Raw genomic sequence first — 56,321 nt, forward strand, 5'->3', positions numbered from 1 at the left:
CTCCTCGAGCAGCCGGAGCTGGTCGACGAGGATTCCGGTCGCGCGCGTGGACTGCTGGCGGTCGGCCTCCGGGAGGCTCAGGTAGCCGCGCACGGGCGTCGGCAGGTAGTCGCGGACCATGGCGTCGAGCAGGTAGCGCTGCTCGGTCGATGCGTCCTCCGCGACAGCGGCCTGCACCACGACATGGAGGAGGTCGTCGATCTGACCGAGCTGCGATGAGACGAGCGTCGGCAGGTCGCGCCCCGAGCGTCGGACGAAGACCCGGAACTCGTCCAGGGCTCGAGCCGTCTGCTCGGCCTCGGACTCGACGGCCGCGGGCGGCCTCGCATCGTCGACGGGCACCGCGGGGCGACCGAAGATGGACTCGACGAATCGGCGCATCGGCGGTGACTTCTTTCTGGAGGAGGGGGAGGAGCAGGTCAGGAGCGGCCGATGGCGCTCTGAGTGCTCTGCTCGGTTCCTTCGCTCTGACGGCTGCGCTCGAGGTAGGGGCGCGCCTTCTGGATGCCGGTCTCGAGCGCCTGGACGGTGCCCTCCATGTTCTTCGCCGCCTGGGCGCGGAACGTGTCGATCGAGTCCATGGTGGCGAAGACGTTGTCGAACGCCTTCTGCAGGGTCTCGACGCTGACGCCGGAGCTCGCCGCCTGCTCGTGGATGCGAGTGGTCTGATCGCGCAGCATCTCGCTGGTCTGCAGGATCATGTTGTTCGTCGTCGTGTTGATGGCGTCGATCTGATCGAGCACCATCTTCTGGTTGGCGAGGGCCTGAGCGACGATGACGGCCGTGCGGAGCGCCGCGATGGTGGTGGTACGCGCCCGGTCGACGCCCTTGATCAGCTCGACGTTGTTCTTGCGGATGAGGTCCATCGCCAGATAGCCCTGCACCGAGACCGCGAGCTGCGTCAGGATGTCCTGGTGACGCTGGCGGACGGCGAACAGCACGTCGGACTCCAGCTTCGACGCCTCGTCGATCTTGCCCGACGAACGCAGCTGGTCGATCTTCTCGACGGTCGCCGCATCGAGCGCCTTCGCGAAGACGGCGTACTCGCTGAGCTGCTGCATGGTCTCCCACAGCTGTACCTTCTCACCCGCGAGCGACGCGTTGTCTTTCAGAAGCTCGTCCTGACCCGACATCAGCGACTTGATGATCGCGTCGAGCTGCGTCTGCGCCGACTCGTACTTCTGGAAGTACTTGGCCAGCTTGTTGCCGCCTGGGATGAACCCCAGGATCTTGCGCCCGACGCCCAGGTCGGCCTGGTTCGGCGTGAGGTCTTCGACCGTCGACCGGAGCTGGCCGAGCGTGCTCGCCACCTTGACCTGCGAGCTGTTGCCGCCGCGCTTCGCCCCGGCCACCGACGTGGAGCTGCGCTCGAGCATGCGCGACGAGAAGTTGCTCGAGGTCGACATCTCCGTGCCGGCGATGGCCGAGATGCCCTCGACCTTCGTCGTGAACTCCGGGCTGCGAGCGTCGAGCGAGGAGACCTCGTCGACGAACTCCCGAGCCTGGCGCTGGATCTCGGCCTGGCGGTCCGCGGGGACCGGCACCATGCCGGGGGCGTCGTCGGCCTGCACGATCTCGGGCGCGTCGGGAGCGCGCAGGACGAGGTCGGCGCCCTGGTCGGACGAGTCGGGGGGAGTCAGGGGAGTGGCCATGCTTGATCCTCGCAGAAAGGGTGGTGGTGGGCTATGCGCTATCAGCCGAAGGAGACGCCGAAGTCGCCGGCGATGCCGGCGAGGCCGGTGGTGTAGCCCTGGCCGACGGCCTTGAACTTCCATTCTTCGCCGTTGCGGTACACCTCGGCGAAGACCATGGCGGTCTCGGGCGCGGCGTCCTCGCTGAGGTCGAAGCGGACGATCTCGGTGCCGTCCTGGTCGACGACGCGGCAGTACGCCGCGCGGACCTGGCCGAAGTTCTGACGGCGCTCGTCGGCCTTGTCGATCGACACGGCGATGACGACGCGCTCGACGTCGGACTCGACGCTGCGAAGATCGACGGAGATCTGCTCGTCGTCGCCGTCGCCGTCACCGGTGCGGTTGTCGCCGAGGTGGACGACCGAGCCGTTCGCCGACTGCTTCTGGTTGTAGAAGATGAAGTCGGCCGACGAGCGGACCTTCCCGGAGGCGCTGACGAGGAGCGCCGACGCGTCGAGGTCGAACGCCTCGCCCGAGGTGGTGCGGGGGTCCCAGCCCAGGCCGACGGTCGCGATGGTGAGGCCGGGGCTGGTCTTGGTGAGGGAGAGGTTGTTGCCCTTTTCGAGGGTGAGTCCTGCCATGGGATGCTCCTGAGTCGTGTCGGGGATCGGGTGTCGGGTCGGGGATCGGGTGTCGGGTCGTACGGGGTCGGGTGGAGCGGGTCGTCAGTCGAGGACGATGCCGAAGTCGGTGGCGATTCCGCGCAGCCCGGTCACGTAACCCTGGCCCACGGCCCTGAACTTCCACTCCGCGCCATTGCGGTAGATCTCGGAGAAGATCATGGCGGTCTCGGCAGCGGCGTCTTCGCTGAGGTCGTAGCGGACGATCTCGGAGCCGGTGTCCTCGTTGACGACGCGGCAGAACGCGTCGCGCACCTGGCCGAAGTTCTGGCCGCGCACGTCGCCCTGATCGATGGTGACGGTGATCACGATGCGCTGCACATCGGCCTCGACCAGGCTGAGGTCGATGAGGATCTGCTCGTCGTCGCCGTCACCCTCGCCGGTGCGGTTGTCGCCCTGATGCACGACCGAGCCGTTCGGCGTCTGCAGCTGGTTGTAGAAGATGAAGTCGTCGTTCGACCGCACCTTGCCGTTCGCGCCGATCAGGAGCGCCGACGCGTCCAGGTCGAAGTCGGTGCCGCTGGTCGTCCGGGGATCCCAGCCAAGACCGACCATCGCGCGGGTGAGGCCGGGGTCGGCCTTCGTGAGCGAGAGGTTGTTGCCCTTGGTCAGAGACAGGCTTGCCATCGTGTTGCCTTTCTACGTGTGCGGGTGAGGTTTAGAGTGCCTGGGCGGCCGGATCGACGAGGTCGAGCACCGAACGGCCGGTAGCGCGGTTGCCGATGGCCGTGAACGCCCAGCCGGAACCCTCGCGCGACACCTTCGCCATGATCATGGCGGTGTGCGTTCCGGCGTCGGTCAGCTCGTACCGGGCGACCTCGGGGGTGCCGGCGGTGGAGTCGTCGACGAGGCGGCAGAAGGCGTTCTCGACCTGATCGAAGGTCTGGCCGCTGTAGCTCGAGATCACGAACACGATCTGCGCGACGGCGGGAGAGACGGCGGACAAGTCGACGAGGATGACCTCGTCGTCTCCATCGCCGGCGCCGGTCAGGTTGTCGCCGGTGTGCTTCGCCGAGCCGTCCTTGCTGGAGAGCTGCTTGAACCAGACCTTGTCGAGGAGCTGGCCCTGGGCGTCGAAGAAGATCGCCGAGGCGTCGAGGTCGACCTCAGCCGCCTTGCCGCGACCGAAGAGGCCGCGCTTCACCGGCGCGGCGCTGTCCCAGCCGAGGCCCATGCGGACCTTGCTCAGCGCGCCGCCGTCGTTCTTGGTCAGCGACAGCGTCTGTCCTTTGGAGAGGCTCAGGCCCATGGGTGGATCTCCTTTGATTTCGGTGGTTCGGTTTCGATGCTTCGGTGCAGCGTGATGCCGTCGGTTCGCCGCGTCAGGCGGAGACCGACTCGGGGATCGTCGGCGCCTCTGCCGCGATGCGGCGGTTGCGCATGATGGAGGTGATGAAGGCGGCCAGGATGAAGAGCACGCCCACGAGCCCGGTCACGACCTCGCTCACCTCGGTCGTGATGGTGACGAGCAGGATCACGGACAGCGCGCCGATCGCCCAGTGCGCGCCGTGGTCGAGGTAGACGAACTCGTCGAGAGTGCCCTGGCGGACCAGGAACACCGTCAGCGACCGGACGAAGATCGCGCCGATGAGGCCGAGGCCGAGCGCGATGATGATCGGGTCGGAGGTGATGGCGAACGCGCCGATGACGCCGTCGAACGAGAACGAGGCGTCGATGACCTCGAGGTAGAGGAAGAGCAGGAACGCGGCCTTGCCGACGACCTTGCCGAGCTCCCGGTTGCCGCCGCCGACGCGACCGGCGCGCCTCTCGATCGACTCGGCGTCGAGCTCGCCCTCGCCGTTCTCCTCTTCGACGTCGTCGTCGCCGACATCGAAGAGGTCGCCGAGGCCGTTGACCAGGAAGTACAGGATCATTCCCGCGATGCCCGCTATCAGCACGATCGTCTGCTTGTCGCCGGCGGCGAGCGACGCGAGCACGAGGGCCGCGAGGCCGACGATGACGGAGGCGGCGTTGATGCTGCCGATCTTCGCCAGGGGCTTCTCGAGGAAGCCGATCCAGCGGATCTCGCGCTCTTCGAACATGAAGTCGAGGAAGATCATCAGCAGGAAGATGCCGCCGAACGCCGCGATCTGCGGGTGCGCGTCGTGGAGGATGTACGCGTAGGTGCCGGGTGTGTCGATCGGGCCCTTCTCGAGCGCGAGCTGAACGGCCTCGACCGGGTTGAGGCCCGATGTCACCGACACGATGATCAGCGGGAACAGGATCCGCATGCCGAGGACGGCGATGAGGATGCCGACCGTCAGGAAGATGCGCTGCCAGAACGGGCTCATCCTCTCGAGGATGCGAGCGTTCACGACCGCGTTGTCGAAGCTGAGGCTGATCTCCAGGACGCCCAGGATGGCGGCGACGGCGAGACCGGCAGGGCCACCGTAGGCGAGTGCGATGCCGAGGGCGATGACGGTGATCACCATGGACCACCCGAACGTCTTCAAGAACAAGGCTGCGAAGCCCCCCAGGTCTGTCGATGCACGGGACGGCTGTCGCCCCGTGCATCGATATTACAGATGCCTTCCTGTGCGGTGCTGTGGAGTCGGTTCAACGGTGCCGGTGAGTCGCCCCCGGGTGGCTGTCGGGAAGCCGGTCGCCGGCAGCGAGCAGGCGGTCGCGCATCGTGCCGCCGCGCGGGGTCTCGGGAAGGAGCCCTCGCTGTCGGAGCACGGGCATGACCGTGTCGATGAAGTCCCGGTAGGTGTCCATGCCGCCGTAGGTGTACTCGATCAGGAAGCCGTCGACGTCGGCCACCTCGACGAAGCGCTGCATCTCGTCGGCGATCTGCTCCGGCGTGCCGGTCAGGCGCGGGCCGCCGATCGACGTGGTGATGCGGTCGAGGATCTCGGCCACCGTCGGGCTCTCGTCGCCGCGCTGGAACATGCCCAGCATCGACTGGCCGACCTCGGTCGTGACCTCGGCGAGCGTCTGGTCGAGGTCGAACTTCATCAGGTCGACGCCGCTCCAGCCCATGAAGAGCGCCGCGGCCGCCTCTCGCGAGGGCGTCGAGTCGAGCGAGGCGCGAGCCGCGAGGGCCTCCTCCTCGGTGTCGGCGACGACGATCGAGACGGCGTCCATGATGCGGACCGAGTCGGCCGAGCGGCCGTTCGCGACGGCGCGGGCCCGGAGGTCGCGCACCGTCGCCGCGGCCTGGTCGATGTCGCGGTCCTGGATGAACACGCACTCGGCGAAGCGGCCAGCGAAGGCGCGCCCGGCCGACGAGGTGCCCGCCTGGAGCAGGAGCGGGGTCCGCTGCACCGACGGGGTCGCCGGGTAGTAGCCGTCGAGGTGGAAGTACTCGCCGTCGTGCCTGATCCGGTGCACCTTGGCGGGATCGGCGAAGGTCCGCGTGGCCTTATCGTTCACGATCGCGTCGTCCTCCCAGGCCCCCTCCCAGAGCTTGAAAGAGAGATCCAGGAACTCCGTGGCCCGACGGTACCTCTCGTCATGAGGGGTCACCTCCCGCTGGCCCAGCAGCTTGACCAGCCCGACCTGGTTGTCGCTCGTGACGACGTTCCACGCCACGCGCCCCTTCGTGAGGTGATCGAGCGTCGTGAAGGCGCGGGCGTTGAGGTACGGCTGCTGCGCCGTCGTCGACGCAGTGACGACGAAGCCCAGCCGGTCGACGGTGGCCGCGAGTCCGGACACGATGGTCATGGGATCGTGGACGGGAAACTGGACCGCCTCGCGGATCACGACCTCCGGCACGTCGTCCCCGCTCATCGGGTAGCCGATCGCCTCGGCGAAGAACAGGAAGTCGAAGCCGGCCGCGTCCAGCTCTCGCGCCATCTCCTGCCAGTACTCGAGCGTGGCGAAGCCGCTCGTGTCGCCCTTCTCGTGGTGCCAGGCGTTGCTGATGAAGTTGGGGGTCAGCTCCTCGAAGGCGCCGAGGAAGATCTGCTTGGTCACGGGGGCTCCTGCCGGGTCGTGCGGTTTGATAACAAAGAGTTATCACATTCGACCGGCGAGGCGCTACGGTCGAGGCATGGGAACTCCCGACGAGCTGCAGGCCGAGATCGGCCAGGCCGTCCGCGCCGAGCGGACCCGGCGCGGTTGGAGCATGCGCGAGCTCGCCGGGCGCGCCGGGGTGTCGCAGCCGTTCCTGTCGAATGTCGAGAACGCTCGGATCTACCCGAGCGTGCCGACCCTGTACGCGCTGGCCTCGGCGCTCGAGGTGCAGCCCTCCGATCTGCTGCCCGGCACCTACCCGCGCCACGCGCCGCTGCACCTCCCCGCGAGCGAAGGCTCGACGGGGTCGGCCCGGCTCATCGCCGGCGGGCCCGGCTCCGCCCTCGAGTCGTATCTCTTCGAACTCGCCCCGGGGCACGTCGACGAGCCGGCGTACGCGCACGAGGGCGAGGACGTCGTTCACGTGATCGAGGGGACGCTCGACGTCACCGTCGGCGAGGACGCGCCGGTGCGCCTCGTCGCGGGGGAGTCCTTCTGGCACGAGGCGACCGCGCCGCACGCCTGGCGGGTGCCCGACGACGAGCCCGCCATGACACGCGTGCTGCTCGTCAGCGGCGGGAAAGGCTGACGGCGCAGGGCCGGACGTACGCTACGGCCGCGCAGGGCCGGACGTGCGCTACGGCCGCGCAGGCCAGTCGCCCGACGCGGTGAACGTCGGGTCTTTGCGCCGCATGTACTCCTGGAAGCTCGCTGCCTGGTCGGCGCACCAGCCCACCTGGAGCGTGTGGAGGTCGGGGGCGGGGACGTCGAGCGTGTCGAGGTGGCGGCGAGCCATCGCCTGAGCGACGCGGCCGGCGGCGATCGCATCGGCTCCGGCGTCGTGGGCGTCGGTGAGGACGACGTCGTAGTACGCGGCGGCAGCCTCGAGCGTCCGCTTGCCCTTGCGGTACCTGTCGACGGCCTTGTCGATGACGAGCGGGTCGATGACGCAGGCGCCCGCGGCGAGCGCGTCGGCCAGCGGCTCGAGGCCGTGGCGCTTGGCCTCGCGGTCGAGCACGGTGAGGTCGTAGGGGGCGTTGTAGATGACGAGCGGCACGCCTCGCTCGAAGACGGCGCGCAGGGCGGCGATGATCTCGGCCACGACCTCGACGGCAGGCCGCCCCTCGGCCCGGGCGCGCTCGGTGGTGACGCCGTGCACGGCTGCGGCCTGCTCGGGGATCTCGACACCGGGGTCGGCGATCCACTCGCCATGGGCGATGGACTCGCCCGTGGAGTCGATGATGCCGACGTGCGCGGTCACGATGCGGGCGGTCTCGACGTCGATACCCGTGGTCTCGAGGTCGAACACGCCGAGGCCGTCCCACCAGCGGACGGGGACGGGGCCGACTGCAGCTTCACTCACACGGACAGCCTACGAGAGGCCGCCGACATCACTCGCCAGGGGCGACCGGGGTCGTGGGCTCCGAGGTCGACGACACCGGGATCGACGACGGCGGCAGCGCGGGAACGGGTGCCGGCCCGACGTGCAGCCAGAAGAAGGCCTGCGTGCCGAGCGTCAGGGTGACGTTGCCCTCCGCGTCGAAGCTCGGGAACGCCCCGCCCGCGAACAGGTCGGTGAGGGTGCGGCCGGCCAGCTCGGGAGCGGAGACGGTGACGGACACCGGGTTGTGCGCGAACGAGAACACGCACAGCACCTCCTCGGCGGCGTCGCCGAAGTCGGTGCCCGACCCCTGGTACGAGCGGACGAAGGCGAGAGTCGACCCGTGGTTCGTGCCGAGCACCTCCATGGTGCCGAGCCCGAACGTGGGATGGGCCTTGCGCACGTGGATGACGTTGCGGATCCAGTGCAGCAGGGAGCGCGACTGAGCCAGCTGGCTCTCGACGTTCACCAGCGAGTAGTTGTACACGAGCGACTGGACGACCGGCAGGTACAGCTTGCCCGGGTCGGCCGTCGAGAAGCCGGCGTTGCGGTCGGGCGTCCACTGCATCGGCGTGCGCGACGCGTCGCGGTCGTTGAGCCAGATGTTGTCGCCCATGCCGATCTCGTCGCCGTAATACAGGAACGGCGAGCCCTTCAGGGCGAAGAGGAGCGCGTGGGCGAGCTCCAGCTCGGCGCGCGAGTTGTCGAGAAGCGGCGCCAGGCGCCGGCGGATGCCGATGTTCGATCGCATCCGCGGGTCGTAGGCGTACCAGCCGTACATGGCCTGGCGATACTCCTCGCTGACCATCTCGAGCGTGAGCTCGTCGTGGTTGCGGAGGAACACCCCCCACCCCGCGCTCTCGGGAACGTCGGTCGTCTCGGACAGGATCCGCTTGAGCTCGCCGGCGTCCTGCGAGCGCAGCGAGTAGAAGATGCGCGGCATGACCGGGAAGTCGAACGCCATGTGGCACTCGGGCTCGTCGTCGGTGCCGAAGAACGCCGCCACCTCGCGGGGCCACTGGTTGGCCTCGGCGATCATGATGCGGCCGGGGTACTCCTCATCGACCATCGTGCGGAGCCTCTTGACGAACTCGTGGGTCGCGGGCTCGCCCTCGCCGTTGCCGTCGTCGGACTGGTAGAGGTACGGGATCGCGTCCAGGCGGATCCCGTCGACGCCGAGATCGAGCCAGTGCCGGATCACGTCGTAGACGGCCTCGTGCACCTTCGGGTTCTCGAAGTTGAGGTCGGGCTGGTGCGAGAAGAACCGGTGGAAGAAGAACTGACGGCGCACGGGGTCGAACGTCCAGTTGCTCTCCTCGGTGTCGACGAAGATGATGCGGATGTTCTCGTACTTCTCGTCGGTGTCGCTCCACGTGTAGAAGTCGCCGTACGGGCCGTCGGGGTCTTCGCGCGACTGCTTGAACCACTCGTGCTGGTCGGACGTGTGGTTGATCACCATGTCGATGACGATGCGCATGTTGCGCTCGTGGGCCTTGGTGACGAGGTCGCGGAACTCGTCGAGGGTTCCGAACTCGGGGAGGATCGCCTTGTAGTCCGAGATGTCGTAGCCGCCGTCGCGCAGGGGCGACTGGAAGAACGGCGGCATCCAGAGGCAGTCGATGCCGAGCCACTGCAGGTAGTCGAGCCGCGACGAGAGCCCGGCGATGTCGCCCGCCCCGTCGCCGTTGCTGTCGACGAACGAGCGGACCATGACCTCGTAGAACACGCTCCGCCGATACCACTGCGGGTCGAGGGTGAGTCCGGGCGTCTGGATGGGGGCAGTGAAGCTCACCGTTCTCCTTCGATCGCTAGCCGGCGCGGGCCCCGGCAGGTGGGCCCACTCTATGACGAGGGTGCCGGGCGTCGCCCAGATTGGCCGGACGGCCGTCCCTACACTGGTCGGATGATCACGCCTGTGCCGTCCGTCGCCTCGCCGTACGCCGATGAGCTCGCGAGCATCCCCACCGTGCGCCTCGAGGCCCGCGTGCTCGGCGCCGCGGCGCGCTACTGGGTGTACGGCCGCGACGACGCCCCCACGACGATCGTCGCCGTCCACGGCTTCCGCGGCGAGCACCACGGTCTCGAGCCGGTGGTCGCCTTCCTCGACGGCGTCCACTCGGGCGCGGTCCGCGTGATCTCTCCCGACCTCCCCGGCTTCGGCGAGTCCGCGCCCCTCCCGGGCCGCGAGCACAGCACCGCCGTCTACGCCGAGTGGCTCCGCGGGTTCCTCGCCGCGATCGGCCAGGGTGCCGACACCGTCGTGCTGGGCCACTCGTTCGGGTCGATCGTGACGAGCGCGGCCGTCGCCTCGGGCCTCGACGTGCGCGCGCTGATCCTGGTCAATCCGATCGCCGCCCCGGCGCTGTCGGGCCCGCGCGGCGTGCTCACGCGCCTCGCGGTGTTCTACTACTGGGCGGGCGCCGGTCTTCCCGAGTCGATCGGCAGCCCGGTCCTGAGGCTGCGCGCCGTCACCCGCGTCGCGAGCCTCGCGATGGTCAAGACCCGGTCGAAGACCTTGCGCGCCTGGGTGCACGATCAGCACGACACCTACTTCTCGTGGTTCGCGTCGCGGAAGGTCGTGCTCGACGCGTTCAAGGCCTCCGTGTCGAGCGATGTGTCGACGTATGCGCGGCAGATCCGAGTTCCTGCGCTGCTGATCGCCGCCGACCGCGACGACATCACCGCCCTCCCGGCGCAGTACGAGCTCCAGGGCCTCTTCGCCGACGCGCAGCTCGACGTCATCCACGGCGTCGGCCACCTGATCCACTACGAGAAGCCCCGCGAGGCGGCGGCGATGATCACCGACTTCCTGGCGACGCTCGGGCCCGCGTCGTGAGGATCGTCGTCGACTGCCGATACGTGCGCACCGGACGCCACGACGGCATCAGCCGCTTCACGGCGGGCGTCGTCGGCGAGCTCGCCGAGCTCCACGACGTGACGATGCTCGTGAGCGACCGCCGCCAGCTCGACAAGCTCCCCGACGCTCCGCACGCGCTGGTGTCGGCGCCGACCAGCCCCCTCGAGCCGCTCGTGGCGCTCCAGGTGAACCGACTGCGCCCCGACGTCGTCTGGACCCCGATGCAGACCATGGGCACGCTCGGCCGCCGCTACCGGCTCGTGAAGACGCTGCACGACCTGATCTACTACACGAACCGCACGCCGCCGCCCGAGTTCGCAGCGCCCATCCGCCTGCTCTGGCGCCTCTACCACCTCGCCTGGTGGCCTCAGCGCCTGCTGCTCAACAGCGCCGACGCCGTCGTGACGGTCAGCGAGACGACGGCCCGCGAGATGGCCGACCACCGCCTCACCCGCCGGCCCGTGACCGTGGTCGCGAACGCGGCCGATCCGCAGGAGCCCGGGCGCAGGAACTCGCCGCCCACCCGCGACCTCGTGTACATGGGCTCCTTCATGCCGTACAAGAACGTCGTCGCGCTCGCCCGCGCGCTGAGCCTGCTCGCCGACTACCGCCTCCACCTCATGAGCCGGGTCTCGGACGCCGAGCGCCTCGCCCTCGAGGCCTCGGCTCCCGAGGGGTCTCTGGTCTTCCACGGCGGTGCGAGCGACGAGGAGTACCGCGACACGCTGCTCGGCGCGACGGCCGTCGTCACTGCGTCGAAGGCCGAGGGGTTCGGCATCCCGGTGATCGAGGGCATGGCGCTCGGCACGCCGGCCGTGGTCAGCGACATCCCGATCTTCCGCGAGATCGGGGGCGACGCGGCGCTGTACTTCGACCCGGAGTCGCCGGCGTCGATCGCCGCGGCCGTGCGCCGACTGGAGGAGCCGGGGGAGTGGGAGCGGCGCTCGGCCGCCGGGCTCGCCCAGGCGTCGCACTACAGCTGGGCGTCGTCGGCCGCGGCTCTGCTCGACGTGCTGGAGCGGGTGGGGCGCTAGGCGTCGCCGCGCCCCTCGAGCGCGTTCTGGTAGTCGAACGAGTAGCGGCCCGGCGCCTCCGACTCGACCTCGATCGGATCGTCGAAGGCCACGAGCGCGAGGGCGCCGTCGACGACCTCGAACGAGTGGATGGACCCGTTGCGGATGGGCACTCCCGCGTTGGCGTCGGTCTCGGGCGCGACGTGGTTCACGATGCCGCGGATCACGGCGCCGTGGGTCGCGACCACGACGGACTGGCCGGGGCGCTCCTCGGCGATGGCGAGCAGCGCCGCCTCCACCCGCTGCAGCACGGCCGTGCGGCTCTCCCGCCCGGGCACGGCGACGCCGTCGGGGAACCGCGCCTCGACCTCCTCGAAGGTGAGGCCCTCGGCCTGGCCGTAGCTGCGCTCGACGACCTGCGGGTCGACGGCGGGCTCGTCGAGCCCGAGCCGGGAGGCGATGATGGCGCCGGTCTCGAACGCGCGGCTCAGGGGGCTCGCGACGACGGCGTCGAAGCGGCGACGGGCCAGCAGCTCGGCGGCGGCCGCGGCCTGCGAGCGGCCCCGGTCGTTCAGGGGGATGTCGGTCGATCCCTGGATTCGCCGGGCGGCGTTCCAGTCGGTCTCGCCGTGTCGCACCAGGTACAGCCGGGTCATGTCGTCCTCCAGAGGGGCGCCGACCGCGGGTTCACGCGGCGGCGAGCCGTTCGGCAAGGGCCGTCAGGGACTCCGACGTGCCGGCGTTCAGCTTAACGGCGGCGCGCGAGTCGCCTTTCGTCACCCCGCGGTTGATGATGACGACGGGCAGCTTCTTGCGGAGCGCCGTCTCGAGGAGGCGGATGCCGGAGTTCACGACCAACGACGAGCCGGCGACGACGAGCGCCTCGGCCGACTGCACCATGGCGCGCGCCTCGGCGAAGCGCTCCACCGGCACGAACTCGCCGAAGAAGACCACGTCGGGCTTCAGCACGCCGCCGCACACGGTGCACTGGGGCACGCTGAAGCCGGCGATGTCGGTCACATCGACGTCTCCGTCGGGATTCAGGCGGACCTCGTCGGGGCGGTCGAGCCAGGGGTTCGCGGCCGCCATGCGCTCGGCGATGTCGCCCCGCGCGAAGAACTGGCCGCAGGTGAGGCAGACGACGCGGTCGACGGTGCCGTGCAGGTCGACGACGCGCGACGAGCCGGCCCGCAGGTGCAGGCCGTCGACGTTCTGCGTCACGACGCCGTTGGAGATGCCGGCGGCCTCGAGGGCGGCGAGGGCGCGGTGCCCCTCGTTGGGCGCGGCCGTGGCGAAGTGACGGTAGCCCAGATGGCTGCCGGCCCAGTAGCGCTTCTGGAAGTCGGGGCCGCCCGAGGTGAACTGCTGGAACGTCATCGGGTTGCGGACGGGGGCGCCCTCGCCCCGGTAGTCGGGGATGCCGGAGTCGGTCGAGACGCCCGCCCCGGTGAGGACCGCCAGCTTCCGCCCCGCGAGCGCGCGGACCGCCGCGTCGAGCGTGCCGGTGCTGTCGGCCGGTGCGGTGGCTAGCGCCATGGGGGGGCTCCTGGTACATCTCTTTGCGAGGCGGGTGACGTTAGCCTAAACGGGAACCTTTACCGTTTTGTTTCCGCGAGCTCCCGGCTTGCGGTGGCGCCCCGCCTTGGAGCCCTCCGTGCGCATCACCCGCATCACCGACCTCGACCGCGACGAGCTCGCCGACTACTCCCGCCTCACCGACGTCGCGCTCCGCCGCAAGACGGAGCCGGAGGGCGGGCTCTACATCGCCGAGTCGTCGAAGGTGATCCGGCGAGCGCTCGACGCCGGCCACGTGCCGCGCTCCGTGCTGCTGAGCGAGAAGTGGCTGGCCGACATCGAGCCCCTCGTCGACCAGTACGACGGCCAGATCTTCGTCGGCGAGGCCGACGTGCTCGAAGAGCTCACCGGGTACCACCTACACCGCGGCGCCCTCGCGGCCATGCACCGCCCCGAGCTGCCCAGCGTCGAGTCGGTGCTCGACGGCGCCCGCCGCGTGGTCGTGCTCGAAGACATCGTCGACCACACCAACGTGGGCGCGATCTTCCGGGCGGTGGCGGGCCTCGGAGCCGATGCCGTGCTGGTGACGCCGCGCTCGGCCGACCCGCTGTACCGCCGCAGCGTGCGCGTGTCCATGGGCACGGTGTTGCAGGTTCCGTGGACTCGGCTGCCCGACTGGCCGGAGGGCGCGGAGTTCCTGCGCGCTGCCGGCTTCGACATCGCCGCGCTCGCGCTCCGCGACGACGCGGTGACGCTCGACGCCTACGCGGCCGACCCGCCCGACAAGATCGCCATGCTGTTCGGCACCGAGGGCGACGGCCTCTCGCACCGGGCGCTCGAGGCGGCCGACACGGTCGTGACGATCCCGATGCTGCACGGCGTGGACAGTCTGAACGTGGCGGCGGCGTCGGCCGTCGTGCTGTGGTCGCTGCGCGTCTCTCCGGGCTCGGGTGGCGCAGAGGCCGCTCAGTGAGCGCCCGCCGCTCGGCCCGCGGTCGCGGCAGCGCGCGCCGCCCCGGCGCCGTCCGTCGGCGGATCGCCGCCGTCGTCGTCGTCGCCGCCGTCATCGCCGTCGGCGTCTACGTTCCCGCCTCCCTCCTCGCCCCCATCGCACCCGCGTCGGCCGAGGTCGCGAAGTACACCGCGCCCACCGAGAAGGCGCTCTCGCTCCGCTTCCCCGACTACGGGGCCACGGCGGTCGAGGCCGTCGGGTTCGACGACAGCCTGACGACCTCGGGCGACTCGAAGCCGCGCTCGATCGCGTCGATCTCGAAGATCGTGACCGCGCTCGTCGTGCTCTCGAAGAAGCCGCTCGACGGCGGCTCGGGGCCGGACATCACGTTCACGGCGTCCGACCGGGCGCTGTACGACACCTATCTGGCGCAGGACGGCGAGGTCGCCGCCATGCCCGCCGGTCTCACGCTCACCGAGAAGCAGACCCTCCAGGTCGCGCTGATCAAGTCGGCCAACAACTACGCCAGCGCGCTCGCCTACTGGGCGTTCGGCTCGAACCAGGCCTACGTCACGGCGGCGAAGGCCTGGCTGAAGGAGCACGGGCTGAACCACACGACGCTCGTCGAGCCGACCGGGCTGAACGCGGCCAACCGGTCGACGGCGACCGACCTCGTGAAGCTCGGCAAGCTCGCGCTCGCCAACCCCGACATCGCGTCCATCGTGTCGACGAAGTCGGTCGACATCCCCGTCGTCGGCACGGTCGAGAACTCGAACAAGCTGCTCGGCATCGACGACGTCGTCGGAATCAAGACCGGCACCCTCGACGAGGCGGGGGCCTGTCTCCTGTTCGCCACGAGAGAGAAGGTGCTCGGCCACACCGTGACGGTGGTCGGCGTCATGCTGGGCGGGGTCGACCACGACTCGCTCGACGTCGACGTGGCGAAGCTGCTGACGAGCGTCAAGTCGGGTTTCCAGACCGTCACAGCGGTGACGGCCGACGACGTGTACGGGTCGTACGACACCGAGTGGGGCTCGAACGCCCACGCTGTCGCCGCGAAGACGGTGTCGAAGCTCGTCTACGGGTCGGCGACCGTGAAGGCCGTTCCTGCGCTCGACACCGTGGGGGAGGCCACGGCCGGCTCGAAGGTCGGGACGCTCAGGGTCACGATCGGCTCGTCGGTCACCACCGTGCCGCTCGTGCTCGATCGGGCGATGACCGAGCCCGACGCGTGGTGGCGCCTGACGAACCCGTCGTCGGTGTTCTAGCCGCTATCGCATCTGCCGCTGAGCGGCTACGACTCCGTCCCGGCGCCGTAGGGCGGAACGGACATCGGCTCCGGCCGCTTCGGCCCCAGGCCGTCGCCCGACGACTGGTGGCGCACCCGCCGCAGCACCCACGGCACGAGGTACTCGCGCGCCCAGCCGATGTCCTCGCGGCGCGCCTCCCGCCACTGACGGAGCTCGGCGGCGGGCAGCTCGGACGCGAGGAGGTCGTTGTCGACGGCGAGCGCGGCCAGCACCATGCGGGCGATCGTGTGGTGGCCGAGCGGCGAGAAGTGCAGACGGTCGGGCGCCCACATGCGGCTGTCGGCGAGGTCGCGCATCGCCCACATGTTCGCGACGACCGCGTCGTGCCGCAGCGCGATGGCCTGCACGTTCTCGTTGTAGATCGCGACCTTGCCCCGGATCCGGCCGAGCACCGGCGTCGCGCCGATGTCGGGCCCGGTGAACAGCACCACGGTGGCGCCCTGCGACGACAGCGTCTCGACGAGTCCCTCCAGACGGCCGGCGACCTCGTCGGGGTCGGTGCCGGGGCGGATGATGTCGTTGCCGCCCGCCGACACGCTGATCAGGTCGGGGCGGAGGTCGAGGGCGGCCTGCGCCTGCTCGTCGATGATCTGCTGCAGGAGCCGGCCGCGGATCGCGAGGTTGGCGTAGGCGAAGCCGTCGGTCGTCGAGGCGAGCACCTCGGCCACCCGGTCGGCCCAGCCGCGATTGCCGCCGGTCGACGTCGGATCGGGGTCGCCGATGCCCTCGGTGAACGAGTCGCCGATCGCGACGTAGCGGGACCACGGGTGGGCTTGTGTCATGGAACAAACGTACCTTTGAGGAATGGTGACCACGGAAGTTCCTGCGCCCCTGCTCTCGGCCGACCTGCTCGAGAGGTTCCGCACGCGGGCGGCCGGGTACGACGCGGCCAACGCGTTTCCGCAGGAGGACTTCGACGAGCTCGCAGCGCTCGGCTACCTCAGGGCGGCCGTGCCGGTGGCGCAGGGCGGGCTCGGGCTCGGCATGCGGCAGATCGCAGCGCTGCAGTCACGCCTGGCGACGGCGGCCCCGGCTACGGCGCTGGCCGTCAACATGCACCTCGTCTGGACCGTCACGGCGTCGCTGCTCTCAGCGCGCGGCGACGACTCGCTGCGGCTCGTGCTCGACGACGCGGCCGCGGGGGAGGTCTTCGCGTTCGGCGTCAGCGAGCCGGGCAACGACCTCGTGCTGTTCGACTCCGTGACCGAGGCCGCACCCGACGGCGCGGGTGGCTACCGGTACACCGGCACCAAGATCTTCACGTCGCTCTCACCGGTGTGGACCCGCCTCGGCGTCTTCGGGCGCACGCCGTCCGACGAGATCGCCCACGGCTTCCTGCGCCGCGACGACGGCGGCCACGAGTCGCTCGGCGACTGGGACACCGTCGGCATGCGCGCCACCCAGAGCCACACCACCCGCCTGACGGGGGCGCACGTCCCCGCATCCCGGATCGTGCGCGTGCTGCCCGTCGGGCCCTCGGCCGACCCGCTCGTCTTCGGCATCTTCGCCGCCTTCGAGACCCTCGTCGCCGCCGTGTACCGGGGGATCGCCCGCCGCGCGCTCGACCTCGCCGTCGAGGCCGCCACTGCCCGCACCTCCCGACGCACGGGCGAGTCGACCGCCGCCGACCCGGTCGTGCGCTGGCGCATCGCCGACGCCGCCATCGACCTCGACGGGCTCGAGCCCCAGGTCGACACCATCGCGCAGGAACTCGACGACCTCGTCGACAACGGCCCCGACTGGTTTCCGCGTCTCGTCGGCCTCAAGGTCCGGGCCACCGAGACCGCGACCCGCGTCGTCGACCGGGCCGTGACCGTGGCGGGCGGCTCGTCGTACCGCGCCGACACGGAGCTCGGGCGGCTGTACCGCGACGTGCTGGCCGGGCGGTTCCACCCGTCGTCGACCGACTCCGCTCACGCGACGGTGGCGAGCCGGTGGCTGGGGCCGGTGGGCGGGCCGGCGGGCGGGCCGGCGGGCGGCGGCGGGCCGGCGGGCGGCGGGCCGGACGCCGGGTCCGCGGACGGGCGCTAGACCCGCCGCCGCGGACGCACTCCTGCGCCACTCCAAGGGGTTGGCGCCGTTCCGCGGGGTTGGCGCCGTTCCGCGGAGTCCAGCGCCGAATGCGCCCACGCCCGCCGGATCGGCACAAACCCGCCGCCCGAACGGAGGGAGCCTGCCGATACGGCGGGCCTAGCGCGCCGACGCCCCGCACCGCCAGCACGACTCAGCACCGCCAGCACGACTCAGCCGGCCAGCCCCGCGAACCCGTCGAGCGCCGCGGCCAGCGCCGCCATCTCGCGCTCTCCGCCGTGCGCCTCGTCCTCCACGATCGTGAGCGCGCTCCCCGCCCACGCCCGGTGCAGCCGCCAGGCCGTCGACGCCGGACCGCTGATGTCTCGCCGCCCGTGGATCAGCGCCGCCGGGATCCCGGCGAGCTCCCCGACGCGCTCCAGGATCGCCGCCGACCCCGGCAGGAAGGCGTCGTTCGACCAGAAGTGCGTCACCAGCGCCGAGAAGACCAGCCTCTGCGCAGGATCCACGTGACCCGCACCGCGCAGCTCCGGGTGGTCGAGCGACACGTGAACGCTCTCCCAGGCGTCCCAGGCCGACGCCGCGCGCTCCCGATCGGCCGGGTCGCCGTCGCGCAGGCGCCGCGCGTACGCGTCGACCAGCCGCTCGCCGGGCCGTCGCTCGGAGGCCGCCTCGAAGTCGTCCCACGCCTCCGGGAACACCCGCCCCACGCCCTCGGTGATCCAGCCGACCTCGTCGCGGCTCGTCGTCGTCACCGCCACGAGCGCCAGGGCGCGCACGGCGGCCGGGTGGGCCAGCGCGTACGCCAGAGCGAGCGTCGTGCCCCACGACACGCCCGAGACCACCCAGCTGTCGAATCCGAGCTCCTCCCGGACCGCCTCGATGTCGGCGATCATCCGCTCGGTGGTGATGGCGCGCAGGAACTCGGGGTCCTCCGTCGCCCACGGGCGGCTCCGCCCGCTCCCGCGCTGGTCGATCCCCACGACGAAGTAGCGTTCCGGATCGAAGTGCCGCCGGTAGCCGCCCCGGCCGAGCGAGCCGCCGGGCCCGCCGTGGAGCCACAGCGCAGGAACTCCCTCCCGGTTGCCCGACGCCTCCCAGTAGAGCTCGGCCCCGTCGTCCATCACCAGGTGGCCGTGCGCGAACGGCTCGATCGGCGGATACGTCACGCGTCTACCGTAGGCCGCCGTCGGCGCCTTCACGAGGGCTCGGAGAGCGGCGATCGTCGGACACCGCCGAGTGTCGGAGGGTCGTGACACCATTCTCTGGAGGGTCCGGAGAGGTCTCTCGGAAGGGCAGCGAGTGAGCAAGCAGGACGGCAGCGGCCGCCAGGTGACGGCGCAGCCGACCGACGACGCCACGGCCACGATCCTGCACGTCGACATGGACGCCTTCTTCGCGTCCGTCGAGCTGCTCGAGCATCCCGAGCTGCGCGGGCAGCCGGTCATCGTCGGTCATCGCTCGATGCGCTCGGTCGTCACCGCCGCCACCTACGAGGCCCGCAAGTTCGGCGTCAACTCGGCCCTGCCGATGGCCATCGCCCTGCGGCGGTGCCCTCAGGCCGTCGTGCTCGAGCCGCACTTCGAGAGGTACCGCCACTTCTCGGCGCAGGTCATGTCGATGTTCGACGACGTCACGCCCCTGGTCGAGCGCCTCGGCATCGACGAGGCCTTCCTCGACATCGGCGGGTCGCTCCGGCTGATGGGCTCGCCGTTCCGCATCGCCACGGAGCTGCGGCGACGAGTGCACGCCGAGACGGGTCTCCACTGCAGTATCGGGGCCGCCTCGACGAAGTTCGTCGCCAAGCTCGCGTCGGGCGTGGCGAAACCCGACGGGCTCCTGATCGTGCCGCACGGTGAGACCCTCGAGTTCCTGCATCCGCGCCCGATCGGCGCGCTCTGGGGTGTCGGCGGCAAGACCGAAGAGACCCTGCGCACCTACGGCCTGAACACGATCGGCGACGTCGCGCAGGCGCCGCTCGACACGCTGCGGCGCGCGATCGGGATCGCCGGCGGCCAGAAGATCCACGACCTGTCGTGGGGGCGCGATCCGCGACGCGTCACGACGGCGTCGGAGGAGAAGAGCGCCGGCCACGAGGTCACGTTCGAGAACGACGTCGACGACACCGACCGGCTGCGGCGTGAGGTGTTCCGGCTCAGCGATCAGGTCGGCCGCCGACTGCGGGCGGCCGGGGCCACGGGCCGCACGATCGTGCTGAAGCTCCGCTTCGGCGATTTCGAGACCATCACCCGGTCGAAGACGCTCGCCGAGCCCACCGACCTCGGGCGACGCATCTTCGAGGAGGCCTGGGGCATCTACGAGGCGACCGACCACAGCGCATCCGGCAGCCGCAAGGCCACGCCGATCCGTCTCATCGGCGTGCGCGTCGAGCAGCTCGGCTTCGGCGGCGCGGGCTCCGGGTCGATCGGGCTGTGGGACGACGACGCCGACTGGCGCGCCTCCGAGACCACCATGGACGCCCTCCGGGCCCGCTTCGGCGCCGGGAGCATCACCTCGGCCAGCCTGCTCGGCGACTCGACCCGCCGCATCTCGCGCGGCGGCCCGGTGCCGCGCGTCGGCGTCGAGATCGAGCCTGACGCGCCGTCGGCGTCCGAGCAGCGCCCTCGGGCCGAGTAAAATCAGTGGCAGTGACTATCGCCGAATCGTTCGACCCCGACAGGCCCGAAGGCCGTGGGTCGGCCGAACCCTCCCTCGAAGTGGAGCCCGCGCTCGACATCGGCGTGGTGGCCGGCAACAGCGCCGCCGAGCACCTCTCGCCCGCCTTCCCGGAGCGCGCGGCGTGGGGCACCGCCGGCAAGCTCCGCGCCTGGCAGGCCGAGGCCCTCGAGAAGTACTTCGCCGCCGAGCCCCGCGACTTCCTCGCTGCTGCGACACCCGGCGCCGGCAAGACCACTTTCGCCCTCCGCCTCGCGACCGAGCTGCTCTCGCGCGGTGCCATCGACCGGGTCGTCGTGGTCGCACCGACCGAGCACCTCAAGCGCCAGTGGGCCGACGCCGCCGACCGCGTGAACCTCCGTCTCGATCCGATGTTCAAGAACGCCGACGGCACCTTCGGCAGGCACTATCACGGCGTCGCAGTCACCTACGCGCAGGTCGGCATGAAGCCCGAGGTGCACAGGGCGATCACCGAGGCCGGCCGCACGCTCGTGATCCTCGACGAGGTGCACCACGGCGGCGACGCCCTGACCTGGGGCGACGGGATCCGCGAGGCGTACGGCAAGGCCACCCGCCGCCTGTCGCTCACCGGCACCCCCTTCCGCTCCGACACGGCGCCGATCCCGTTCGTGCAGTACGCGCCCGACGAGCACGGCATCCGCACGTCGCAGTCCGACTACTCGTACGGCTATGGGCGCGCCCTCGCCGACGGCGTGGTCCGCCCCGTCCTGTTCATGGCGTACGCCGGTGCGATGCGCTGGCGCACGCGCATGGGCGACGAGATGAGCGCCACCCTCGGCGAGGCCGTGACGAAGGACATCACCGCTCAGGCCTGGCGCACCGCCCTGTCGCCGCAGGGCGACTGGATCGCCGCGGTGCTGAGCGCGGCCGACAAGAGGCTCACCGAGGTGCGGCGCGGTGTGGCCGACGCCGGTGGCCTCGTCATCGCGACCGACACGACCGCCGCTCGTGCCTACGCATCGATCCTCACGAAGCTGACGGGGGAGCGCCCCACCGTCGTGCTCTCGGACGAGAAGGCCTCCAGTGACCGCATCGCCGCATTCTCCGTCGGCGAGTCGCGCTGGATGGTGGCCGTCCGGATGGTGTCCGAGGGCGTCGACGTCCCGCGCCTCGCCGTCGGCGTCTACGCCACGTCGGCCTCGACGCCGCTCTTCTTCGCGCAGGCCGTGGGCCGCTTCGTCCGCGCCCGCCGTCGCGGCGAGACCGCCTCGATCTTCCTCCCGAGCGTGCCGTCCCTCATGGCCCTCGCCGGGTCGCTCGAGCTCGAGCGCGACCACGCCCTCGACCGCCCGACCGACTCCGACGACGGCATCTTCACCTCCGAAGAAGACGCCATGGTCGCCGAGGCCAACCGCGAGGAGAAGGCGTCGAGCCTCCTCGAGCAGCAGCCGTTCGAGGCCCTCGACGCACAGGCGAACTTCGACCGCGTGCTCTACGACGGCGGCGAGTTCGGCCAGTCGAGCGAGGTCGGCAGCCTCGAGGAGCTCGACTTCCTCGGCCTGCCCGGTCTGCTCGAGCCCGACGAGGTCCGCGAGCTCCTGCGCCAGCGCCAGGTGACGCAGGCCGGCCGCTCGAAGAAGCAGCCCAAGACGGGCCTGCCGACCCAGGCCGTCGAAGAGGCTCGGCCTCTCTACATGACGATCAAGGAGCAGCGGCAGGAGCTGAGCCGCCTGGTCTCGATCTGGTCGCGCCACTCCAACGAGCCCCACGGCGCCATCCACGCCGAGCTCCGCCGCATCTCGGGCGGGCCCGCCGTCGCGCAGGCCAGCACCGACCAGATCCAGCGGCGCATCGACGTGCTGCGCGGCCGCATCGGCAACCGGCGCTAGCGCCGCCGCCGGGCGCGCGCCCCGCGTCGCTCGCAAGGACTCCTGCGGTAGACGTCCTTGTGGGGTTGGCACCCGACGCGACTCTTCCTTGTGGGGCGTGAACCTCACCGCCGAACTCCTTGTGGGCGCACCAGGCGTCCTTGCGAACGCGCAGTCGCCCCGCGACCGACGGGCCGTGCCGACTGCGCCGGCGTCAGTCGTCGAGGCCGTCGCGGTGGCGCCACCACGCGGTCTCGGCGTGCGCGGCCGACGTGTAGACGCCGAGCGCGACCCGCTCGTCTTCGACGAGCGACCAGCTCGTCAGCTTGTAGCCCCGCGCGAAGGACTCGACGAGCGCTTCGGGCTGAGCATCGTCGCGCGCGCGGACCAGCCAGGTGTCGGGGCCGGTCTCATCGAGCATGAGGCGACTTTACTCGCCCCGCCCGGCGGCACGATGCGGAGGCGTGCACGCTCGCAAGGACAGGCGGCACGTTCACGAGGAGAACGGCCGCGTCGTGCAGGCCCCTCGAGGAGCACCCGCGCATCGTGGATGCGCCTCAAGGACGTCCACGTCAGACATCCTCGCCAGCACGCCTACTTTCGACACGCCCCGCACCCCGGCCGCACGGCCGGCACGGCCCGCCCCACCCCGACGGCGCCGCGGTCGACGAATCCGCCGACCCCCTCGTCGTGCGCCACGTACGCCGCCCGCACCCGGTACCCGGCGTCGGCGGGCACCTCGAGCAGCGCCCGCAGCCACGCCGCGTCGTCGACGGACAGCACGCTGGGCCCGGGCCGCTCGTGCACGAACACGAACGACGCCGCGCCGTACTCCTCGTGCAGCAGCGCCAGCGCTCCGTGGAAGCCGTGCTCGGGCCGGTGGGGCAGCTCGCCGATGGGCATCATCAGCGGCATCTGCACGTCGTCGGCGTCGAACAGCAGCAGCCAGATCTGCGCCACGAGCGCGCAGGGGATCAGCTGCCTCACCCGCACGTCGAGCGCGTCGCGGGTGGCGAGGCTCTGCTGCGAGTCGAGGTAGTGGGGCGGGGAGGCCTCGCACGCGCAGACGGCGGCGGGCAGGGCGGGCAGGGCGGAGTGCGATGTCGTCGTGTTCATCCGACGATGGTGGGGCACGCGCAGCAGTTCCTACCGGCGCTCTCCACAGGCCGGGAGCGACTACTCACAGCCCCCGGGCGCAGGAACTAGCGCACCGCCGCCGAATCCTCGTCGAGGGCCGACACGGCCCGCCGCAGGATCGTCGACGACGTCGACATCGTGTACGGGAAGTAGACGACCTCGACGCCCACGTCGGCGAACTCGCGCTCGAGCTTCAGGCCCTTCTCGGTGCCGCGCCAGTCGTCGCCCTTGAAGAAGACGTCGAACTGCAGTTCGCGCCAGACGTCCATCTTGTCGGGGACGGTCTCGGCGTAGGCGTGGTCGACGAAGTCGATGTGGCTGACGATCTCGAGGCGCTCGGCGAGCGGCACCATCGGCGAGATGCCCTTCGTGAGCTCGAGCATCTCGTCGGCGACGACGCCGGCGATCAGGACGTCGCACTGCGACTTGGCGTGGCGCAGCAGGTTCAGGTGCCCGATGTGGAAGAGGTCGTAGGCGCCGGCTGCGTAGCCGACCCGGGGTGCGTCGGTCACTGGGAGTCCCTTCCGGACGGGGTGGAGGTCTGCGCGGCCTCTTCGGCACGCGCGGCGAGGTCGGCGATCGAGAAGCCGGAGCGCGACGGCAGGAAGTCGTCGGCCGAGTCCGCAGCCGCGGAGACGGCTCCGGAGGCGGCGAACGGCGCCACGACCGAGATCGGCTCGGGCGACGGCTGCGCGGGTCGGCCCAGGCGGAAGTCCGACGGCACCCACTCGCGGCGGAGCGCCGAGCGGTGGCGGCCGGCGACTCCGGTCATGAGCACGCCGAGGGGCTCGACGCCGAGGCCGAGCAGCTCGCCATGGAGCGCGAGGAGGTCTTCGACGGTGGTGCGGTTGGAGCGGACGACGACCACGACGGCATCGGCGACGGGGGCGAGACCCCGCAGCGGCACCGGCATCGTGTTGCTTCCGGCCAGGGCCACGACGGCGTCGTAGCGCTCGCTCAGGGTCGTGAGGAAGCTCTCGGCCTCGACGAGGCGACGCTCGGGGCGAGCCGAGGCGACGCGATCGGGCACCGAGACGCGCTGGTAGCCGGAGGCGTCGGCACGGGCCGGGTCCTCGAGGGCCGAGTCATCGACGGTGGAGGGGCGAGCGAGCAGCTGCGTCTCGAGATCGGTGCGGACGACCGCCGACACGAATCCGCTCTCGACCAGGGCGCGGGCGAGTCCGCCGTCGACTCCGGCCGACTCGTCGGCGTCTTCGGTGCGAGCCAGGACGAGGCGCGCCGGGAGCTCGCCGCCGGCCAGCGACCGGGTGTTCATGACGGCCTCGCGCAGGGCGGAGCGCATGCGCCGCGACGCCGCTCGGACCTCGAGGTCGTCGGCGTCGATGACGCCGGCGGGCAGCTGCGCGAGGACGGGAAGGCCCGTGACACGACGGACGTCGTCGGCCGTCGTGACACGGGGCTGGAGGCGGACCAGCACGAAGCCGACCGCGAGTCCGAGGGCGAACCCGATCAGGGTGAGACCGAGGAGCACGCCGAGCGAGGCGACCTTCGGAATGCCGCCGGGAACGTTGCCGGCGATGGTCTGCTCGACGGCGACGCCCGCCACGAGGCCCACGACCGCCATGCCGGCGACAGCGATCCAGGCGCGACGGAGCTGAGCGGTCAGGTCGAAGAATCCAGCGCGGATGTTCATGAGACCTCCCGGTCGGGCAGAGAGCCGAGGCCCTTGAGCTCACGGAACCACTTGGGCAGCGCGAGGAGCAGGTAGAGCGTGTTGGCGGCGAAGAACGCGATGTAGACGATCGTGAAGCCGAGCGGCCAGGCGAGGAGGACGAACGAGAGGCACATCAGGCCGTAGTCGGTCGGGACGACGGCGAGCGAGTACAGCGTCGACGTGTTCCGCGAGCCGCGGGTCGGGACGCCCGTGCGGATGTGCTGGGCGCGGCGGAGCATGTCGGTGAGGATGATCGCGAAGAACGCGACCGACGCGACGGCCGAGTACGCGAGCGGCACCCAGAGCACGCCGGACCGGCCCGAGGGCTCGCGCAGGAAGCTCGCGAGCACGGCCAGGTGGAGCACGCCGATCTTGGTGGCGTCGATCACGTGGTCGAGCCATTCGCCGGCGGGGCTTCCGCCGCCGCGCAGGCGTGCCAGCTGGCCGTCGGCCGAATCGAGCGCGTAGCCGATGACGAGCAGCAGCATGACCGACACGGCCGAGGCGATCGACGTCGGCACGAACGCGATGACGGCGATGCCCGCGAACGTGAACAGCGCGCTCACCATCGTCACCTGGTTCGGCGTCATGCGCAGCTGGTACGCGGCTGCGGCGAGGAATCGTCCGATACGGCGGTTGACGAAGCGCGAGTACGCCGGGGCGCCGCTGGAGCCCTTCTGGGCGCTTGCGAGGCGGGCGAGCGACTCGCCGTAGGTCTCGCGGTTCAGCGTGGTGGTCACGAGGCCACCGCCAGGGGTGCGGTGCCGCGGGCGACGCGGTGCAGCTCGCCGTCGACGACGGCTGCGATCCGGGCGCGCATGTGCTCCGGCGTGTACTCGGCGGCGTAGACCTCCTGAGCACGCTGCCCGGCAGCGCGGAGCGTCGCGACGTCGAGCGTCGAGAACAGCTCGGCCAGGGCGTCGACGTCCGTGCAGTCGAACAGCCAGCCGGTCACTCCGTCGTCGATGACCTCCTCGGGCCCTCCGGAGCGGCTGGCGATGACGGCGCGGCCCTCGCTGAACGCCTCGACCGTCACGAGGCCGAAGCCCTCGAGCGTGTCGGTGGGCAGGACGACGGCGTCGGCGGCCTGCAGGTACGGCGTCGCGTCGGCGACCTCGCCGACGACGACGACGGTCTCGGGGCGCGACACGTGCTGGGCCACGAGGGCCTTCACATCCACGCCGATTCCGACGGCAGGAACTGCGCCGAGCACGACGAGCTCACCCGGGCAGCCAGCCTTCTCCCATGCGCGCAGCAGCGTGCCGTGGCCCTTGTGCGGGTTCCAGCGGCTGGCGATCACGTAGTGCGGCCTGCGGTGCTCCGGCGGAGCCGCGGGAAGTTCGCGCGAACGATGGGGTACACCGTTGTGCACCACCACCGCCCGCGGGTCCTCGGCGAGACCCGACGCGCCGAGGACAGAGCGCGAGACGGCCACAAGTGCCGTGCACGCGCCTGCCAGGGGACGAAGACCTACCCGGTCCTTCGGTCCCCATGGTTCTTGGAGGTGCCCGACGACCTTGCGGACGCCGGTGAGGCGAGCAAGGGGAGCGACGGGCAGGCAAGCGCTGGTGGCCAGGTAGACGAGGTCGAAACGACGGCCCGAGAGACGGGCGAGCGTTCGGACGGCGTCCCTGGCGAGACGGAGGAATCCGCCGGGAGTGATCTTCAGACGACGGAGGATCGGCAGCGGGTGGCGTTCCACCCGAGCCCCGAGGTCGCGGAGCATCGGGCCGAGGGGCCCGGGCTCGACGTCGGTCGGCAGCCAGACGGTGACGTCGTTGGAGTCGGACGCGACGAGCTCGGCGACGACCTCGAGGACGATGCGGTCGGACCCGTACATCTCGTCGGACGAGTGTACGACGAGGATGCGGCCGCGGCGGGCGCCGCGACGGACGCCGGGGGCGTCGAGGCCTGCGAGTTCCTGCTCGATATCGGTCATCAGTAGGCCCCCTCAGGGCGGAGGATCACTTTCACGGTGCGCCACATGAGCACGAAGTCGACGGTCAGCGACCAGTTCTCGACGTAGTAGAGGTCGAGACGGACGCTCTCCTCCCAGCTGAGGTCGGAGCGGCCGCCCACCTGCCACATGCCTGTCAGGCCGGGCTTGATGTAGAGACGGCGGTGGACGTGCTCGGCGTAGCCCTCGACCTCGAGGGGCAGCGGCGGACGCGGCCCCACGAGGCTCATCGAGCCGCCGAGGATGTTGATCAACTGCGGGATCTCGTCGAGCGAGTACTTGCGCAGCACGCGGCCGACGCGGGTGACCCGCGGGTCGACGCGCATCTTGAACAGCACGCCGTTGCCCTCGGACAGGCTCGCGATCTCGGCCAGGCGGTCCTCGGCGTCGACGGTCATCGTGCGGAACTTGAGCATCGTGAACCGCTCGCCGTCGCGCCCGACGCGCTCCTGCCGGAAGAACACCGGCCCACCGTCGCCCAGGCGGATGAAGCCGGCGACGACGGCCATCAGGGGCAGGAGCACGAGCAGGGCGAGACCCGCGAGGGTCACGTCGGTGGCGCGCTTCATCACGTGCTTCGGGCCGTCGAACTGCGGCAGCTCGACGTGCATGAGGGGGAGTCCCTCGACCGGGCGGAAGTGGATGCGGGGGCCAGCGATGTTGGCGAGGCGCGAGGCGATGACGAGCTCGGTCGCGCGGCCTTCGAGGCTCCAGCCGAGGTCGCGGACGTAGTCGGTGCCGTGGCGCGGGTCGCCGGCGACGATCACGCTCTCGACGTTCATGCGCCAGACGGCGCGGGACACGTCGTCCAGGCCGGCCACGATCGGTACGACATGGGATCCGACGGCGATGCTGCCGCTGTCGTCGCCGTCTTCGACCACGGCGCCGACGACGTCGTAGAGGGCGCCCGGCTTTTCGTCGATGCGGTCGATGACGTACGTGACGTCGGCGCGGCTGCCGACGACGATGGCCCGCGACAGGTAGTTGCCGAGGGTGCGCTGGCGGATCAGCCAGCGACGCAGGAGGAAGCGGGAGGCGATGAGGCCGAGCGAGCCGCCGGGGAGGGCGACGAAGAAGTAGGAGCGCATCGACTCGTGGCCGGTGATCGAGATGATCAGGGCGATGATGACGAAGGTGAGGATCGTCGCGTTGAGCACGCGCTTGTACTCGTCCGCGCCGGTGCCGACGACGGAGAGGTCGCGGGTGCGCTGGAAGGACAGGCACAGTGCCCAGAGGAGCCCGATGCCGACCGGGTAGCCGATCGTGATGAGGAGGGTCCTGATGTCGGTCGTCGACAGCGAGGCCAGCGTCTCGCCGAACCCCTCGCGGAGGGCCTCGACGAACGAGGCGACGACCACGCTGAGCGCGATGACGATGGCGTCGAAGGCGACCAGCCGGCGACGGTAGCGCACGGCCCAGCCGGTTCCGATGGATGCGCCGCCCACCCGCTCGCCCAGATCCGACCAGGCTGCGGCCGCGGATTTCACCGGCGAGGGGAACGCGAGTCGGGATTTCTCTCCGAGGTCGCGGCCGATGCCGGTCACGATGCCGCTTCCGATTCGGGGCGGAAGCGGGTACGCGGAAGCGTACGCAGAATGAGCAGGGTAAGCATGGATCCAGGGGGGTTCGGGTAGGCGGCGCAGAGGCTCCAGTCCGCTATTCGGGAACGAGTCGGAGCCGGGTCGGACGAACGACCGGAAGATCGGGATTCGGTCGTGCGTCCGGGTGTCGACCTGCGGTTCTGATCCTCTGAGGGCCGTCGGGTACGGCGGATCTCGAGGCTCGGTGCGAGTCGACGATCGGGAAGGTGTCGGGTGCTGCGGGTGATCGGGTGACGCTTCGGGTAAAGCGCGTGGTGCATTCGGGTTGTTCGGGTGACGGGGAGCGGCTGGTTTCCGGCCGTTTCCTCCCTCCGCCTTTCAGCGGGTATGAATCGAAACTAGGCCATTCACCTCGGGGGCCACATGCCCCCATTTCGGGGGACCATGCGCCCCCCGGGCGGGGGGATGACAACGGGTGATCCCGGCCCTCGAACGGGTGATGCAGCCGAAATGCGTCGTCCGGGTAGGCCGACGTGGTCCTCCGAGACAATCGGATAGTCTATCCGCTCGCAAGGAGGCGACGGCGAGTCGCCCGGATACATGGGGATCGACCGCATTCGCCTACCGATGGAAGGCTGCGCAATCGACAACAGTTGTCGTTCGGCTCGCGGAGAGCCCGAATCATGGTCCCCCCGAATGACCGCACCGTTTGTACCCCGGAAGTGCTGCCCAGGCTCAAACGGGTGAACTCTGCCTCCGAGGTCGTTTACGCCGCATTCACCCGCCGGCAACCCTGCTCGCCGGTTAACGCACGAGAGCGAGGCCTCGGAAGGCCTCGCTCTCAGGGTGGGTCTGCGCTACTTCTTGGCGCCCTTCGAGGCCGGAGCGGCAAGCGCGACGAAGTTCGCACGCGGGTCGTCTAGGTTCTCGAGGGTCGTCTCGTCGCGACCGCCGACGATCTCGGTCACCCACCCGGTGAGGATGCGCCACTTGCGGGTGAGGGTGGGCATGGCCAGCAGGTGATAGCCGCGGTGGGCGAGCCACGCGAGCAGGTTCTTGAGGTGCACGCCCTGGATCAGGGCCGCGCCCTTGCCGATGCCGTAGCTGGCGACCGTGCCGACCGACTCGTGTCGGTACTCGGCGAGAGGCTCGCCGGCCATCGACGCCAGGATGTTGTCAGCGACCGTGACTGCCTGCCGGACGGCGTTCTGCGCGTTCGGCGGGTAGTAGGCCGGCTGCTTGGCGGCCGTCAGGTCGGGGACCTGCGCGTTGTCGCCGAGCGCCCAGACGCCGTCGATGCGCTTGCCGTCGTCCGTCACGACCTCGAGCTTCGCGTTCGCGTTCACGTGGCCCTTCGGGCCGCGCGGCAGGCTGGTCTTGTCGAGGACGGGGTTCGGCTTGACGCCAGCGGTCCAGACGATCGTGCCGGCGGGGACGGTCTCGCCGTCGCTCAGCACGCAGTCGCCGTTCTCGCACGACGGCATGGTCGTCTGGAGGCGGATGTCGATGCCGCGGGCACGGAGAGCGCCGAGGGTCCATTTCGACAGCTCGGGGCCGACCTCGGGGGCGACGCGGTCGAGAGCCTCGACCAGAACGAAGCGCAGCTCGTGGCGCGAGAGCACGGGATAGCCGTCGACGGCCGCGTTGGCGGTGTCGAGCAGCTCGCCCATCGCCTCGACGCCGGTGTAGCCGCCGCCGACGAAGACGACGGTGAGCAGCTTGGCGCGCTCGGCGGGGTCGGTCGATGCCGCCGCCTTCTCGATGTTGCCGAGCACCCGGGCTCGCACGTACGACGCCTCTTCGACGCTCTTGAAGCCGACGGCGTTCTCGGCGAGGCCGGGGGTCGGGAAGGTGCGGGTCACGGCGCCCATCGCGACGACGAGGTGGTCGTAGCCGACCTCGGTCGTGCGACCGTCGGCGAGATCGACGGTGACCGTCTTCGCGTCGGTGTCGATCGCCGACATGGCGCCCTGGACGAACTTGGAGCGGCGCAGCGTTTTTCGCAGCGGAACCGTCACGTCTCTCGGGTCGATGTGCCCGCCGACGACCTCCGGGAGGAACGGCTGGTAGGTCATGTACGGGCTCGGGTCGATGACCGTGATGCTCGCGCTCTGCGGGGGGCGTTTCTTCTGCAGAGTCAGAGCGGTCTGGAGACCCGCCGAACCACCACCCAGAATAACGATTCGTGTTGTCATGACACCGACGCTACTCCCGGTCGGGCAGTCGTTCGCCACGCGCGACAGAAAATCACCCCGCAGGAACTCGGGGTGCCCGCCTTCCGTCCGCGCTCGACCGATCCGGTCTACTCGACGCCGTCGCTCTCGGTGTAGCTTCCCTCGAAGCCGGCCTTGTCGACCTCGGTCTCGCCGGGCTTCACGCCCTCGGCCGGGATGTCGCTGTCGGTGAACGCGCCGTCGTAGTCGACGCCGCCTTCCTTGGTCGACGTGTACGAGCCCGCCTCGGAGTGCGAACCGCCGTTCAGCGGGGCCTCCGCGGCCGCCTCGTGCTCCTCGGCGGCCTGATCGTCGTGTCGTTCGTCGCTCATCGTGATTCCGTTCGTCGGGGGAGGGCGCCGTCGCCGCTCACCGTGGCCCCATCATGCTCCTCGCGTGGCTGCGATGGCACCCCTCGCCTAGAAGCCCTCCGGGTCGCGCGTGACGTAGGGGGCCTCGAGCTGGTCGAGCTCGTCGTCGGTCAGCCACACGTCGACGGAGGCGACCGCGTCGGCGAGGTGCTCGGGCTTCGTGGCGCCGAAGATCGGCGACGACACGGCGTCCTGCTGGCGCACCCAGGCGAGGGCGACCTGCGCCCGCGAGATCCCCCGCGCCTCGGCGACCGCGGCGACGGCGTCGGCGATGGCCCGGTCGCCGTCCTCGCGCTGGCGGTAGAGGGTCTGGCCGAAGAGGTCGGTCTCGCTGCGGGCCGTCGTGGCGTCCCAGTCGCGCGTCAGCCTGCCGCGCGCGAGCGGGCTCCAGGGCAGCACGCCCACGCCCTGATCGAGGCAGAACGGGTGCATCTCGCGCTCCTCCTCGCGCTGGATCAGGTTGTACTGGTCCTGCATCGAGACGAAACGCGTCCAGCCGCCGAGGTCGGCGGTGTACTGCATCTGCGCGAACTGCCACGCCCACATCGACGACGCGCCGAGATAGCGGACCTTGCCCGCCTTGACGACGTCGTGGAGCGCCTCCATGGTCTCCTCGACCGGCGTCTCGGGGTCGAAGCGGTGGATCTGGTAGAGGTCGATGTAGTCGGTGCCGAGGCGGCGCAGAGAGTTGTCGACCTCGGTCATGACGGCGAGGCGCGAGAGGCCGGCGCCGTTCGGGCCCTTGCGCATGCGGCCGTTCAGCTTGGTCGCGATGACGACCTCGTCGCGAGCGGCGAAGTCGGCGAGCGCGCGGCCCGTGATCTCCTCGCTCGAGCCGTCGCTGTAGACGTTGGCGGTGTCGAAGGTCGTGATGCCGGCTTCGAGCGCCTGCTGGATGAAGGGGCGGCTCTCCTCCTCGGGCAGGCTCCACTCGTGCCCGCCGCGAGCCGGGTCGCCGTAGCTCATCATGCCGAGGGTGACCGCGGAGACCTGCAGTCCGGAGGAGCCGAGACGGACGTATTCCATGAGAAGCCTTTCGAGACGGGTGTCGTTCACGACCGACTCTACTCGCGGCTCTCCCCCTCCCGAGTGCCCGCCGACCCGCGGCCCAGAAGCTCGGGCGGAGCGCAGCGACGCCCGGCGACACCCACCCCCGAAGGCCCGCCCGGAGGGCCCCAGCGGAGCGACGTCGCGCGAAGCGCGACAAGCAGGCACGACGAACGAAAAAGGCCCCTGCCCTTCGGGGCAGAGGCCTTCTATTCGTTCGTGTCCGAGGGGGGACTTGAACCCCCACGCCCTATACGGGCACTAGCACCTCAAGCTAGCGCGTCTGCCATTTCCGCCACCCGGACGAGTGTGTGTCTCACTGCTGCGGCCTAACCGCCTCGAAGACATTAGCACGAGTTCGAGGGCCAGCCTGACACCCTCCGCCCGGTACCGTGGACGCATGACCTCGCACGAGCAGACCGACCTCGACGAGACCGCCGCCATCGCGCGCGACCTCATCCGCTTCGACACCACCAACTACGGCGGCGGCCGCTCCAACGGCGAGACCGACGCGGCCGAGTACGTCGCCGCCAAGCTCGAGGAGCTCGGCCTCACCCCGCTGATGTTCGAGTCGGAGCCCGGCCGCCACAGCGTGCTGGCGAAGGTGCCGGGGCGTGACCAGACGAAGCCGGGGCTCGTCGTGCACGGTCACCTCGACGTGGTGCCCGCGGATCCTGCGAACTGGTCTGTCGACCCGTTCGGCGGCGAGGTGAGAGACGGCATGCTCTGGGGGCGCGGCGCCGTCGACATGAAGAACATGGACGCGATGATGCTCACCAGCGTCGGCGACCTGCTGCGCTCGGGCCAGCAGCCGGAGCGCAACCTCGTGCTCGGCTTCCTGGCCGACGAGGAGGCCGGGGGAGTGCTCGGGTCGCACTTCCTGGTGAAGAACCACCCCGAGCTGTTCGACGGCATGGGCGAGGCGATCAGCGAGGTCGGGGGGTACTCGACGTTCATCGACGGCAAGCGCGCCTACCTGCTTCAGACCGGCGAGAAGGCCCTGATCTGGATCAAGCTCATCGCGCGCGGCACGGCCGGCCACGGGTCGCAGATGATCAGAGACAACGCCGTCACCCGCCTCGCCGAGGCCGTGACGGTTCTCGGCCGCCAGGAGTGGCCGGTCGAGCTGACCGACACGACGACGGGCCTGCTCCGCGAGGTCTCGCGCATCCTGGGCGTCGACCCCGAGCAGATCGCCCCCGACGAGCTGGTGCTGAAGACCGGCACGGCGTCCGGCTTCATCAAGGGAAGCCTGCGCGTCACGACGAACCCGACCGTGCTGCAGGCCGGCTACAAGCACAACGTGATCCCCGACACCGCCGAGGCGCTCGTCGACATCCGCTGCATGCCGGGTGACGAGCAGAAGGTGCTCGCCCAGGTGCGCGAGCTGATCGGCGACGACATCGAGATCGAGACGATCCACACCGACATCGGCCTCGAGACCGAGTTCGGCGGGCCGCTCGTCGAGTCGATCAAATCGACCCTCGACAGGCACGACCCGGGTGCGCCCGTGCTGCCCTACCTCCTCTCGGGAGGCACCGACAACAAGGCGCTCAGCCTGCTCGGCATCAAGGGCTACGGCTTCGCGCCGCTGCGCCTCCCGGAAGAGATGGACTTCCCGGCGATGTTCCACGGCGTCGACGAGAGGGTGCCGCTCGAGGCGCTAACCTTTGGCAGTCGGGTGCTCCGCGACCTCCTCGCCACCTACTGATCCTCACCTAGTACCGAGAGGCTTTCCCAGCACGTGGAACACTTCCTTCAGGCGCTCCTGCTCGGCCTCGTCCAGGGCCTCACCGAGTTCCTCCCGATCTCGTCGAGCGGTCACATCCGCCTCGTCGCGCTCTTCTTCCCGCACGCCGCCGGCAAGGAGTTCGACCCGGGCGCCGCCTTCACCGCGATCATCCAGCTCGGCACCGAGCTCGCCGTCCTCATCTACTTCTGGAAGGACGTCACGCGGATCGTCGGCAAGTGGTTCCGGTCGCTGTTCGGCCGGGTCGACCGCGGCGACCCCGACGTCCGCATGGGCTGGCTCGTGATCATCGGCACCTTCCCGATCGTCGTCGTCGGCGTGCTGACGCAGAAGTTCATCGCGAACGAGTTCCGCTCGCTCTGGCTCCTCGCGACGGTGCTGATCGTGTTCGGCCTCGTCCTCGCGGCCGCCGACATCCTCGGCAAGAAGACGGCCCGGTTCGAAGAGATGAAGTGGGGCCACGGCATCGCCATCGGCATCGCCCAGGTGCTCGCGCTCGTTCCCGGCGTCTCGCGCTCCGGAGCGACCACGTCGGCGGGTCTGGCACTCGGGTACTCGCGGCCCGCCGCCGCCCGGTTCTCGTTCCTGCTGGCGATCCCGGCCGTCTTCGGCTCGGGGCTGTTCGAGGTCTACCAGTCGTTCCACGATCACGCGCCCAACCCGTACTCGTGGGGCGACACGCTGGCCGCGACGGTCGTCTCGTTCGTCGTCGGCTTCGTGGTCATCGCGTTCTTCATGAACTACATCTCCAAGCGCAGCTTCCTGCCGTTCGTCGTCTACCGCATCGTGCTCGGCGTCGTGCTGTTCGCGCTCCTCGGCATCGGAGTCATCGGCTGATGCGCTCCTGGAGCTTCCCGGTGCTTCCCGGGCTTCCGGGCGCAGGAACGCCGCCCACCCTCTACGACACCGCCACCGGCGGCGCGCACCCCACCGACGGCGGCCGCCTGTACGTCTGCGGCATCACCCCCTACGACGCGACCCACCTCGGCCACGCGTCGACGTACCTCGCGTTCGACACGCTCGGCCGCGTCTGGCGCGACGCCGGCATCGAGGTCGCCTACGCGCAGAACACCACCGACGTCGACGACCCGCTGCTCGAGCGGGCGAACGACACCGGCGTCGACTGGCGCGAGCTGGCCGACTCGCAGACCGACCTCTTCCGCTCCGACATGGAGCACCTCCGCGTGATCCCGCCCGACCACTACATCGCCGTGACCGACGTCGTCGAGGCCATCGGAGACGCCGCCGCGCAGCTTCTGGCGACGGGCTTCGCGTACCCGGTCGACACCGCCGACTCGGAGGCCGGCGACGACCTCTACTTCGACGTCGACCGAGCGGCGGCCGACACCTCGTGGCACCTCGGCATCGAGAGCCGCCTCGACGCCGACACGATGCTCCAGTACTTCACCGAGCGCGGGGGAGACCCCGACCGACCCGGCAAGCGCAACGTGCTCGACCCCCTGCTCTGGCGTTCCGCGCGCGACGGAGAGCCGTCGTGGCCGAGCGCCGTGGGCGACGGTCGACCGGGCTGGCACATCGAGTGCTCCGTCATCGCTCACGACCACCTGGGCCTGCCGATCTCGGTCAACGGCGGCGGCAGCGACCTGATCTTCCCGCACCACGAGATGAGCGCCGGCCACGGCACGGCGCTCACCGGCGACACGTTCGCGTCGCACTACTCGCACACCGGCATGGTCGCCTACCAGGGCGAGAAGATGTCGAAGTCGCTCGGCAACCTGGTCAAGGTGTCGGAGCTGGTCACCGAGGGCGTCGATCCGCGCGCCATCCGCCTCGCGCTGCTGTCGCACCACTACCGCAGCGACTGGGAGTGGTTCGACGACGACGTGTTCGCCGCCATCGCGCGCATCACGCACTGGTCGGAGTGGGCGGCCACGGCGGTTCCCGGCGACGAGGCCACCGAGCTCCTGACCGCACTGCGTGCGGCCCTGTCGGACGACCTCGACACCCCGTCCGCGATCGCCGCGGTCGAGGCCGCAGCCCGCTCGGGCGCTGTGCCGACCTCTGTCGACGTCGATGCCGTCGACTCGCTGCTCGGCATCGACCTGCGGTCGTGAGCTCCGGAACACCGGCTGGGCGAATGCTGGGGCCGCTCGACGCTCTGCCGCATCCGCCCCGCCGAGTCCTGATCGCCGGCGTGGCCGGCGCCGGAAAGTCGACGCTGGCACGACGGCTGTCGCGGATCCTGCAGCTGCCCTACACCGAGATCGACTCGCTCTATCACGGCCCGGACTGGACCGCCCTGCCGACGTTCGAGGCCGACGTCGAGCGCCTCACGAGCGAGCCTGCCTGGGTGAGCGAGTGGCAGTACCACGTCGTGCGCCCGCTGCTCGCGGAGCGCGCCGACACCCTGGTCTGGCTCGACCTGCCGTTCCGCACCGTGCTGCGCCGTGTCGTCTGGCGGACTGTCACGCGCCGGGTCACGCGGAAGCGCCTCTGGAGCGGCAACGTCGAGGGCCCGCTGTCGACGTTCTTCACCGACCGCGACAACATCATCCGCTGGTCCATCCGCACGCGCCGCGATCCCGCTCGCGACTGCACGCGGGCCGCGCGAGAGCACCCGCACCTGCAGGTCGTGCGCCTTCGGTCTCCCCGCGACGTCGAGCAGTTCGTCTTCGCCGCCGGCACGCACCGGGCCGACGCCCTCGGCTGACGGCTAGGCCGCCGGCGGACGCCAGGGGTCGTCGCCGGACTTGCCGTCGCGCTTGCGCAGGTACCGCTCGAACTCCTGGGCGATGGCCTCGCCGCTCGCCTCGGGGGAGTCGACGGTGTCGCGCGCCTGCTCGAGCTGCTCGATGTAGCTCGCCATGTCCTCGTCGTCGGCGGCGAGCGCGTCGATGCCGCTCTCCCAGGCCGCGGCCTCTTCGACGAGGTCGCCGCGAGGCACCTCGACGCCGGTGATCTCCTCCACCTTCTCGAGGATCGCGAGCGACGCCTTCGGGGAGGGCGCGTTGTGCACGTAGTGGGGCACGCTCGCCCAGATCGACACGGTGGGGACGCCGGCGGCCTCGATCGACTGCGACAGCACCGACAGGATGCCGACCGGGCCCTCGTAGGTGGAGCGCTCGACCAGCAGCTCGGCGCGGACGTCGGGGTTCTCGCTGCCGACGTAGAGCGAGATGGGTCGGGTGTGCGGCACGTCGGCGAGCATGGCACCGAGGAAGACGACGCCGGCGATGTCGTGAACGTCGACGAGGTCGACGATCTCGGCGGCGAAGCTGCGCCAGCTGCGCGAGGGCTCGGCTCCGAGCAGCACGAAGAGGCTGTCGTCGGCCCCTTCGACGGGCGAGGCGGCCGATGCCGGGCCATGAAGCAGGATCCGCGGCCACACGAGCGTGGAGTTGCCGTCTTCGTCGCGCGCGGCCATGGGCCGGTTGAACTGGAAGTCGATGTAGGCCTCGCCGTCGAGCTCGGCGAGACTCGTCAGCTCGAGGGTCTCGACGAGGGAGCGGGCGACGTTGCTCGCCGCCTCACCCGCGTCGTTCCACCCCTCGAAAGCGACGACCATGAGCCGACCCCCGGCAAAACGTGACGTTGACGACACCTGACTCCTTTGCGGTGCGCCACCCCGGCCGGGCCGCGCACTAGCCATCAACGATAGCCTCCCCGGCCGCTCGCCGCGTGCGGCGGCGGGTGGCCGTCGACCGCCTGGCCTAGACTCGGGCGTCGTGACCGAAACGACTTCCGCCGACGCTCTGCTGCCCTCGGCCGTCCTCTGGGACATGGATGGCACCCTCGTCGACACCGAGCCGTACTGGCAGCAGTCGCAGGTGCGCCTGGTCGCCGAGCACGGCGGGTCGTGGACCCGCGCCGACGGCGACTCCCTGATCGGCTCGGGCCTCTGGCATTCCGCGAAGGTGCTCCAGGACCACGGCGTCGACCTCACCGGCCAGGAGATCATCGACCGCATGACGGACGACGTGCTCGTCGGCATCCGCGCCCACCTCCCGTGGCGTCCCGGCGCGCGCGAGCTGCTCCGCGAGATCCGCGACGCCGGAATCAAGACGGCGCTCGTCACCATGTCGTTCCGCCGCATGGCGGAGGAGATCGCCTCGAACATCGAGTTCCAGGGGTTCGACCTCGTCGTCGCCGGCGACATGGTCGAGAACGCCAAGCCGCACCCCGAGCCCTACCTGCTCGCGGCGGGGCGGCTCGGAGTCGACATCGACCTCTGCGTCGCCATCGAGGACAGCCCGACGGGCGTCGCCTCGGCGGTGGCGGCCGGCGCGGCGACGCTCGGCGTCGAGCACCACGCGCCGCTCCCGCACGACGGGGAGTTCCAGCACCGGAGCACGCTCGCGGGCGTGACCCTCGACGACCTCGCGCAGTTCCTGCGCCAGAAGAGGAAGGCCGAGGCCGCCGCATGAGCGCCGAATCGCCGCAGGCACAGCGCCGACAGTCCGGACCCTTCTTGTGGGGCGACAAGGTGCAGCTGACGGGGCCCAAGGCCCGCATGCACACCATCGCGCTCACGCCCGGGGGCGAGTTCCACACGCACCGCGGGATCATCCGCCATGACGACGTGGTCGGCAAGCCGGACGGATCGGTGCTGATCGCCTCGACCGGAGACGAGTACCTGGCGCTGCGACCGCTTCTGGCCGACTTCGTCATGTCGATGCCCCGCGGCGCCGCGATCGTCTACCCGAAGGACGCCGCGATGATCGTGACGTTCTCGGACATCTTCCCGGGCGCGACAGTCGTCGAGGCGGGCGTGGGCTCAGGAGCCCTGTCGCTGTCGCTGCTGCGCGCCATCGGCCCGACCGGCCGACTCGCCTCGTTCGAGCGCCGCGACGAGTTCGCCGACGTCGCGCGCGGCAACGTCACCTCCTTCCTGGGCGCCGAGCCCGACAACTGGACGGTCACCGTCGGCGACCTCGCCGACGAGCTGCCCGGAGTCGTGGGGGAGGGCGAGGCCGACCGCGTCGTGCTCGACATGCTCGCCCCGTGGGAGAACGTCGACGCCGTCGCCACCGCCCTCAAGCCCGGCGGGCTGGTCGTCTGCTATGTCGCCACCGTGACGCAGCTCTCGCGCACCGCGGAGGCGTTCCGCCACTACGGCGGCTTCACCGAGCCCGACTCGTCCGAGACGCTCGTGCGGGGCTGGCACGTGGAGGGCCTGGCCGTGCGCCCCGACCACCGCATGATCGCGCACACCGGATTCCTGATGACGGCGCGACGGCTCGCCCCGGGCGCCGTGCTCCCGCAGCTCAAGAGACGCGCGTCGAAGTCGGACTTCAGCGAGGAGGACGTCGAGCTGTGGACGCCCGGCGCACTCGGTGAGCGCTCGGCCACCTCGAAGAAGCTTCGCAAGACCGCCAGGCAGGCTCAGTCGGACGCCGCCAAGGCGATCGCCGGCGCCGACATCACCACCACGCTCCCGCAGGATCAGACGGAAGAGACCCTCTAGTGACCCAGTCCCTCATGAAGAAGCAGACCATCACGAAGACGCTTGCCGTCGCGGGTGCCATCGGCGCCCTGCTCACGCTCTCGCTCGCCGGGTGCAGCTCGACCAGCGATCCGCAGGCGAGCTGCTCCGGAGGCACCGCGTCGGGCAGCGTCTCGGACTCCGTGAAGGTGACCGGCAAGACCGGCTCCGCCCCGAAGGTGACCTTCGACAAGGGCCTCAGCGCGAAGAAGACCGAGAAGACGACCGTCGTCAAGGGCGACGGCTCGCTGGTGAAGTCGGGGCAGCCCGTGATCTTCCAGGTCACCTCGTACGACGGCGACACCGGCAAGAAGATCGCCTCGTTCTCGACCGACTACACGTCGGCCGGCACCTACCTCATGGCCGGCAAGGCCGACAGCCTGACGGCGCTCAGCGAGGGCTTCGTCTGCTCGCACGTGGGCGACCGCATCGCGGTCACCGGGACCGCGCAGGAATCGACCAACGGCCAGGGGATCGAGAGCAGCGGGGTCGGCGCGACCGACAGCATCGTGTTCGTCGCCGACATCCTGAAGGCGTTCCCCGCCAGGGCGACCGGCAAAGCCGTCGCTCCCCAGGCCGACCTCCCGACCGTGAAGCTCGCCAAGAACGGCGCCCCGACGATCACCATCCCGAAGGACGTCACGGCGCCGACCAAGCTCGTCTCGCAGGACCTCATCACCGGCTCCGGCGCGAAGGTCAAGGAGGGCGACCAGGTGATGATGCAGTACACCGGCGTGCTCTACAAGAACGGCAAGGTCTTCGACTCGTCGTGGACCAAGGGCCAGGCCTTCGTGGGCAGCCTCACCTCGGGTCAGCTGATCGACGGCTGGGTGACCGGCCTCGCCGGCAAGACCATCGGCAGCCAGGTGCTGCTGGTCGTCCCGCCGGGCGACGGCTACGGCTCGAAGGCCAACGGCGAGATCCCGGCGAACTCGACCCTGGTCTTCGTCGTGGACCTCCTCGGCAAGGTGTCCTGAGCGACCGAGGGCCATGGCAAGACCCAGTAGGCTGGTCGGCGTTTGCTCGTACAAAGGAATTGAGGACTCGTGCGCAAGATCCCCGCGCTGATCGTTACGGCCGGACTCCTGGCGACGTTGACCGCCTGCTCCACGAGCACCGCTCCCGGCTCTGCCGGGTGCACCACCCCGGCCTCGGGTGACGCCTCCAGCGTCGTCTCGGCCAGCGGCACGGTCGGCAAGAAGCCGACCTCGGTGTCGATCCCGACGCCGATCAACACGAAGCAGACCGAGGTGTCGACTCTCGTCGCGGGCCACGGCCAGGTCATCACGGACGGCACGCCCGTGCTCATCAAGTACACGATCTACAGCGGCGCCACCGGCGACGTCGTCTCGTCGAGCTCCTATGGCACGCCGACTGCTCCCCTCACCGTCGGCGCTACCAGCGGCGGCCCCATCGCCGACGCGCTCGTCTGCTCGACCGTCGGCTCGCGCGTCGCTGTCGCCGTCAAGGCCAGCGAGCTCACCTCGACCACCGCCAAGAAGACCGACAAGTCGGGCCCGGCGTACATCGCCGTCGTCGACATCGTGAAGGCGTTCCTCCCCAAGGCCGACGGCCGGCTCGTGCGCGGCGTCAACAACATGCCCGCCGTCGTCACCGCGGCGAACGGTGCTCCCGGCATCAGCATCCCCGACGTCGCGGCGCCGACCACCGAGAAGGTCCAGCTGATCCGCAAGGGCTCGGGCCACGTCCTCACCAAGAGCGACACCGCGATCGTGCAGTACACCGCCGTCGACTGGGCCTCGACCCCGACGGTGCAGGGCTCCACCTGGACCGACACCGGCGCGGCCACCACGGTCGACCTCGGCTCCAGCCAGATCGCCGCCTCCGTCCGCTCGGCTCTGATCGGCCAGCCGGTCGGCTCGCAGGTCATGGTCGTCGTACCGCCGGCCAAGGGAGCCACCACCGCGAGCACCTACGTGTACGTGTTCGACGTGCTCGGCGCCCTCTGATCCGCACCCGCACGCCCCGCGCTCGTCGCGGCACCCGACTGATCTAGGATCGTCGTCGTGCCCGCTTCCCGCGCTCCGCGCGTCCCCGTCGAAGAGAGGCTCTTCAGCCTCGTCCTCGCCCTGCTCGCGACCGAGACCGGACTCACGAAGACCGAGATCCTCTCCACTGTCCAGGGCTACCGCCAGCGCTGGACGCAGGGTGACAACGCCGCCCTCGAGCGCCAGTTCGAACGCGACAAAGACGACATCCGCGAGCTCGGCGTGCCCCTCGAGACCATCGAGGAGCCCGGAGACACCGGCAACAACCAGAACCTCCGCTACCGCATCCCTCGCGGTGCCTACGAGCTGCCGGACGACATCGCGTTCTCGTCCGAGGAGACGGCTCTTCTGACCCTGGCGGCGATGGTCTGGCGCGAGGGCACGCTCTCGGGGGAGTCGCGCCGCGCTCTCCTCAAGCTCCGCAGCCTCGGCGGCACGGCGCCGGTTCCCGAGCTCGACTACGCGCCCCGCATCCGCTCCCGCGACGCCGCCTTCGAGCCGCTGCAGACCGCGCTCGACCGCCGACTCGTCGTGCGCTTCGACTACCTCAAGCCCGGCGACGACGCTCCTCGCGCACGCCGCGTCGTGCCCTACGCGCTCGTGCAGTTCCAGGGGCGGTGGCTGTGCTCCGCCATCGACCCGGAGACCGACGGGTGGCGGACGTTCCTGCTCTCGCGCATCGTCAGCCCGGTCGCAGTGACCGCCGAGACGGCGACCGTGCCCCCCGACGCGACCGCCGAGCGCGCCCTCGCCGACCTGGAGGCGCTGTGGGAGGCCCAGATCGCCGTGGTGCGCGCCGACCCGGCATCCGATGCCGAGACGCGCCTGCTCAAGCGCCGCGGCACCGTGCGCCGGCTCGACGGCGCGCTCACCGTGCACTGGTCGGACCGCCACCTCCTCGCCGACGAGCTCGCGTCGTTCGGCCCCGAGGTCGAGGCCGTCTCGCCGCCCGAGATCCGAGCGCTGGTCGTCGCGCGCCTCGCCGCCCTCGTCGCCGACCATCGCGGCACCGCTGACTCGGAGGCCTCCCGTGGCTGAACGCGCCCCCGCGCTCCAGGCGCAAGACAAGCTGGCGTTCCTGCTCTCGCTGGTCCCCTACCTGATGGACAGGGGGAGCGTCAGCATCGCCGAGGCCGCCGCCCACTTCAAAGTCCCGGTCGCGCAGATCAAGCGCGCCGTCGAGCTGATAGCCGTCTCAGGGATTCCCGGCGAGACCACCCAATACCAGCACGGCGACCTCTTCGACATCGCCTGGGACGACTTCGAGCAGAACGGCGTCATCGTTCTGACCAACATGGTCGCCATCGACGACTCGCCGCGCTTCTCGGCGCGCGAGGCCGCCGCCATGATCGCCGGCCTGCAGTACCTCTCGTCGCTGCCTGAGAACGCCGACCGCGCCGCCATCGCCACCCTGATGTCGAAGCTGTCTCGCGGGGCGTCGAGCGCGCCGAGCCAGGTCGCCGTCGAGAACGCCCCGACGAACGACCTCCTCGCGCTGGTCGAGCGCGCCGTCGAGGCGGGCGTGCAGCTGGAGTTCGACTACGCCGGAGTCCGCGGCCAGGTCGAGCGCCGCCGCGTCGACCCCCTGCGCGTCGAGTCGCTCGACGCCGACTGGTACCTCCGCGGCTACGACCACCTGCGCGAGGCCGTCCGCACCTTCCGACTCGACCGCATCGCCGCGCCGGCGGTGTCCGACCAGCCGATCTCGTTCACGGCGTCCGATGTCGTTCTGCCCGAGAAGCTGTTCGAGGGATCACCCGACGACGTGGTCGTGACGGTCGAGATCGACACCGCGGCGTCCTCGTTCCTCGCCGACTACGCTCCCGACGACATCGAGGGCGCAGGAACATCCCGCACCCGCCTGCACCTGCGGGTCAACCAGTTCGGGTCCCTCGCCCGGCTCATCTCCGGCCTGCCCGGGCGTCCCGTGGTCATCGCCCCGGCCTCCGCTCGCGACGCGGTCTCCGACTGGGTCTCACGAGCAAGTCACAGGTATGGCGAGGATGAGCTCTTTTCGGTCGACGGCGGGTTAGACTAGCCATCCCTACGAACTTGCAAGGAGGCAACTACCATGTTCGGTAACGCCTTTGGATGGCCCCACCTTCTGATCATCCTCGTGATCCTGCTCCTCCTCTTCGGTGCGCCGAAGCTGCCGGGTCTCGCGAAGAGCATCGCCCAGTCGATGAAGATCTTCCGCACCGAGATCGCTCCCAACCACGACAACAAGCCCACCGACACGAGCAGTGCAGCTCCGTCGGCCGGCACGGTCAACGACACGACGGTCCACCCGACCACGACGACGTCGACCGACCTCCCGCCGAAGCAGTAGCGCGTGGCCGCGACCTCAGTTCCTGGGGGCGGGCCAGGTCTGGATGGGCCTGCGGCGAAGCGCCGCGGTGCGGGCTCCTCGAAGAGCGCCGAGGGGCGGATGTCCCTCGGGCAGCACTTCCTGGAGTTGCGCAAGCGGCTCTTCTTCGCGGCCGTCGCCATCGCGCTCGGCTCCATCGCCGGATGGTTCCTCTCCGAGTACGTCCTCGACATTCTCAGGGCGCCCGTCGAGACCATCGCCGGTGACGGCCACCGTCTCGCGTCGCTCAACTTCGGCAACATCACTGGCGCTTTCGACCTGAAGCTCACGATCACCATCACCGTGGGCATCATCATCTCGAGCCCGGTGTGGCTGTACCAGATCTGGGCGTTCATCGTCCCGGCCCTGGTGCGCAAGGAGAAGATCTACGCGCTCGGGTTCCTCGGGGCAGCCATCCCGCTGTTCCTCGCGGGCTGCTGCGCCGGCTTCTTCGTGCTTCCGCACATCGTGCAGGTGATGACGAGCTTCATCTCGCAAGACGACTCGTCGATCATCGACGCCAAGACCTACTACGACTTCGTCCTGAAGCTCGTGCTCGCCGTCGGCGTCGCCTTCGTGCTGCCGGTGTTCCTCGTGCTGCTCAACTTCGTCGGCGTCATCTCGCACAAGTCGATCATCAAGAGCTGGCGCGTGGCCATCATCCTGATCGTCCTGTTCACCGCGATCGTCACCCCTGCCGCCGACGTCATCTCGATGCTGCTGCTGGCTGTTCCGATGATCCTGCTGTTCCTCGCCGCCTGCGGTGTGACCTACGTGCACGACCTCCGGGCCGCACGCCGAGTCGCCGCGCTCGACGCAGAGCTCGCGGGCGCCTGAGCCCCGCGCGCATAGACTCGACCGCGTGACCAGCAGCGATCCGTCTCCTGCCGAGCGCTTCGCAGCGTCGCGCAACCGTTCCAAGACCCCCCAGCTCCAGGCGTTCCGCTCGAGACTGGGTTTCGGCCTCGACCCCTTCCAGATCGCGGCCTGCGAGGTCGTCGAGGAAGGCCGGAGCGTCCTCGTCGCCGCTCCCACCGGTGCGGGCAAGACCCTGGTGGCGGAGTTCGCGATCCATCTCGCGATGCAGGATCCCCACCACAAGGTCTTCTACACGGCGCCGATGAAGGCGCTCAGCAATCAGAAGTACCAGGAGCTCGTCGCCGAGTACGGCGCCTCCGAGGTGGGCCTGCTGACCGGCGACACCAACGTCAACTCGCGTGCCCGCATCGTCGTGATGACGACCGAGGTGCTGCGCAACATGCTCTACGCGGGCTCCGACCTGCTCGAGGATCTCCGCTGGGTCGTGCTCGACGAGGTCCACTTCCTGGGCGACCGCTTCCGCGGTGCCGTCTGGGAGGAGGTCATCATCCACCTCCCGCTCGACGTGCGCATGGTGTCGCTGAGCGCCACCGTGTCGAACGCCGAGGAGTTCGGCGACTGGCTGATGGCCGTCCGCGGCGACACCGACGTCATCGTCTCCGAGGAGCGCCCCGTGCCCCTCCAGCAGCACGTGCTCGTCGGCAGCAAGTACCTCGACCTGTTCGACTCCAGCGGCAAGGCCGCCACCAACCGGGTCAACCCGGAGCTCGTCCGCGCGGCGTCGCTGAACGTCCGCGCCGGCGGCCGTGGCGGGCGACCGGGCTCGGGATCCCACGGCTACCGCGGCCGAGACTCCGCGCGTCCCGGCCCGAGCGGCCCGCAGAACTTCGGCCGCATGGACCGCTGGCGGATCGTCGAGCTGCTCGATGGCAAGAACCTGCTGCCGGCCATCTTCTTCGTCTTCAGCCGCGTCGGCTGCGACCAGGCGGTGCGCCAGGTGCTCCGCTCCGGCATCCGACTGACCTCCGCGGCCGACCGCGACGAGATCCGGCAGATCGTCGACGAGCACTGCCGCACCCTCCGCGACGAGGACCTCGCCGTGCTCGGCTACTACGAGTGGCTCGAAGGGCTCGAGCGGGGTGTCGCCGCGCACCACGCCGGTCTCCTGCCCGCGTTCAAGGAGGTCGTCGAGGAGCTCTTCCAGAAGAAGCTCGTCAAGGTCGTCTTCGCCACCGAGACGCTCGCCCTCGGCATCAACATGCCGGCGCGGAGCGTCGTGCTGGAGAAGCTCGAGAAGTACAACGGCGAGTCGCGCGTGCCGATCACGCCGGGGGAGTACACCCAGCTGACCGGTCGTGCCGGTCGTCGCGGTATCGACATCGAGGGCCACTCGGTGATCCAGTGGGCGCAGGGGCTCGACCCGCAGGCGGTCGCCGCACTCGCCTCCCGCCGCACCTACCCGCTCAACTCGAGCTTCCGACCCACCTACAACATGGCGGTCAACCTGATCGAGCGGTTCGGGCGCTCGCGCACGCGCGAGGTGCTCGAGACCTCCTTCGCGCAGTTCCAGGCCGACCGCGCCGTCGTCGACCTCGCCCGCAAGGTCCGCTCGCAGCAGCAGTCGCTCGACGGCTACGCGAACTCGATGCAGTGTCACCTCGGCGACTTCGGCGAGTTCATGATCATCCGCCAGGAGATCGCCGACCTCGAGAAGCAGGGGGCGTCTCGCGCCGAGACACAGAGCCGCGGAGAACGCGACCGCCGACAGCAGAAGATCACGTCGCTGCGTCGGCAGATGCGCTCGCACCCCTGCCACGCCTGCCCCGAGCGAGAGCAGCACGCACGCTGGGCCGAGCGCTGGTACAAGCTGAAGAAGCAGACGGACCAGCTCTCAGCGCAGATCCGCGGTCGCACCGGAGCCGTCGCGAAGATCTTCGACCGCGTCACCGACGTGCTCCTCGACCTCGGCTACCTGATCCCGCCCGACGGCTCGGCCCAGGGCGACTCGTCGAGCGTCTCCCGCACGACCGAGGTCGAGGTCGCGGCGCCGGGGCGCACCCTGCGCCGCATCTACGGCGATCGCGACCTCCTCGTCGCCGAGTGCCTGCGCCGTGGCGTCTGGAACCAGCTCGACGTGCCTCAGCTCGCAGCGATGGCCGCCACTCTCGTGTACGAGCCGCGACGAGACGAGGGGATGCTGGGCGACCGCTTCCTGCCGCGCGGGGAGTACCGCACGGCGCTCGACCGCACGCAGACCATCTGGTCGGAGCTCGACGACCTGGAGCAGTCGCACCGGCTGCCCGGCACGTCGCAGCCGTCGCCCGGCATCGCCCTGGCGATGCAGAAGTGGGCGCGCGGCGCCGACCTCGACACCGTGCTCGACGATGCCGAGCTCGCGGCGGGCGACTTCGTGCGCTGGACCAAGCAGACGATCGACCTGCTCGACCAGCTCTCGATGGTGGCCGACCCGCCCGTGGGCGCGACGGCCCGCAAGGCGCTCGACGCAGTGCGCCGGGGCATCGTCTCCTACAGCACGGTCTAGGGCGCTTTCCGGGCCAGGCCCCCGACTGGGCCGTTTAGACTCGTCGGGTGCCCCGACTCTTCGGCGCGCCGCCCCTATCGGGTCCGCCGCGCTCAGCCGACTTCCGTCTGCCCCTGTGGATGGCCGTCATCGTCGGCGCCGGCGGAGGGGCGCTGCTCGAGTTCGCCTTCCCCGACAAGAACATCTGGATCCTGGCGGTGCCGGGCACGGCGCTGATCCTCCTCGCCCTCCAGGGTCGGAGCGTGGGCGGGTCGCTTCTGGTGGGGCTCGCCTCGGGCGGAACCTTCTTCTTCGTCCTGATCGACTGGGTCGCGACGTATCTCGGGCCCGTTCCCTGGTTCGCGCTGGCCGGGTTCGAAGCGGTCATCTTCGCCGTCGGCGGCATCGCCATCACCCTCGCCTATCGCTGGGTCGCTCGGGTCTGGCCCGGCACGCTGGGCCGCACCCTGCTGCTGCCGGTCGTCGTCGCAGGCCTCTGGACCGGCCGTGAGTTCGTCGCGGGCCACTACCCGTACGGCGGCTTCTCGTGGGGCCGCGTGGCCGAGAGCCAGTCGCAGAGCCCGTTCGCGCCGCTGACCGCGTGGCTGGGGGTGTCGGGCCTCAGCTTCGTGCTCGTCGGCCTCGCCGCGTTCCTGCTCCAGTTGATCGTGGATCGGCCTTTCGTGCGCTCGACCCGACTCCTGGTGGGGCTCACGGCGATCGTCGCGGTCCTGGCCGTGCCGGCATGGCCCACGCAGTCGGCAGGGACGTCGACGATCGCGGCCGTGCAGGGCAACAGCAAGGCGGGGTTCTTCCAGAAGCACGACTACGGCGACCTGACGAACGCCCAGGTGCTCGCCACGTACGACGGCGTGCGGCCCTCCGACACGATCGACATGCTCGTCTGGCCCGAGGGCGCGTCAGATCGCAACCCGACGACCGACCCCTACGGTACGTACATCTTCGACACGCTCTCGCAGGCCTACGACGCCCCGATCGTCTCGGGAGTCATCACCCAGCGCGGGTCGAAGGACTACAACTCCTCGGTCGTCTGGAACGACGGCGCGGTGCAGGCCCAGTACGACAAGCGCCACCTGGTGCCCTTCGGCGAGTACGTGCCGGACCGACCCTTCTTCATGGCGCTGGCCCCATCGCTCGTGGGGCTGCTCACCCGCGACCTCACACCGGGTACCAACTCGAACGTGCTCGACGTCGGCAGCATCAGAGCCGGCATCTCGATCTGCTTCGACATCGTCGACGACGCCCTCACCCGGCAGATGGTCGACGACGGGGCCAAGGTGATCCTGGCCCAGACGAACAACGCCGACTTCGGGCAGACCGACGAGAACACGCAGCAGCTCGCCATCGCGCGCCTGCGGGCCATCGAGACCGCGCGGCCGCTGGTCAACGTGTCGACCGTCGGCTCGAGTGCCGTCATCTCGGCCGACGGTGCGACGATCGACAGCATCCCGGCGTTCCGCCCGGGCGCCATGGTCACGAAGATCACTCTCGGCACGGGCACCACGCCGGCTGTCTTCGCCGGGGCCGCCCTTGAGCAGCTCGTCATGTTCTTCGGACTCGCGTCGCTCGTGCTGGCCCGCGTGCTGCTGCGCGGCTCCGGGTACGCCGAAGCCGAGCGTCGTCACCGGGTGGCGAAGCGCGCTCGTCGGCTGGCTCGCGCCGCGTGAATCGCTCTCTCCGGGCACGGGCGCAGCAACGACGCAGAAGTCGCGCCCGACCTGAGTGGTCGGGCGCGACTTGGCTGTCGTGCGGCCTGAGCTGGTGAGGCTAGGCGCCGATCTTCTGCTGACCCTTGCGCGCCCTCAGGAAGTCAAGTCGCTCCTGCAGGAGCTCCTCGAGCTCCGGGCGCGTACGGCGCTCCAGGAGCATGTCCCAGTGGGTGCGCGGCGTCTTCACGTCGCCGCGGTCGATGTCGACGGGCTTGCCGTCTTCGGAGAGCAGCGTGCCCTCCTGACCCGACTTCGGCGACTGCCACGACTCGGGAACCTCGGCCTCGGCCGCGAAGACGACCTCGAACGTCGAACCGTCCGCCGTCTGGAACATGGCCTTCTTACGGGGCGAGAACTCGACGCCCTCTTCGCTCTGGAGGCTCTGGCTTCCGAGCCTCATTCCACGCAAACTGCGATCTGCCATTGTGTGGTCTCCTCTCGCGTTGCAATCTCCCTTTGTAACCACTTAAGATGAAGGTTTGTTTCGGCGGCCCCAAACTCACAGTGCGCACACAGCGGATCGGGAGTTGCCGTCACGACCTGGCTTTCCTGTCTGGTGTTCGGAGCAGAACGCACTAGCGCTCGCTCACGGTCGCGCAGTGACGACGGGGACAGCCAGATCGGCCCGGTCGGTGATGAGCCCGTCGACGCCCAGATCGAGCAGACGCTCCATGTCGGCCGTCTCGTTGACGGTCCACACATGGACCTCGACGCCGTTGGCGTGCGCGGCGCGGACGAGAGCCGACGACAGAACAGGGAGCGAGCCCTGCCGCTCCGGAATTTGCAGCGCGTGGATGCCCTTCATCGCCAGGCGCGCGAGAAGGGGTACCCGCGTCTGCGCGGCGACGACGGCGCGGATCACGCCGGGCGACGAGGCGGACGTCGCCACGCCGGGCAGGTCGGCCACGGCGCGGCGCCGGCGCTTCTCGTCGAAGGAGGTGACGAGGACGCGATCGATCGCGTTCGCGCACCGGATGGCGGCGACGGCGGGCTCGACCACGGCGTCGTGCTTCAGATCGATGTTGAAGCAGGCATCGGGAAACGCGTGCAGCGCCTCGGCCAGCGTCGGGATCTCGACGTCTCCCCGAAGCCGGATACGGCGCACCGCCGACGCCGTCAGCCCGGCGATGGGCGACTGCGGCCCGCCCACGCGGTGCAGATCGGGGTCGTGGCTGAGGACGGCGACACCGTCGCTGGTCGCGTGGACGTCGGTCTCGAGATGCATGACGCCGAGCGCCATAGCGTGCAGGAAGGCCGGCAGAGTGTTCTCCGGCTCGCCGACCGCCAGCCCCCTGTGCGCGATGACGCGAGGGGACCGACGGTCGAACCAGCGCGTGGTCACTCGGCGGAGGGGCCCGCCGAGGTGGGGGCCGTCGGCGCGGGCGCCGGAGCGGGCGGCGTACCGGGAGTTCCGGCGCCCTCGCCCTTCATCGCATCGCGGGCACCGAGGAAGCCGGCGCCGACGCCTTTGAGCGCCTCGGTGAACTCGGACGGGATCATCCAGACCTTGCTCGCGGTGCCGTCGGCGATCTTCGGCAGCGTCTGGAGGTACTGGTATGCGAGCAGCTTGGGGTCGGGGTCGCCGTCGTGGATCGCCTTGAAGACGGTCTGGATGGCTTCGGCCTCACCCTGAGCACGCAGGACCTGCGACTTCGCCGCACCCTCGGCCTCGAGGATCGACGCCTGGCGCGAGCCCTCGGCCTGGAGGATGGCGGCCTGCTTGGTGCCTTCAGCGCGGAGGATCTGGGCGCGTCGGTCGCGCTCGGCGCGCATCTGCTGCTCCATGGAGTCCTGGATCGACAGGGGCGGCTCGATGGCCTTGAGCTCGACCCGGCCGACGCGGATGCCCCACTTGCCGGTCGCCTCGTCGAGGACGATGCGCAGCTGGCCGTTGATGTTGTCGCGACTGGTGAGGGCCTCTTCGAGGTTCAGGCCGCCGACGACGTTGCGGAGCGTGGTGGTGGTCAGCTGCTCGACGGCGCCGAGGTAGTTGGCGATCTCGTAGGTCGCCGCACGGGCGTCGGTCACCTGGAAGTAGACGACCGTGTCGATCGAGACCACGAGGTTGTCCTCGGTGATGACGGGCTGGGGTGGGAACGAGACGACCTGCTCGCGCATGTCGAGCAGCGGCCGCACGCGGTCGATGAACGGCACGAGGATGTTGAGGCCGGGGGAGAGGGTCTTGTGGTACTTGCCCAGCCGCTCGACCACGCCGGCCGTGGCCTGCGGGATGATCCGGATCGCGCGGAAGAGGATCACCAGCACGAAGATCACGACCACTATGAGGACGAGAACGAGCACGATCCCCCCGATGGCTGCTGCGTCGACGTTCATGAGAGGCTCCCTTGGTTGGTGGGCGAGACGGGCTTGCTGGGCGGTGTGGTGCCGGGGACGACGACGGCCGTCGACCCCTCGATCGCCGTGACGACGACCGGCGTGCCGGTGTCGAGGGTGCCGGACCCCTCGGGGGCGAGGAGCCGGGCGCTCCAGGTCTCGCCGTTCGACAGCTTGACCTGGCCGGGGCCGGCCGCGGGGTCGCCGCCGACGACGGGGACGACCACGATGCCGGCGAGGCCGAGGAGGGCCTCGACGCCGGTCTTCGTCTGATCGCCGCCGCGTTTCAGCGCACGCAGGAGGGGCGGGCGCACCGTGAAGAGGAGCAGCAGGGAGACGATCGCCGCGACGATCACCTGCAACCAGAACTCGCCGCCGAACAGGCCGGCGAGGAGGCCGCCCACGCTGCCGATGGCGAGCATGAGGAAGGTGAACTCGACGGTCGTCACCTCGACGATCACGAAGAGCAGTATCAATCCGATCCAGAGCACCCAGTAGTAGTCGGCGAAGAACTCGGTCATCGTCATGCTCCCTTCCTTGGGAATCGGACCGAAAAGGTAAGGTACAGAATTTCGGCTGCTTGCCCCACGTTAGCAGTCCGCGCTCCGCTTGGTAGCCTGAGGCTGCACGTTTTCGCCGCATCGACAGGAGTACCCCAGAGTGTCCAACCCCCTCGCCGCAGGCAGCCTCGCGGGTCGCCGCGCCCTCGTCACCGGATCCTCTCGCGGAGTCGGCGCCGACACCGTCCAGTACTTCGCCGAGGCCGGCGCCTCGGTGGTCGTCAACTACCGCAACAAGGAGAAGCGCGCCCTCCAGCTCGTCGACAGGATCGTCGCCGGCGGCGGATCGGCCATAGCGATCGGCGCCGACCTGACCGACCCCGAGTCGGTCCAGGGGATGTTCGACCGGGTGGAGGCCGAGCTCGGCGGTCTCGACGTGCTCGTGCTCAACGCGTCGGGCGGCATGGAGTCGGGCATGGCGGCGGACTACGCGCTCCAGCTCAACCGCGATGCGCAGGTCGACGTGCTCACGAAGGCGCTGCCGCTCATGGCCGAGGGCTCGCGCGTCGTCTTCGTCACCAGCCACCAGGCGCACTTCATCCGCACCACGGAGACCATGCCCGAGTACCTCCCCGTGGCGCTGAGCAAGCGCGCCGGCGAGGACGCCCTCCGCGAGCTGATCCCGATGCTCGCCGAGAGGGGCATCGGCTTCACCGTCGTGTCGGGCGACATGATCGAGGGCACGATCACGGCGACGCTGCTCGAGCGCTCCAACCCCGGCGCCATCTCGTCGCGCCGCGAGTCGGCCGGCAAGCTCTACAACGTCGCCGAGTTCGCCGCCGAGGTGGCCGCGGCCGCGCTCGACGAGGTCCCCTCCGACAACACCCGGCTGGTCGGAGACGTCTCCGACTTCGCCGCGGTCTGAGCGTCGGCGCCGTGACCACCCCCACCCCTGCCGGCGACGCCGGCCGCTCGCGCCGCATCCTGCGTCTCACGTCGCGGCTCATCGTGCTCGACGAGGCAGACCGCGTGCTGCTGATGGACACCAGGTCGCCCGACACCTCGGGCGTCTCGCGCTGGATCACGCCCGGCGGCGGGGTCGACCCGGGGGAGTCGCACCGCGACGCCGCGATCCGGGAGCTCCACGAAGAGACCGGCCAGGTCATCTCGGATCCCGGCGAGGTCGTCTTCACCTCCGACTTCGAGGTCGAGTGGGACGCCGCCGACCACACGCACGGCCACGCCGAGTTCTACGTCGTGCGGCTGCCGCACTTCGAGGTGGTCTCGGACGACTGGACCGACGACGAGAAGGTCGACATCGTCGAGTCGCGCTGGTGGAGCCTCGACGAGCTCGCCACGACCACTGAGCAGTTCGAGCCTCTCGATCTGCCCGGCATCATCCGGCGGGCACTCGGCCAGTAAGCACTCGGCCGGCAGGGCCTCGTCTCAACACATGTGATGAGACGAGGTTGGGCCGTTCGGCCGTATCGGCGGGCGAGGCGCCCTTCGTAGGCTCGAGCCATGGACCTCACCGTCATCGTCCCCACCTTCAACGAAGCCCCGAACGTCGCCGAGCTCGTGCGCCGCGTCGAGAAAGCCGTCGAGGGCATCGACGCCGAGATCCTGTTCGTCGACGACTCGAACGACAACACGCCCGACGTGGTCCGCGAGGTCGCGTCGAGGCACGTGCTCCCGGTGCGCCTGCTGCACCGCGACAACCCGGTCGGCGGACTCTCCGGTGCCGTGATCGAGGGCCTCCGCTCGACGACGAGCCGCTGGTCGATCGTCATGGACGGCGACCTGCAGCACCGCCCCGAGACCCTCCCCGCGATCCTCGCCAAGGGCGACGCCACGGGAGCCGACGTCGTCGTCGCCTCGCGCCACGTCGACGGCGGATCGAGCGACGGCCTGTCGGGCGGCGTGCGCCGTCTCGTCTCGCAGACGTCGATCAAGGTCACCAAGGCGCTCTTCCCAAGCCGCCTGCATGGTACGAGCGACCCGATGTCGGGCTTCTTCGGCCTCCGCCGCGGCTCGATCGAGGTCGACGGCCTCCACGCCCGCGGCTTCAAGATCCTGCTCGAGATCCTCGCCCGCCAGTCGCTGTCGGTCGCCGAGGTGCCCCTCGTCTTCGAAGCGCGGCTCGCGGGAACATCCAAGGCCGACATGAAGCAGGGCATCGCCCTCGGCCGCCAGCTGTTCGACCTGAAGTTCGGCCGGATCTCCGGCTTCGCCGCCATCGGAGCCCTCGGCGCCGTCGCGAACCTCGCCATCCTCTACGGCCTGCAGCAGTTCGGCGTTGGCTACCTCGCCGCCGCCTGCATCGCCGCAGTCGCGACGATCATCGGCAACTTCCTGCTGCAGGAGCGCTTCATCTTCAACGACCTCAAGGCCGGCGCCCGCACCGTGTGGAAGCGCTGGTGGCACACCTTCGCCTTCAACGGCACGGAGTCGGCGGTCCGCACGTTCCTGCTCTGGCTCATCGTCGAGACGACCTCGCTGCACAGCGTGCTCGTGCAGGCCGGCCTGATCGCGATCGGCTTCACCCTGCGCTACCTCTACCAGTCGCGCATCGTCTACAAGAACGTCGGCACGTCCGAGCCGACGCTCGACGACATCGTGGAGAGCGAGACTGCGGCACATGAGGCCGCCACGCACGACATCTCGGCCCACGACGCGCACCCCACCACCGGCCCGGTCCGCCAGGCCGAGGTCGCCTAGCTCCGAACGAGGCCGTTCTCGTAGGCGAAGATCACCAGCTGGACGCGATCGCGCAGATCGAGCTTGCCGAGGATCCTGCTCACGTGCGACTTCACCGTCGCATCGCTGAGGTGGCGGTCGTCGGCGATCTCGTTGTTGCTGAGGCCCGCCGCCAGCAGGGAGAAGATCTCCCGCTCCCGGGCGGTGAGCTCCGAGAGCGCATCGGTCCCGGCCGTCGTCGGGCGGCGAGCGAACCGCTCGACGAGCCCGGTCATCACCGAGGGCGCGACGACGGCCGAGCCCGAGTGGATCGTGCGAAGCGAAGCGAGCAGGAACTCGGGGTCGGCGTTCTTGAGCAGGAAGCCCGAGGCACCCGCCTGAATCGCCTTGAACGTCTTGTCGTTGAGCTCGAACGTCGTGAGCACGACGACCTTGGGGGCCGGCCCGTCAGCGGCCAGGATGCGCGCGGTCGCCTCGACGCCGTCCGTCACGGGCATCTCGATGTCCATCAGGATCAGGTCGACCGGCTCGGAGGTCGCTCTCTCGACCGCCTCGCCGCCGTCGGACGCCTCCCACGCCACGGCGAAGTCGTCCTGCGAGTCGAGGATCATCCGGATCCCGGCGCGGAACAGGGGCTGGTCGTCGGCGAGGCCGATGCGGATCTCGGTCACTCGGGAGCTCCTGGGTGGTGGGGGATTCGAGCGGCGACTCCGAAGCCGGTGACGCCGTCGACGCGCGGGCCGCTCTCGACGGTGCCTCCGACGAGGCGGACGCGCTCCACCATGCCCGCGAGGCCGTAGCCGCCCAGGCGAGGCCGGTCGGCCTCGGCGATGAGACCGGGGCCGCCGTCTTCGGTGGTGTGCGTGGTCACTCCGACGCCGTCGACGGTCCACGAGATGGCGACATCGACGCGGGTGCCGGGTCCGCCGTGCTTGAGCGCATTGGTCAGGGCCTCCTGCACGACGCGGTAGAGCGCGAGGTCGCCCGCCGTCGAGAGCTGCAGACGGTGGCCGGTCTCGGCGACCTCGACGACCAGCCCCGACGAGCGGAGGTTGGCGACGAGCCCCTCGAGGTCGGCGATGCCGAGCGAGCCCTCGTGGCCGTCGCCGCCCGACAGCACGTTCAACAGGTCGCTGACGTCGTCGAGGGCCGATCGGGCCGACTGGTTGATGACGCCGAGCGCGTCGGTCGCGGCCTGCGGGTTCTTCGCCACGGCGTACCGGGCTCCGTCGGACTGCGCGATGATCACCGCGAGCGAGTGCCCGATCACGTCGTGCATCTCGCGCGACAGGCGCGTGCGCTCGGTCTCCTGGGCGACTCGGAGCTCGGCCCGGAGCAGCTCCTGGTCGCCCTCGAGGCGCTCGAGGCGCGCGGCGATGAGGGCCCGCCGCGTGCCCGTGATCGTCCCGAGCAGCCAGAACAGCGAGAGCGCGGCGGCGATGACCCCGGCCACGCCGACGAAGTAGATGACCCGCGACACCGCGAGCTGCGACGCGTGCTGCCCGTGGGGGAGGAAGAGCCCGGTGATCAGGACGAGCTTCACGCTGGCGACCACGCCGCCGGCCAGGCTCGCCGCCAGGCCGAGACGGCGGACCAGACGCGACTCGGACAGGCTCGTCGCGAAGATGACGACGGCGAGCATGACATTGCCGTTGATGAAGGAGGGCAGGACCAGCAGCTGCACGAGCGCTCCGAGCCAGGAGATGCCGAGGGCCGTACCGGGGGAGCGGCGCCGGAAGACGAGCGCCAGTGCGAACAGCGCGTCGACGGGAAGCGTGATCCAGCCCGTGCGGAACACGTCCAGGCACCCGAAGAACCCGAACGCGACGACGCCCACGATGACGTCGACCGCGAAGGGCCGACGGTCGAGGGATGTCCACATGGGTCTTACGCTAGCGTCCGCCGAAGGGGAGTCGGCCCTGCCAGGTCGCGTCGGGCGTCATCTCCCGTCGCCGACCCCGTGTCGCAGCGCCTCGAAGAGCGCCTCGAGCCGGGCGCGGTGGCCCGCCGCCAGCGCGTCGGGCTCAGCGCCGGCGAGCAGCCCCGCGGCAGTCTCGACGAACACCGCGGCGTAGCCGTTGACGAAGAACACGGCCAGTATCCGCCCGTCCGGCCCGAGCTCGTCGGCGAGCACGCGCTGGAGGCCGGCGGCGATGCCCCGGGCCCGCGCTATCAGCGCGGGGGAGCCGGCGACCGTGCGCAGGAACTCGACCGACCGTTCGCTCAACCCCGAGAAGGCGTGCTTCTCGTCGGCGAGGCCGACCATGGCTCGGTGCAGCGACTCGACGACATCGCCCGTCTCACGCGCGGCCGACCGGAGCAGGGCCTCGACGTCACCCGAGCGGTCGAGAAAGAGATCCTCCTTCGTCGGGAAGTGGTTGAAGACGGTCACGCTCGA

General features: G+C 70.2%; 56 protein-coding genes and 1 tRNA gene (2 of these 57 cut by a window edge). 25 read left to right on the top strand and 32 right to left on the bottom strand.

Annotation, left to right across the window (positions count from 1 at the left end):
• The 7 genes from AC07TY_RS03585 to AC07TY_RS03615 all read right to left on the bottom strand — a co-directional run.
• Positions 1-381 carry the 5' portion of a hypothetical protein gene (locus tag AC07TY_RS03585; RefSeq protein WP_123504516.1) on the bottom strand. Its footprint begins 141 nt before the window's first position, so the window shows 381 of its 522 coding nt (coding positions 1-381); its start codon is at positions 379-381; its stop codon lies off the left edge, out of view.
• Between the two features lie 38 nt (positions 382-419).
• On the bottom strand, positions 420-1,652 hold the full coding sequence (locus AC07TY_RS03590; protein ID WP_123504515.1) for a toxic anion resistance protein: 1,233 nt from the start codon (positions 1,650-1,652) through the stop codon (positions 420-422).
• 41 nt (positions 1,653-1,693) lie between these two features.
• Entirely contained in the window at positions 1,694-2,272 is a 579-nt protein-coding gene (locus AC07TY_RS03595; protein WP_123504514.1) for a TerD family protein, read from the bottom strand.
• A gap of 84 nt (positions 2,273-2,356) precedes the next feature.
• The gene (locus AC07TY_RS03600) at positions 2,357-2,938 is read right to left on the bottom strand and encodes a TerD family protein (protein ID WP_123504513.1); all 582 of its coding nucleotides are present in this window, start codon (positions 2,936-2,938) and stop codon (positions 2,357-2,359) included.
• A gap of 31 nt (positions 2,939-2,969) precedes the next feature.
• Positions 2,970-3,560 carry a TerD family protein gene (locus AC07TY_RS03605; RefSeq protein ID WP_494784348.1) on the bottom strand — a complete coding sequence of 197 codons (591 nt, stop codon included), beginning with the start codon at positions 3,558-3,560 and terminating at the stop codon, positions 2,970-2,972.
• A gap of 73 nt (positions 3,561-3,633) precedes the next feature.
• A complete protein-coding gene (locus AC07TY_RS03610) occupies positions 3,634-4,770 on the bottom strand; it encodes a DUF475 domain-containing protein (RefSeq protein ID WP_494784349.1) in 1,137 nt (378 codons plus the stop codon).
• A gap of 97 nt (positions 4,771-4,867) precedes the next feature.
• Positions 4,868-6,229, bottom strand: coding sequence for an NtaA/DmoA family FMN-dependent monooxygenase (locus tag AC07TY_RS03615; protein ID WP_494784350.1), 1,362 nt, complete (start codon positions 6,227-6,229; stop codon positions 4,868-4,870).
• Between the two features lie 76 nt (positions 6,230-6,305).
• Between AC07TY_RS03615 and AC07TY_RS03620 the strand changes: the two genes are divergently transcribed.
• Entirely contained in the window at positions 6,306-6,857 is a 552-nt protein-coding gene (locus tag AC07TY_RS03620; protein ID WP_494784351.1) for a helix-turn-helix domain-containing protein, read from the top strand.
• 48 nt (positions 6,858-6,905) lie between these two features.
• Here the strand turns inward: AC07TY_RS03620 and AC07TY_RS03625 are convergent, their stop codons facing one another.
• The gene (locus AC07TY_RS03625; protein WP_488626222.1) at positions 6,906-7,631 is read right to left on the bottom strand and encodes a 3'-5' exonuclease; all 726 of its coding nucleotides are present in this window, start codon (positions 7,629-7,631) and stop codon (positions 6,906-6,908) included.
• 28 nt (positions 7,632-7,659) lie between these two features.
• Positions 7,660-9,441 (bottom strand): maltose alpha-D-glucosyltransferase, encoded by a 1,782-nt coding sequence (gene treS / locus AC07TY_RS03630; protein ID WP_488626221.1) that lies wholly within the window; start codon positions 9,439-9,441, stop codon positions 7,660-7,662.
• 111 nt (positions 9,442-9,552) lie between these two features.
• Here treS and AC07TY_RS03635 point away from each other — a divergent pair, with 111 nt between their 5' ends.
• Both AC07TY_RS03635 and AC07TY_RS03640 read left to right on the top strand, forming a co-directional pair.
• Positions 9,553-10,485: an alpha/beta fold hydrolase gene (locus AC07TY_RS03635; RefSeq protein WP_494784352.1), complete on the top strand. Its 933-nt coding sequence runs from the start codon at positions 9,553-9,555 to the stop codon at positions 10,483-10,485.
• Positions 10,482-11,540, top strand: a complete 1,059-nt coding sequence (locus AC07TY_RS03640; RefSeq protein ID WP_494784353.1) for a glycosyltransferase family 4 protein — start codon at positions 10,482-10,484, stop codon at positions 11,538-11,540. The genes AC07TY_RS03635 and AC07TY_RS03640 overlap by 4 nt, the downstream gene beginning before the upstream one ends.
• On the opposite strand, the gene AC07TY_RS03645 is transcribed toward AC07TY_RS03640, so the two are convergent.
• Both AC07TY_RS03645 and AC07TY_RS03650 read right to left on the bottom strand, forming a co-directional pair.
• Positions 11,537-12,175, bottom strand: a complete 639-nt coding sequence (locus AC07TY_RS03645) for a histidine phosphatase family protein (protein ID WP_123504504.1) — start codon at positions 12,173-12,175, stop codon at positions 11,537-11,539. The two genes, AC07TY_RS03640 and AC07TY_RS03645, sit on opposite strands and share 4 nt — an antisense overlap.
• Before the next feature lie 31 nt (positions 12,176-12,206).
• Positions 12,207-13,055, bottom strand: a complete 849-nt coding sequence (locus tag AC07TY_RS03650) for a Sir2 family NAD-dependent protein deacetylase (RefSeq protein ID WP_494784354.1) — start codon at positions 13,053-13,055, stop codon at positions 12,207-12,209.
• Positions 13,056-13,173: 118 nt separating this feature from the next.
• Here AC07TY_RS03650 and AC07TY_RS03655 point away from each other — a divergent pair, with 118 nt between their 5' ends.
• Together AC07TY_RS03655 and AC07TY_RS03660 are read left to right on the top strand one after the other, a co-directional pair.
• A complete protein-coding gene (locus AC07TY_RS03655; protein ID WP_494784355.1) occupies positions 13,174-14,007 on the top strand; it encodes a TrmH family RNA methyltransferase in 834 nt (277 codons plus the stop codon).
• Positions 14,004-15,254 carry a D-alanyl-D-alanine carboxypeptidase family protein gene (locus tag AC07TY_RS03660; protein ID WP_494784356.1) on the top strand — a complete coding sequence of 417 codons (1,251 nt, stop codon included), beginning with the start codon at positions 14,004-14,006 and terminating at the stop codon, positions 15,252-15,254. The genes AC07TY_RS03655 and AC07TY_RS03660 overlap by 4 nt, the downstream gene beginning before the upstream one ends.
• A 26-nt stretch (positions 15,255-15,280) precedes the next feature.
• Here AC07TY_RS03660 and AC07TY_RS03665 read toward each other — a convergent pair whose 3' ends face one another.
• Positions 15,281-16,078 (bottom strand): SGNH/GDSL hydrolase family protein, encoded by a 798-nt coding sequence (locus tag AC07TY_RS03665; RefSeq protein WP_123504500.1) that lies wholly within the window; start codon positions 16,076-16,078, stop codon positions 15,281-15,283.
• Between the two features lie 22 nt (positions 16,079-16,100).
• Here AC07TY_RS03665 and AC07TY_RS03670 point away from each other — a divergent pair, with 22 nt between their 5' ends.
• Positions 16,101-17,327: an acyl-CoA dehydrogenase family protein gene (locus AC07TY_RS03670; protein ID WP_494784357.1), complete on the top strand. Its 1,227-nt coding sequence runs from the start codon at positions 16,101-16,103 to the stop codon at positions 17,325-17,327.
• A gap of 212 nt (positions 17,328-17,539) precedes the next feature.
• Here AC07TY_RS03670 and AC07TY_RS03675 read toward each other — a convergent pair whose 3' ends face one another.
• Entirely contained in the window at positions 17,540-18,496 is a 957-nt protein-coding gene (locus AC07TY_RS03675; RefSeq protein WP_494784358.1) for an alpha/beta fold hydrolase, read from the bottom strand.
• Positions 18,497-18,629: 133 nt separating this feature from the next.
• On the opposite strand from AC07TY_RS03675, the gene dinB reads away from it, so the two are divergent.
• Both dinB and AC07TY_RS03685 read left to right on the top strand, forming a co-directional pair.
• A complete protein-coding gene (dinB, locus tag AC07TY_RS03680) occupies positions 18,630-19,964 on the top strand; it encodes a DNA polymerase IV (protein WP_494784359.1) in 1,335 nt (444 codons plus the stop codon).
• Positions 19,965-20,068: 104 nt separating this feature from the next.
• The gene (locus AC07TY_RS03685; RefSeq protein ID WP_494784553.1) at positions 20,069-21,853 is read left to right on the top strand and encodes a DEAD/DEAH box helicase; all 1,785 of its coding nucleotides are present in this window, start codon (positions 20,069-20,071) and stop codon (positions 21,851-21,853) included.
• Positions 21,854-22,046: 193 nt separating this feature from the next.
• Here AC07TY_RS03685 and AC07TY_RS03690 read toward each other — a convergent pair whose 3' ends face one another.
• The 11 genes from AC07TY_RS03690 to AC07TY_RS03740 all read right to left on the bottom strand — a co-directional run bounded on the left by AC07TY_RS03690 (position 22,047) and on the right by AC07TY_RS03740 (position 32,078).
• A complete protein-coding gene (locus AC07TY_RS03690; protein WP_494784360.1) occupies positions 22,047-22,253 on the bottom strand; it encodes a hypothetical protein in 207 nt (68 codons plus the stop codon).
• A gap of 173 nt (positions 22,254-22,426) precedes the next feature.
• Positions 22,427-22,948 (bottom strand): hypothetical protein, encoded by a 522-nt coding sequence (locus tag AC07TY_RS03695; RefSeq protein ID WP_494784361.1) that lies wholly within the window; start codon positions 22,946-22,948, stop codon positions 22,427-22,429.
• A gap of 86 nt (positions 22,949-23,034) precedes the next feature.
• The gene (locus AC07TY_RS03700) at positions 23,035-23,481 is read right to left on the bottom strand and encodes an FAD synthase family protein (RefSeq protein ID WP_494784362.1); all 447 of its coding nucleotides are present in this window, start codon (positions 23,479-23,481) and stop codon (positions 23,035-23,037) included.
• Entirely contained in the window at positions 23,478-24,623 is a 1,146-nt protein-coding gene (locus AC07TY_RS03705) for a YveK family protein (RefSeq protein ID WP_488626211.1), read from the bottom strand. The genes AC07TY_RS03700 and AC07TY_RS03705 overlap by 4 nt, the downstream gene beginning before the upstream one ends.
• Positions 24,620-25,384 carry a CDP-alcohol phosphatidyltransferase family protein gene (locus AC07TY_RS03710; protein ID WP_494784363.1) on the bottom strand — a complete coding sequence of 255 codons (765 nt, stop codon included), beginning with the start codon at positions 25,382-25,384 and terminating at the stop codon, positions 24,620-24,622. Before AC07TY_RS03710 ends, AC07TY_RS03705 begins: the two co-directional genes overlap by 4 nt.
• A complete protein-coding gene (locus AC07TY_RS03715; protein ID WP_494784364.1) occupies positions 25,381-26,583 on the bottom strand; it encodes a glycosyltransferase family 4 protein in 1,203 nt (400 codons plus the stop codon). Before AC07TY_RS03715 ends, AC07TY_RS03710 begins: the two co-directional genes overlap by 4 nt.
• Positions 26,583-28,145, bottom strand: a complete 1,563-nt coding sequence (locus AC07TY_RS03720; protein WP_494784365.1) for a sugar transferase — start codon at positions 28,143-28,145, stop codon at positions 26,583-26,585. The genes AC07TY_RS03715 and AC07TY_RS03720 overlap by 1 nt, the downstream gene beginning before the upstream one ends.
• Before the next feature lie 854 nt (positions 28,146-28,999).
• Positions 29,000-30,337, bottom strand: coding sequence for an NAD(P)/FAD-dependent oxidoreductase (locus tag AC07TY_RS03725; RefSeq protein WP_494784366.1), 1,338 nt, complete (start codon positions 30,335-30,337; stop codon positions 29,000-29,002).
• A gap of 107 nt (positions 30,338-30,444) precedes the next feature.
• The gene (locus tag AC07TY_RS03730; protein ID WP_494784367.1) at positions 30,445-30,687 is read right to left on the bottom strand and encodes a hypothetical protein; all 243 of its coding nucleotides are present in this window, start codon (positions 30,685-30,687) and stop codon (positions 30,445-30,447) included.
• A gap of 87 nt (positions 30,688-30,774) precedes the next feature.
• The gene (locus AC07TY_RS03735; RefSeq protein WP_123504489.1) at positions 30,775-31,752 is read right to left on the bottom strand and encodes an aldo/keto reductase; all 978 of its coding nucleotides are present in this window, start codon (positions 31,750-31,752) and stop codon (positions 30,775-30,777) included.
• Between the two features lie 241 nt (positions 31,753-31,993).
• Positions 31,994-32,078 (bottom strand) — tRNA-Leu (locus AC07TY_RS03740).
• A gap of 95 nt (positions 32,079-32,173) precedes the next feature.
• Here AC07TY_RS03740 and AC07TY_RS03745 point away from each other — a divergent pair.
• The 4 genes from AC07TY_RS03745 to AC07TY_RS03760 are packed head-to-tail and all read left to right on the top strand — an operon-like array spanning position 32,174 to position 36,194.
• On the top strand, positions 32,174-33,484 hold the full coding sequence (locus AC07TY_RS03745; RefSeq protein ID WP_488626206.1) for a M20/M25/M40 family metallo-hydrolase: 1,311 nt from the start codon (positions 32,174-32,176) through the stop codon (positions 33,482-33,484).
• Positions 33,485-33,517: 33 nt separating this feature from the next.
• Positions 33,518-34,360 carry an undecaprenyl-diphosphate phosphatase gene (locus AC07TY_RS03750; RefSeq protein ID WP_123504487.1) on the top strand — a complete coding sequence of 281 codons (843 nt, stop codon included), beginning with the start codon at positions 33,518-33,520 and terminating at the stop codon, positions 34,358-34,360.
• Positions 34,360-35,598 carry a cysteine--1-D-myo-inosityl 2-amino-2-deoxy-alpha-D-glucopyranoside ligase gene (gene mshC / locus AC07TY_RS03755; RefSeq protein WP_494784368.1) on the top strand — a complete coding sequence of 413 codons (1,239 nt, stop codon included), beginning with the start codon at positions 34,360-34,362 and terminating at the stop codon, positions 35,596-35,598. Before AC07TY_RS03750 ends, mshC begins: the two co-directional genes overlap by 1 nt.
• Before the next feature lie 23 nt (positions 35,599-35,621).
• The gene (locus tag AC07TY_RS03760; RefSeq protein WP_123504485.1) at positions 35,622-36,194 is read left to right on the top strand and encodes a P-loop NTPase family protein; all 573 of its coding nucleotides are present in this window, start codon (positions 35,622-35,624) and stop codon (positions 36,192-36,194) included.
• Positions 36,195-36,197: 3 nt separating this feature from the next.
• On the opposite strand, the gene AC07TY_RS03765 is transcribed toward AC07TY_RS03760, so the two are convergent.
• Positions 36,198-37,049, bottom strand: coding sequence for a proteasome assembly chaperone family protein (locus AC07TY_RS03765; protein WP_494784369.1), 852 nt, complete (start codon positions 37,047-37,049; stop codon positions 36,198-36,200).
• A 160-nt stretch (positions 37,050-37,209) separates the two neighbouring features.
• Here AC07TY_RS03765 and AC07TY_RS03770 point away from each other — a divergent pair, with 160 nt between their 5' ends.
• From AC07TY_RS03770 to lnt, 10 genes are all read left to right on the top strand, one after another.
• The gene (locus AC07TY_RS03770; RefSeq protein ID WP_494784370.1) at positions 37,210-37,908 is read left to right on the top strand and encodes an HAD family hydrolase; all 699 of its coding nucleotides are present in this window, start codon (positions 37,210-37,212) and stop codon (positions 37,906-37,908) included.
• Positions 37,905-38,948 (top strand): tRNA (adenine-N1)-methyltransferase, encoded by a 1,044-nt coding sequence (locus AC07TY_RS03775; RefSeq protein ID WP_123504483.1) that lies wholly within the window; start codon positions 37,905-37,907, stop codon positions 38,946-38,948. Before AC07TY_RS03770 ends, AC07TY_RS03775 begins: the two co-directional genes overlap by 4 nt.
• The gene (locus tag AC07TY_RS03780; RefSeq protein WP_123504482.1) at positions 38,948-39,943 is read left to right on the top strand and encodes an FKBP-type peptidyl-prolyl cis-trans isomerase; all 996 of its coding nucleotides are present in this window, start codon (positions 38,948-38,950) and stop codon (positions 39,941-39,943) included. Before AC07TY_RS03775 ends, AC07TY_RS03780 begins: the two co-directional genes overlap by 1 nt.
• Before the next feature lie 69 nt (positions 39,944-40,012).
• Entirely contained in the window at positions 40,013-40,936 is a 924-nt protein-coding gene (locus AC07TY_RS03785) for an FKBP-type peptidyl-prolyl cis-trans isomerase (protein WP_123504481.1), read from the top strand.
• Between the two features lie 57 nt (positions 40,937-40,993).
• On the top strand, positions 40,994-42,013 hold the full coding sequence (locus AC07TY_RS03790) for a helix-turn-helix transcriptional regulator (protein WP_123504480.1): 1,020 nt from the start codon (positions 40,994-40,996) through the stop codon (positions 42,011-42,013).
• A complete protein-coding gene (locus AC07TY_RS03795; protein WP_123504479.1) occupies positions 42,006-43,013 on the top strand; it encodes a helix-turn-helix transcriptional regulator in 1,008 nt (335 codons plus the stop codon). The genes AC07TY_RS03790 and AC07TY_RS03795 overlap by 8 nt, the downstream gene beginning before the upstream one ends.
• Before the next feature lie 33 nt (positions 43,014-43,046).
• Entirely contained in the window at positions 43,047-43,304 is a 258-nt protein-coding gene (locus tag AC07TY_RS03800; protein ID WP_123504478.1) for a twin-arginine translocase TatA/TatE family subunit, read from the top strand.
• A gap of 99 nt (positions 43,305-43,403) precedes the next feature.
• Complete coding sequence (gene tatC, locus AC07TY_RS03805) at positions 43,404-44,159, top strand: twin-arginine translocase subunit TatC (protein ID WP_123504477.1); 756 nt, start codon at positions 43,404-43,406, stop codon at positions 44,157-44,159.
• Positions 44,160-44,184: 25 nt separating this feature from the next.
• Positions 44,185-46,683: a DEAD/DEAH box helicase gene (locus AC07TY_RS03810; RefSeq protein ID WP_123504476.1), complete on the top strand. Its 2,499-nt coding sequence runs from the start codon at positions 44,185-44,187 to the stop codon at positions 46,681-46,683.
• 47 nt (positions 46,684-46,730) lie between these two features.
• On the top strand, positions 46,731-48,350 hold the full coding sequence (gene lnt / locus AC07TY_RS03815; RefSeq protein ID WP_494784371.1) for an apolipoprotein N-acyltransferase: 1,620 nt from the start codon (positions 46,731-46,733) through the stop codon (positions 48,348-48,350).
• 100 nt (positions 48,351-48,450) lie between these two features.
• Here the strand turns inward: lnt and AC07TY_RS03820 are convergent, their stop codons facing one another.
• From AC07TY_RS03820 to AC07TY_RS03835, 4 genes are all read right to left on the bottom strand, one after another.
• Positions 48,451-48,816: an RNA polymerase-binding protein RbpA gene (locus tag AC07TY_RS03820; RefSeq protein WP_123504474.1), complete on the bottom strand. Its 366-nt coding sequence runs from the start codon at positions 48,814-48,816 to the stop codon at positions 48,451-48,453.
• Between the two features lie 162 nt (positions 48,817-48,978).
• Positions 48,979-49,734 (bottom strand): glycerophosphodiester phosphodiesterase family protein, encoded by a 756-nt coding sequence (locus AC07TY_RS03825; protein WP_494784372.1) that lies wholly within the window; start codon positions 49,732-49,734, stop codon positions 48,979-48,981.
• Entirely contained in the window at positions 49,731-50,726 is a 996-nt protein-coding gene (locus tag AC07TY_RS03830) for an SPFH domain-containing protein (protein ID WP_123504472.1), read from the bottom strand. Before AC07TY_RS03830 ends, AC07TY_RS03825 begins: the two co-directional genes overlap by 4 nt.
• Complete coding sequence (locus tag AC07TY_RS03835; RefSeq protein ID WP_123504471.1) at positions 50,723-51,253, bottom strand: NfeD family protein; 531 nt, start codon at positions 51,251-51,253, stop codon at positions 50,723-50,725. Before AC07TY_RS03835 ends, AC07TY_RS03830 begins: the two co-directional genes overlap by 4 nt.
• 133 nt (positions 51,254-51,386) lie before the next feature.
• On the opposite strand from AC07TY_RS03835, the gene AC07TY_RS03840 reads away from it, so the two are divergent.
• The 3 genes from AC07TY_RS03840 to AC07TY_RS03850 all read left to right on the top strand — a co-directional run bounded on the left by AC07TY_RS03840 (position 51,387) and on the right by AC07TY_RS03850 (position 53,944).
• Positions 51,387-52,151 carry an SDR family oxidoreductase gene (locus AC07TY_RS03840; protein WP_494784373.1) on the top strand — a complete coding sequence of 255 codons (765 nt, stop codon included), beginning with the start codon at positions 51,387-51,389 and terminating at the stop codon, positions 52,149-52,151.
• A gap of 11 nt (positions 52,152-52,162) precedes the next feature.
• Positions 52,163-52,648, top strand: a complete 486-nt coding sequence (locus AC07TY_RS03845) for an NUDIX hydrolase (protein WP_494784374.1) — start codon at positions 52,163-52,165, stop codon at positions 52,646-52,648.
• A 99-nt stretch (positions 52,649-52,747) separates the two neighbouring features.
• Positions 52,748-53,944, top strand: a complete 1,197-nt coding sequence (locus tag AC07TY_RS03850) for a glycosyltransferase (RefSeq protein WP_488626197.1) — start codon at positions 52,748-52,750, stop codon at positions 53,942-53,944.
• Here the strand turns inward: AC07TY_RS03850 and AC07TY_RS03855 are convergent.
• The 3 genes in view from AC07TY_RS03855 to AC07TY_RS03865 are tightly spaced (at most 57 nt apart) and all read right to left on the bottom strand, a layout consistent with a single transcriptional unit that may run on beyond the window.
• A complete protein-coding gene (locus AC07TY_RS03855; protein ID WP_494784375.1) occupies positions 53,941-54,594 on the bottom strand; it encodes a response regulator in 654 nt (217 codons plus the stop codon). The two genes, AC07TY_RS03850 and AC07TY_RS03855, sit on opposite strands and share 4 nt — an antisense overlap.
• Positions 54,591-55,805, bottom strand: coding sequence for a sensor histidine kinase (locus tag AC07TY_RS03860; RefSeq protein WP_494784376.1), 1,215 nt, complete (start codon positions 55,803-55,805; stop codon positions 54,591-54,593). The genes AC07TY_RS03855 and AC07TY_RS03860 overlap by 4 nt, the downstream gene beginning before the upstream one ends.
• A 57-nt stretch (positions 55,806-55,862) precedes the next feature.
• Positions 55,863-56,321, bottom strand: the 3' portion of a protein-coding gene (locus AC07TY_RS03865) for a TetR/AcrR family transcriptional regulator (protein WP_488626195.1). Its footprint extends 129 nt past the window's final position; 459 of the gene's 588 nt are visible here — the last part of the coding sequence; the start codon falls outside the window, past its right edge; it ends in the stop codon at positions 55,863-55,865.

Source organism: Frondihabitans sp. GW821-FHT04F02 (assembly GCF_059420045.1).

What these genes read in the sequence shown, in the direction of transcription:
- AC07TY_RS03590 (WP_123504515.1), bottom strand. Translation starts at nt 1,652, where the DNA reads ATGGCCACTCCCCTGACTCCCCCCGACTCGTCCGACCAGGGCGCCGAC.
- AC07TY_RS03595 (WP_123504514.1), bottom strand. Translation starts at nt 2,272, where the DNA reads ATGGCAGGACTCACCCTCGAAAAGGGCAACAACCTCTCCCTCACCAAG.
- AC07TY_RS03600 (WP_123504513.1), bottom strand. Translation starts at nt 2,938, where the DNA reads ATGGCAAGCCTGTCTCTGACCAAGGGCAACAACCTCTCGCTCACGAAG.
- AC07TY_RS03605 (WP_494784348.1), bottom strand. Translation starts at nt 3,560, where the DNA reads ATGGGCCTGAGCCTCTCCAAAGGACAGACGCTGTCGCTGACCAAGAAC.
- AC07TY_RS03620 (WP_494784351.1), top strand. Translation starts at nt 6,306, where the DNA reads ATGGGAACTCCCGACGAGCTGCAGGCCGAGATCGGCCAGGCCGTCCGC.
- AC07TY_RS03635 (WP_494784352.1), top strand. Translation starts at nt 9,553, where the DNA reads ATGATCACGCCTGTGCCGTCCGTCGCCTCGCCGTACGCCGATGAGCTC.
- AC07TY_RS03645 (WP_123504504.1), bottom strand. Translation starts at nt 12,175, where the DNA reads ATGACCCGGCTGTACCTGGTGCGACACGGCGAGACCGACTGGAACGCC.
- AC07TY_RS03650 (WP_494784354.1), bottom strand. Translation starts at nt 13,055, where the DNA reads ATGGCGCTAGCCACCGCACCGGCCGACAGCACCGGCACGCTCGACGCG.
- AC07TY_RS03665 (WP_123504500.1), bottom strand. Translation starts at nt 16,078, where the DNA reads ATGACACAAGCCCACCCGTGGTCCCGCTACGTCGCGATCGGCGACTCG.
- AC07TY_RS03670 (WP_494784357.1), top strand. Translation starts at nt 16,101, where the DNA reads ATGGTGACCACGGAAGTTCCTGCGCCCCTGCTCTCGGCCGACCTGCTC.
- AC07TY_RS03690 (WP_494784360.1), bottom strand. Translation starts at nt 22,253, where the DNA reads ATGCTCGATGAGACCGGCCCCGACACCTGGCTGGTCCGCGCGCGCGAC.
- AC07TY_RS03695 (WP_494784361.1), bottom strand. Translation starts at nt 22,948, where the DNA reads ATGAACACGACGACATCGCACTCCGCCCTGCCCGCCCTGCCCGCCGCC.
- AC07TY_RS03705 (WP_488626211.1), bottom strand. Translation starts at nt 24,623, where the DNA reads ATGAACATCCGCGCTGGATTCTTCGACCTGACCGCTCAGCTCCGTCGC.
- AC07TY_RS03715 (WP_494784364.1), bottom strand. Translation starts at nt 26,583, where the DNA reads ATGACCGATATCGAGCAGGAACTCGCAGGCCTCGACGCCCCCGGCGTC.
- AC07TY_RS03725 (WP_494784366.1), bottom strand. Translation starts at nt 30,337, where the DNA reads ATGACAACACGAATCGTTATTCTGGGTGGTGGTTCGGCGGGTCTCCAG.
- AC07TY_RS03730 (WP_494784367.1), bottom strand. Translation starts at nt 30,687, where the DNA reads ATGAGCGACGAACGACACGACGATCAGGCCGCCGAGGAGCACGAGGCG.
- AC07TY_RS03735 (WP_123504489.1), bottom strand. Translation starts at nt 31,752, where the DNA reads ATGGAATACGTCCGTCTCGGCTCCTCCGGACTGCAGGTCTCCGCGGTC.
- AC07TY_RS03745 (WP_488626206.1), top strand. Translation starts at nt 32,174, where the DNA reads ATGACCTCGCACGAGCAGACCGACCTCGACGAGACCGCCGCCATCGCG.
- mshC (WP_494784368.1), top strand. Translation starts at nt 34,360, where the DNA reads ATGCGCTCCTGGAGCTTCCCGGTGCTTCCCGGGCTTCCGGGCGCAGGA.
- AC07TY_RS03760 (WP_123504485.1), top strand. Translation starts at nt 35,622, where the DNA reads ATGCTGGGGCCGCTCGACGCTCTGCCGCATCCGCCCCGCCGAGTCCTG.
- AC07TY_RS03765 (WP_494784369.1), bottom strand. Translation starts at nt 37,049, where the DNA reads ATGGTCGTCGCTTTCGAGGGGTGGAACGACGCGGGTGAGGCGGCGAGC.
- AC07TY_RS03775 (WP_123504483.1), top strand. Translation starts at nt 37,905, where the DNA reads ATGAGCGCCGAATCGCCGCAGGCACAGCGCCGACAGTCCGGACCCTTC.
- AC07TY_RS03800 (WP_123504478.1), top strand. Translation starts at nt 43,047, where the DNA reads ATGTTCGGTAACGCCTTTGGATGGCCCCACCTTCTGATCATCCTCGTG.
- tatC (WP_123504477.1), top strand. Translation starts at nt 43,404, where the DNA reads ATGTCCCTCGGGCAGCACTTCCTGGAGTTGCGCAAGCGGCTCTTCTTC.
- AC07TY_RS03820 (WP_123504474.1), bottom strand. Translation starts at nt 48,816, where the DNA reads ATGGCAGATCGCAGTTTGCGTGGAATGAGGCTCGGAAGCCAGAGCCTC.
- AC07TY_RS03830 (WP_123504472.1), bottom strand. Translation starts at nt 50,726, where the DNA reads ATGAACGTCGACGCAGCAGCCATCGGGGGGATCGTGCTCGTTCTCGTC.
- AC07TY_RS03835 (WP_123504471.1), bottom strand. Translation starts at nt 51,253, where the DNA reads ATGACGATGACCGAGTTCTTCGCCGACTACTACTGGGTGCTCTGGATC.
- AC07TY_RS03850 (WP_488626197.1), top strand. Translation starts at nt 52,748, where the DNA reads ATGGACCTCACCGTCATCGTCCCCACCTTCAACGAAGCCCCGAACGTC.
- AC07TY_RS03860 (WP_494784376.1), bottom strand. Translation starts at nt 55,805, where the DNA reads ATGTGGACATCCCTCGACCGTCGGCCCTTCGCGGTCGACGTCATCGTG.